General features: G+C 42.5%; 56 protein-coding genes, 1 tRNA gene and 5 pseudogenes (2 of these 62 running past the window's edge). 37 read left to right on the top strand and 25 right to left on the bottom strand.

What is annotated here, in order from left to right; translation table 11 throughout:
* The 3 genes from ACRQ5D_RS08425 to ACRQ5D_RS08415 all read right to left on the bottom strand — a co-directional run.
* A protein-coding gene (locus ACRQ5D_RS08425) for a hypothetical protein (RefSeq protein WP_091174856.1) crosses the window boundary here: on the bottom strand, positions 1-389 show its 5' portion. The gene continues 241 nt to the left of window position 1, outside the view; the window shows 389 of its 630 coding nt (coding positions 1-389); it begins with the start codon at positions 387-389; the stop codon falls past the left edge of the window.
* Positions 390-509: 120 nt separating this feature from the next.
* On the bottom strand, positions 510-788 hold the full coding sequence (locus ACRQ5D_RS08420; RefSeq protein WP_090532767.1) for a NifU family protein: 279 nt from the start codon (positions 786-788) through the stop codon (positions 510-512).
* A 31-nt stretch (positions 789-819) separates the two neighbouring features.
* Positions 820-1,908: an Mrp/NBP35 family ATP-binding protein gene (locus ACRQ5D_RS08415; RefSeq protein WP_090532765.1), complete on the bottom strand. Its 1,089-nt coding sequence runs from the start codon at positions 1,906-1,908 to the stop codon at positions 820-822.
* 115 nt (positions 1,909-2,023) lie between these two features.
* Here ACRQ5D_RS08415 and ACRQ5D_RS08410 point away from each other — a divergent pair, with 115 nt between their 5' ends.
* The 4 genes from ACRQ5D_RS08410 (at position 2,024) to ACRQ5D_RS08395 (ending at position 9,241) form a co-directional block, all read left to right on the top strand.
* Positions 2,024-4,276, top strand: coding sequence for a transglycosylase domain-containing protein (locus tag ACRQ5D_RS08410; RefSeq protein WP_091174852.1), 2,253 nt, complete (start codon positions 2,024-2,026; stop codon positions 4,274-4,276).
* 857 nt (positions 4,277-5,133) lie between these two features.
* A complete protein-coding gene (locus ACRQ5D_RS08405) occupies positions 5,134-7,011 on the top strand; it encodes a glycoside hydrolase family 30 beta sandwich domain-containing protein (protein ID WP_091174850.1) in 1,878 nt (625 codons plus the stop codon).
* A 41-nt stretch (positions 7,012-7,052) separates the two neighbouring features.
* A complete protein-coding gene (locus ACRQ5D_RS08400) occupies positions 7,053-8,282 on the top strand; it encodes a family 16 glycosylhydrolase (RefSeq protein WP_218134513.1) in 1,230 nt (409 codons plus the stop codon).
* A 65-nt stretch (positions 8,283-8,347) separates the two neighbouring features.
* Entirely contained in the window at positions 8,348-9,241 is an 894-nt protein-coding gene (locus tag ACRQ5D_RS08395) for a hypothetical protein (RefSeq protein WP_091174847.1), read from the top strand.
* A 306-nt stretch (positions 9,242-9,547) separates the two neighbouring features.
* Here ACRQ5D_RS08395 and ACRQ5D_RS08390 read toward each other — a convergent pair whose 3' ends face one another.
* From ACRQ5D_RS08390 to ACRQ5D_RS08375, 4 genes are all read right to left on the bottom strand, one after another.
* Complete coding sequence (locus ACRQ5D_RS08390; protein ID WP_091174844.1) at positions 9,548-10,378, bottom strand: MlaD family protein; 831 nt, start codon at positions 10,376-10,378, stop codon at positions 9,548-9,550.
* On the bottom strand, positions 10,375-11,106 hold the full coding sequence (locus ACRQ5D_RS08385) for an ABC transporter ATP-binding protein (RefSeq protein WP_432328649.1): 732 nt from the start codon (positions 11,104-11,106) through the stop codon (positions 10,375-10,377). The genes ACRQ5D_RS08390 and ACRQ5D_RS08385 overlap by 4 nt, the downstream gene beginning before the upstream one ends.
* Before the next feature lie 60 nt (positions 11,107-11,166).
* Complete coding sequence (locus ACRQ5D_RS08380; protein WP_091174839.1) at positions 11,167-11,946, bottom strand: MlaE family ABC transporter permease; 780 nt, start codon at positions 11,944-11,946, stop codon at positions 11,167-11,169.
* A gap of 98 nt (positions 11,947-12,044) precedes the next feature.
* Positions 12,045-12,755, bottom strand: coding sequence for a pirin family protein (locus ACRQ5D_RS08375; protein ID WP_091174836.1), 711 nt, complete (start codon positions 12,753-12,755; stop codon positions 12,045-12,047).
* A gap of 83 nt (positions 12,756-12,838) precedes the next feature.
* Between ACRQ5D_RS08375 and ACRQ5D_RS08370 the strand changes: the two genes are divergently transcribed.
* The 8 genes and pseudogenes from ACRQ5D_RS08370 to ACRQ5D_RS08335 all read left to right on the top strand — a co-directional run bounded on the left by ACRQ5D_RS08370 (position 12,839) and on the right by ACRQ5D_RS08335 (position 19,402).
* Positions 12,839-12,976: a hypothetical protein gene (locus ACRQ5D_RS08370; RefSeq protein WP_431199394.1), complete on the top strand. Its 138-nt coding sequence runs from the start codon at positions 12,839-12,841 to the stop codon at positions 12,974-12,976.
* 154 nt (positions 12,977-13,130) lie between these two features.
* Positions 13,131-13,493 (top strand): hypothetical protein, encoded by a 363-nt coding sequence (locus tag ACRQ5D_RS08365; RefSeq protein ID WP_432328648.1) that lies wholly within the window; start codon positions 13,131-13,133, stop codon positions 13,491-13,493.
* Positions 13,490-15,145 (top strand): ABC-F family ATP-binding cassette domain-containing protein, encoded by a 1,656-nt coding sequence (locus tag ACRQ5D_RS08360; protein ID WP_431199392.1) that lies wholly within the window; start codon positions 13,490-13,492, stop codon positions 15,143-15,145. The genes ACRQ5D_RS08365 and ACRQ5D_RS08360 overlap by 4 nt, the downstream gene beginning before the upstream one ends.
* Positions 15,142-15,354, top strand: a complete 213-nt coding sequence (locus ACRQ5D_RS08355) for an ABC transporter C-terminal domain-containing protein (RefSeq protein ID WP_431200972.1) — start codon at positions 15,142-15,144, stop codon at positions 15,352-15,354. Before ACRQ5D_RS08360 ends, ACRQ5D_RS08355 begins: the two co-directional genes overlap by 4 nt.
* The gene (locus ACRQ5D_RS08350) at positions 15,354-15,599 is read left to right on the top strand and encodes a CBU_0592 family membrane protein (RefSeq protein WP_208057695.1); all 246 of its coding nucleotides are present in this window, start codon (positions 15,354-15,356) and stop codon (positions 15,597-15,599) included. Before ACRQ5D_RS08355 ends, ACRQ5D_RS08350 begins: the two co-directional genes overlap by 1 nt.
* 185 nt (positions 15,600-15,784) lie before the next feature.
* Complete coding sequence (gene mnmG / locus ACRQ5D_RS08345) at positions 15,785-17,647, top strand: tRNA uridine-5-carboxymethylaminomethyl(34) synthesis enzyme MnmG (protein ID WP_091174830.1); 1,863 nt, start codon at positions 15,785-15,787, stop codon at positions 17,645-17,647.
* A 115-nt stretch (positions 17,648-17,762) separates the two neighbouring features.
* A pseudogene (locus tag ACRQ5D_RS08340) lies at positions 17,763-18,109 on the top strand (Ig-like domain-containing protein); the annotation flags it as partial.
* A gap of 12 nt (positions 18,110-18,121) precedes the next feature.
* Positions 18,122-19,402, top strand: a complete 1,281-nt coding sequence (locus ACRQ5D_RS08335) for an Ig-like domain-containing protein (RefSeq protein WP_432329975.1) — start codon at positions 18,122-18,124, stop codon at positions 19,400-19,402.
* Here the strand turns inward: ACRQ5D_RS08335 and ACRQ5D_RS08330 are convergent.
* Positions 19,392-19,903, bottom strand: a pseudogene (locus tag ACRQ5D_RS08330) (gamma carbonic anhydrase family protein). The gene ACRQ5D_RS08335 and the pseudogene ACRQ5D_RS08330 overlap by 11 nt on opposite strands.
* 75 nt (positions 19,904-19,978) lie before the next feature.
* Here ACRQ5D_RS08330 and ACRQ5D_RS08325 point away from each other — a divergent pair.
* A tRNA-Gly gene (locus tag ACRQ5D_RS08325) sits at positions 19,979-20,051 on the top strand.
* Between the two features lie 125 nt (positions 20,052-20,176).
* Here the strand turns inward: ACRQ5D_RS08325 and ACRQ5D_RS08320 are convergent.
* Positions 20,177-20,434 (bottom strand): hypothetical protein, encoded by a 258-nt coding sequence (locus tag ACRQ5D_RS08320; RefSeq protein ID WP_432329730.1) that lies wholly within the window; start codon positions 20,432-20,434, stop codon positions 20,177-20,179.
* A 222-nt stretch (positions 20,435-20,656) separates the two neighbouring features.
* Positions 20,657-21,767 (bottom strand): annotated as a pseudogene (locus ACRQ5D_RS08315) (L-aspartate oxidase); the annotation flags it as partial.
* 407 nt (positions 21,768-22,174) lie between these two features.
* Here ACRQ5D_RS08315 and nadA point away from each other — a divergent pair.
* Positions 22,175-23,167 (top strand): quinolinate synthase NadA, encoded by a 993-nt coding sequence (nadA, locus tag ACRQ5D_RS08310; protein WP_090532733.1) that lies wholly within the window; start codon positions 22,175-22,177, stop codon positions 23,165-23,167.
* Between the two features lie 452 nt (positions 23,168-23,619).
* A pseudogene (gene thiL, locus ACRQ5D_RS08305) lies at positions 23,620-24,665 on the top strand (thiamine-phosphate kinase).
* 80 nt (positions 24,666-24,745) lie between these two features.
* Here thiL and ACRQ5D_RS08300 read toward each other — a convergent pair.
* Positions 24,746-24,934: a hypothetical protein gene (locus ACRQ5D_RS08300; protein ID WP_432328647.1), complete on the bottom strand. Its 189-nt coding sequence runs from the start codon at positions 24,932-24,934 to the stop codon at positions 24,746-24,748.
* A gap of 212 nt (positions 24,935-25,146) precedes the next feature.
* On the opposite strand from ACRQ5D_RS08300, the gene ACRQ5D_RS08295 reads away from it, so the two are divergent.
* Both ACRQ5D_RS08295 and ACRQ5D_RS08290 read left to right on the top strand, forming a co-directional pair.
* Entirely contained in the window at positions 25,147-25,611 is a 465-nt protein-coding gene (locus tag ACRQ5D_RS08295; RefSeq protein WP_432328646.1) for a hypothetical protein, read from the top strand.
* Positions 25,511-26,008 (top strand): DUF6263 family protein, encoded by a 498-nt coding sequence (locus ACRQ5D_RS08290; protein ID WP_432328645.1) that lies wholly within the window; start codon positions 25,511-25,513, stop codon positions 26,006-26,008. The genes ACRQ5D_RS08295 and ACRQ5D_RS08290 overlap by 101 nt, the downstream gene beginning before the upstream one ends.
* On the opposite strand, the gene rmuC is transcribed toward ACRQ5D_RS08290, so the two are convergent.
* From rmuC to ACRQ5D_RS08275, 3 genes are all read right to left on the bottom strand, one after another.
* Positions 26,009-27,379, bottom strand: a complete 1,371-nt coding sequence (rmuC, locus tag ACRQ5D_RS08285) for a DNA recombination protein RmuC (RefSeq protein WP_091174816.1) — start codon at positions 27,377-27,379, stop codon at positions 26,009-26,011.
* Positions 27,380-27,457: 78 nt separating this feature from the next.
* Positions 27,458-28,885 (bottom strand): DUF4932 domain-containing protein, encoded by a 1,428-nt coding sequence (locus tag ACRQ5D_RS08280; RefSeq protein ID WP_091174814.1) that lies wholly within the window; start codon positions 28,883-28,885, stop codon positions 27,458-27,460.
* Positions 28,886-28,989: 104 nt separating this feature from the next.
* Positions 28,990-29,220 (bottom strand): hypothetical protein, encoded by a 231-nt coding sequence (locus tag ACRQ5D_RS08275; RefSeq protein ID WP_091174812.1) that lies wholly within the window; start codon positions 29,218-29,220, stop codon positions 28,990-28,992.
* A 99-nt stretch (positions 29,221-29,319) separates the two neighbouring features.
* On the opposite strand from ACRQ5D_RS08275, the gene ACRQ5D_RS08270 reads away from it, so the two are divergent.
* Entirely contained in the window at positions 29,320-29,700 is a 381-nt protein-coding gene (locus ACRQ5D_RS08270; protein ID WP_129571772.1) for a hypothetical protein, read from the top strand.
* Positions 29,701-29,706: 6 nt separating this feature from the next.
* Here the strand turns inward: ACRQ5D_RS08270 and ACRQ5D_RS08265 are convergent, their stop codons facing one another.
* The 4 genes from ACRQ5D_RS08265 to ACRQ5D_RS08250 are packed head-to-tail and all read right to left on the bottom strand — an operon-like array spanning position 29,707 to position 32,829.
* The gene (locus tag ACRQ5D_RS08265; protein ID WP_091174808.1) at positions 29,707-30,189 is read right to left on the bottom strand and encodes a gliding motility lipoprotein GldH; all 483 of its coding nucleotides are present in this window, start codon (positions 30,187-30,189) and stop codon (positions 29,707-29,709) included.
* The gene (locus ACRQ5D_RS08260) at positions 30,186-30,788 is read right to left on the bottom strand and encodes a hypothetical protein (protein WP_431199389.1); all 603 of its coding nucleotides are present in this window, start codon (positions 30,786-30,788) and stop codon (positions 30,186-30,188) included. Before ACRQ5D_RS08260 ends, ACRQ5D_RS08265 begins: the two co-directional genes overlap by 4 nt.
* Positions 30,788-31,681, bottom strand: a complete 894-nt coding sequence (locus ACRQ5D_RS08255) for a PSP1 domain-containing protein (RefSeq protein WP_431199388.1) — start codon at positions 31,679-31,681, stop codon at positions 30,788-30,790. Before ACRQ5D_RS08255 ends, ACRQ5D_RS08260 begins: the two co-directional genes overlap by 1 nt.
* 2 nt (positions 31,682-31,683) lie before the next feature.
* Positions 31,684-32,829: an ATP-binding protein gene (locus tag ACRQ5D_RS08250; RefSeq protein ID WP_091174803.1), complete on the bottom strand. Its 1,146-nt coding sequence runs from the start codon at positions 32,827-32,829 to the stop codon at positions 31,684-31,686.
* Positions 32,830-33,001: 172 nt separating this feature from the next.
* Between ACRQ5D_RS08250 and ruvX the strand changes: the two genes are divergently transcribed.
* Positions 33,002-33,415: a Holliday junction resolvase RuvX gene (gene ruvX / locus ACRQ5D_RS08245; RefSeq protein ID WP_091174800.1), complete on the top strand. Its 414-nt coding sequence runs from the start codon at positions 33,002-33,004 to the stop codon at positions 33,413-33,415.
* A gap of 64 nt (positions 33,416-33,479) precedes the next feature.
* Here ruvX and ACRQ5D_RS08240 read toward each other — a convergent pair whose 3' ends face one another.
* Positions 33,480-33,899 (bottom strand): GxxExxY protein, encoded by a 420-nt coding sequence (locus ACRQ5D_RS08240; RefSeq protein WP_091174798.1) that lies wholly within the window; start codon positions 33,897-33,899, stop codon positions 33,480-33,482.
* 210 nt (positions 33,900-34,109) lie between these two features.
* Here ACRQ5D_RS08240 and ACRQ5D_RS08235 point away from each other — a divergent pair, with 210 nt between their 5' ends.
* The 12 genes from ACRQ5D_RS08235 to ACRQ5D_RS08180 all read left to right on the top strand — a co-directional run bounded on the left by ACRQ5D_RS08235 (position 34,110) and on the right by ACRQ5D_RS08180 (position 43,433).
* Entirely contained in the window at positions 34,110-34,265 is a 156-nt protein-coding gene (locus ACRQ5D_RS08235) for a hypothetical protein (protein WP_432328644.1), read from the top strand.
* 5 nt (positions 34,266-34,270) lie between these two features.
* Entirely contained in the window at positions 34,271-34,747 is a 477-nt protein-coding gene (locus ACRQ5D_RS08230) for an O-methyltransferase (protein ID WP_432328643.1), read from the top strand.
* A gap of 3 nt (positions 34,748-34,750) precedes the next feature.
* On the top strand, positions 34,751-35,293 hold the full coding sequence (locus ACRQ5D_RS08225; RefSeq protein ID WP_091174792.1) for a glycoside hydrolase family 73 protein: 543 nt from the start codon (positions 34,751-34,753) through the stop codon (positions 35,291-35,293).
* Between the two features lie 61 nt (positions 35,294-35,354).
* Entirely contained in the window at positions 35,355-36,191 is an 837-nt protein-coding gene (locus ACRQ5D_RS08220) for a glucosaminidase domain-containing protein (protein WP_091174790.1), read from the top strand.
* Between the two features lie 158 nt (positions 36,192-36,349).
* A complete protein-coding gene (locus ACRQ5D_RS08215) occupies positions 36,350-37,120 on the top strand; it encodes a hypothetical protein (protein WP_091174788.1) in 771 nt (256 codons plus the stop codon).
* 146 nt (positions 37,121-37,266) lie between these two features.
* Positions 37,267-38,289 carry a DUF3078 domain-containing protein gene (locus tag ACRQ5D_RS08210; protein ID WP_091174944.1) on the top strand — a complete coding sequence of 341 codons (1,023 nt, stop codon included), beginning with the start codon at positions 37,267-37,269 and terminating at the stop codon, positions 38,287-38,289.
* 150 nt (positions 38,290-38,439) lie between these two features.
* A complete protein-coding gene (gene ffh, locus ACRQ5D_RS08205) occupies positions 38,440-39,768 on the top strand; it encodes a signal recognition particle protein (protein ID WP_090532696.1) in 1,329 nt (442 codons plus the stop codon).
* 242 nt (positions 39,769-40,010) lie between these two features.
* Complete coding sequence (locus ACRQ5D_RS08200; RefSeq protein ID WP_091174786.1) at positions 40,011-40,754, top strand: hypothetical protein; 744 nt, start codon at positions 40,011-40,013, stop codon at positions 40,752-40,754.
* 79 nt (positions 40,755-40,833) lie between these two features.
* Entirely contained in the window at positions 40,834-41,757 is a 924-nt protein-coding gene (locus ACRQ5D_RS08195) for a hypothetical protein (RefSeq protein WP_091174783.1), read from the top strand.
* A 97-nt stretch (positions 41,758-41,854) separates the two neighbouring features.
* Entirely contained in the window at positions 41,855-42,349 is a 495-nt protein-coding gene (locus ACRQ5D_RS08190; RefSeq protein WP_431199385.1) for a hypothetical protein, read from the top strand.
* Complete coding sequence (locus tag ACRQ5D_RS08185; RefSeq protein WP_431200971.1) at positions 42,244-43,068, top strand: M1 family aminopeptidase; 825 nt, start codon at positions 42,244-42,246, stop codon at positions 43,066-43,068. Before ACRQ5D_RS08190 ends, ACRQ5D_RS08185 begins: the two co-directional genes overlap by 106 nt.
* 59 nt (positions 43,069-43,127) lie before the next feature.
* On the top strand, positions 43,128-43,433 hold the full coding sequence (locus ACRQ5D_RS08180; protein WP_431199384.1) for a hypothetical protein: 306 nt from the start codon (positions 43,128-43,130) through the stop codon (positions 43,431-43,433).
* Positions 43,434-43,743: 310 nt separating this feature from the next.
* On the opposite strand, the gene ACRQ5D_RS08175 is transcribed toward ACRQ5D_RS08180, so the two are convergent.
* Positions 43,744-44,115, bottom strand: coding sequence for a response regulator (locus ACRQ5D_RS08175; protein ID WP_090532688.1), 372 nt, complete (start codon positions 44,113-44,115; stop codon positions 43,744-43,746).
* Positions 44,116-44,389: 274 nt separating this feature from the next.
* On the opposite strand from ACRQ5D_RS08175, the gene ACRQ5D_RS08170 reads away from it, so the two are divergent.
* The 3 genes from ACRQ5D_RS08170 (at position 44,390) to ACRQ5D_RS08160 (ending at position 47,520) form a co-directional block, all read left to right on the top strand.
* A complete protein-coding gene (locus ACRQ5D_RS08170; RefSeq protein ID WP_091174776.1) occupies positions 44,390-45,793 on the top strand; it encodes a glycoside hydrolase family 30 protein in 1,404 nt (467 codons plus the stop codon).
* A 66-nt stretch (positions 45,794-45,859) separates the two neighbouring features.
* Positions 45,860-46,903, top strand: a complete 1,044-nt coding sequence (locus ACRQ5D_RS08165; RefSeq protein ID WP_432328642.1) for a glycoside hydrolase family 5 protein — start codon at positions 45,860-45,862, stop codon at positions 46,901-46,903.
* Entirely contained in the window at positions 46,900-47,520 is a 621-nt protein-coding gene (locus ACRQ5D_RS08160) for a carbohydrate-binding domain-containing protein (RefSeq protein ID WP_432328641.1), read from the top strand. The genes ACRQ5D_RS08165 and ACRQ5D_RS08160 overlap by 4 nt, the downstream gene beginning before the upstream one ends.
* Before the next feature lie 723 nt (positions 47,521-48,243).
* Here ACRQ5D_RS08160 and ACRQ5D_RS08155 read toward each other — a convergent pair.
* The 4 genes and pseudogenes from ACRQ5D_RS08155 to ACRQ5D_RS08140 form a co-directional block, all read right to left on the bottom strand.
* The gene (locus ACRQ5D_RS08155) at positions 48,244-48,684 is read right to left on the bottom strand and encodes a hypothetical protein (RefSeq protein ID WP_091174772.1); all 441 of its coding nucleotides are present in this window, start codon (positions 48,682-48,684) and stop codon (positions 48,244-48,246) included.
* A 179-nt stretch (positions 48,685-48,863) separates the two neighbouring features.
* Complete coding sequence (locus tag ACRQ5D_RS08150) at positions 48,864-49,169, bottom strand: transposase (RefSeq protein WP_091174770.1); 306 nt, start codon at positions 49,167-49,169, stop codon at positions 48,864-48,866.
* An 891-nt stretch (positions 49,170-50,060) separates the two neighbouring features.
* Positions 50,061-51,599: pseudogene (locus tag ACRQ5D_RS08145) on the bottom strand (YifB family Mg chelatase-like AAA ATPase).
* Between the two features lie 121 nt (positions 51,600-51,720).
* Entirely contained in the window at positions 51,721-52,128 is a 408-nt protein-coding gene (locus ACRQ5D_RS08140) for a hypothetical protein (protein WP_091174765.1), read from the bottom strand.
* 508 nt (positions 52,129-52,636) lie between these two features.
* On the opposite strand from ACRQ5D_RS08140, the gene ACRQ5D_RS08135 reads away from it, so the two are divergent.
* The 3 genes from ACRQ5D_RS08135 to ACRQ5D_RS08125 all read left to right on the top strand — a co-directional run bounded on the left by ACRQ5D_RS08135 (position 52,637) and on the right by ACRQ5D_RS08125 (position 57,054).
* A complete protein-coding gene (locus ACRQ5D_RS08135; protein ID WP_091174763.1) occupies positions 52,637-55,333 on the top strand; it encodes an outer membrane beta-barrel protein in 2,697 nt (898 codons plus the stop codon).
* 183 nt (positions 55,334-55,516) lie between these two features.
* Complete coding sequence (locus ACRQ5D_RS08130) at positions 55,517-56,227, top strand: alpha/beta hydrolase (RefSeq protein WP_432328640.1); 711 nt, start codon at positions 55,517-55,519, stop codon at positions 56,225-56,227.
* On the top strand, positions 56,221-57,054 hold the full coding sequence (locus ACRQ5D_RS08125; RefSeq protein ID WP_432328639.1) for a PA14 domain-containing protein: 834 nt from the start codon (positions 56,221-56,223) through the stop codon (positions 57,052-57,054). Before ACRQ5D_RS08130 ends, ACRQ5D_RS08125 begins: the two co-directional genes overlap by 7 nt.
* A gap of 129 nt (positions 57,055-57,183) precedes the next feature.
* Here ACRQ5D_RS08125 and ACRQ5D_RS08120 read toward each other — a convergent pair whose 3' ends face one another.
* Positions 57,184-57,671 carry the final stretch of an outer membrane beta-barrel protein gene (locus ACRQ5D_RS08120; protein WP_432328638.1) on the bottom strand. Its footprint extends 1,528 nt past the window's final position, so only the last 488 of its 2,016 coding nucleotides appear in the window; the start codon falls outside the window, past its right edge; it ends in the stop codon at positions 57,184-57,186.

The following is a 57,671-nucleotide window of genomic DNA, read 5'->3' as shown; positions in this document are numbered from 1 at the left end:
AGGAAATCTTTTTTAAACTCATCTGTAGTTGCCCATGGAAACACGTGAAATGTAGGCAGGTTGATGATCTGAGCTTTCAGGGATACCTGGGTAGTATAACTTTCATTTGGCAGATTGGACGGGATAACCACGGTAACCGGGGCATAGCCAACGCAGGTGAAGCGAAGGGTATCGCGCTCATGTACAACAAATGAAAAGTATCCCTTATAGTTTGATACGTTAATAATATTATGTGCCGAAGTATTGGTAATGGTTACATAAGGGATAGTGATCTTTACGCTATCGGCATTATGTGTAATACCGGTAAATTGCACAACGGGGCGATCTTTGCTTTGTGCAAAAGCGCCCATTGAAACAAATAACAGCAGTAAACCAAATAAATATTTCATAAAACCATTAACTACTTAGCTCAACATATATTACGCTGCGAGGGTCAAAATAGTTTTTAAACTTCATCAAAAATAAGTCATATCCCCCAATTGAACCGGGGATTTAACAAATCTTAACAACTACCTTAAATTTTCGGGAAGCACGGCATTGGGGTCATCAATGTCCGTTAGGTTTATGGCCTCAATGGCGGTAATTTCGGGCACAGCTTTTTTAATAGCCTGCTCAATACCTGCTTTAAGGGTCATGATACTCATTGGGCATGATCCGCATGAACCCAACAGCTTTAATTTAACGACATTTTCAGGAGTTATCTCCTCAACAGAAACATTCCCCCCATCAGCCTCCAAATACGGACGGATAGTATCTAAAGCTGCTTCAACCTGATTTAATAAACTCATTTTTATTAATTTATAACGTTATGTAAAGTTATTAATTATTTACAATATTTTCTGCACTCAATGCTTTGGCATTTGATATGGCCACCTGCTGGGCAACACGCTCGGCCATTTTCACAAAAGCAGCGGTCATTGGGCCGTCTTCTTCAAGCACCGTTGGCTTACCGGCATCGCCCGAATCACTGATGCCTTTAATCAGCGGGATTTCGCCCAGGAACGGAACATCAAGCTGTGCCGCCAGTTTTTGTCCACCGCCTTTACCAAATATGTAATACTTGTTTTCGGGCAGTTCGGCAGGTGTAAAGTATGACATGTTTTCAACCACCCCCAGTATAGGCACATTAATAGCCGGCATCATAAACATACCAATACCTTTTTTAGCATCGGCCAGGGCTACATTTTGCGGCGTGGTAACAATTACAGCGCCCGTTACCGGGAAGCTTTGCGTTACCGTGATGTGAATATCGCCTGTACCCGGCGGCAGGTCGATCACCAGGTAATCCAGCTCGCCCCAGTCGGCATCATTGAACAGTTGTTTTACAGCGGTAGATACCATTGGCCCACGCCATGGCACCGGCTGATTAGGATCGGTAAAGAAACCGATAGACAGTAATTTGATGCCGTATTTTTCAATCGGCTCAATTCGGGTTTTGCCATCAACCTGGCTGGCCATTGGGCGGGCACCCTCCAGGCCAAACATAATGGGTACCGATGGACCGTAAATATCGGCATCGATCATTCCCACCTTTGCGCCAGATTTCGCCAGACCCAAAGCAAGGTTTGCCGCAACCGTTGATTTACCAACACCACCCTTGCCCGAAGCTACGGCAATGATATTTTTTACACCCGGAACCCCGGTATTTTTTTGAGTAGTTACACGCGAGGTCATGTTGATATTGATAACGGCCTCTTTGCTTACAAAATGCAGGATAGCATTACGGCAGGCATTCTCAATCATGGCTTTAAGCGGGCAGGCCGGCGTAGTCAATATCACCGAGAAGCTAACGTTGTTGCCATCAATATGAATATCCTGGATCATGTTAAGCGTTACCAGGTCTTTTTTCAGATCCGGTTCTTCAACGTTGCCCAGTGCCTGTAAAACTTGTTCTTTAGTAATTGTCATAATATGAGGCAAATTTATGAAAACAGGTGGTTGATTAAGTTTATCAGGAAACAATTTGCAAAAACAACCGTTTGCAGGGGATAAGATTTAGTTTAGTTTTGGATAAAATTAACAAATGAAGCGCCTTAATCCTAAATATATACGCATAGCCGCATACATTCTCGTTCCCTTAATTCTTATTCTGCTTATCGGCGGATATGTTGCCTACTCAAAACGTGGAGCCCTGCTCGAAAAAGCCATTGACAAAGCTAAATTAAAAGCAAAGAGGGATTATAATTTAGATGTAAAAATAGGATCGGCTAAGTTTACCGGCCTCAGCACCGTTTCATTCTCGGATATCAGCATCGTACCGGATGGCCGCGATAGCTTACTGAACATCAAAAATTTTGTGGTAAGTGTACGGATAATGCCGCTGGTGCTTGGTGAGGTAAAACTATCAGATGTGGTATTGCAGGATGGCTTCATTAGCCTTGTTAATAAAAACGGGGTCAAGAATTTCGATTTTCTTTTCAAAAAGAAAAAGGACTCAACAGCCACCGATACCAAAGCCGATTTGAGCCATCTTGCCGATAACCTGATCAACCAGCTGCTTTATAAGATCCCGGATAACTTATCGCTCCATAATTTCAGGATCAGTTTTAAGAGCGACAGCGATCAACTTAAACTTTTAGCGCAAACAGCACTGATCAAAGACGGGCAACTGAGCTCAACCATAAAGGTTAATGACGGGGAAGCCACCTGGCATTTCGCCGGCAAAATGCACCCTTCGGATAAGGATATCGACGTAATGCTTTATGCCGATGGCAAAAAAGTAGAGCTGCCTATCATTGAAAAGAAATTTAACCTGAAGCTTAATTTTGATACACTGCAAACAAAACTAACCGAGGAAGACCACAGCAGCGGTGAAACCAGGATCTCGGGTTCATGGTCGGTTAAAAACCTGCTTATTCGCCATCCGGGCATTTCATCTACTGATATTGTGTTGCCGGCGGCTGCTATTGATGCCGATGTTAAAGTAGGCACTAATTACATATCCATCGATAGTACTTCGCTTATCCATATTAAAAAATTAACGGCGCACCCATACATTAAGTATACGCTTAACCCGGTAAAAATTTATGAGCTGAAGCTCAATACCGGCTGGCTTAATGCGGCCGATATTTTCGATTCGTTTCCTACGGGGATGTTTGACGCCCTTGACGGCATCCAGGTTGCGGGCAAGCTGAATTATCACATGAATTTTTACATGGATTCATCAAAACCCGATGATTTGATATTTGATTCGGGCATGGATAAAGATAACTTCCGGATCCTGAAATTTGGACGCACCGATTTAACCAAGCTTAACAGCCCCTTTGTATATACACCGTATGAAAAGGGCAAACCAATGGCCCCACACCTGATAGGCCCCGAAAACCCGGAGTTTACGCCGCTGCAGCAAATCTCACCTAATTTGAGAAACGCGGTAATGACGGCCGAAGATCCATCTTTTTACACCAATCATGGCTTTGTAATGGAGGCCATCCGTAAATCAATAGCTACCGATTTTAAAACAAAAAAATACAAACGCGGCGGCAGCGGCATATCGCAGCAGTTGGTTAAAAACGCCTACCTGAGCCGGGAGAAAACCCTGTCGCGCAAAATAGAGGAGATCCTGATTGTATGGCTTATTGAAAATAACCGCATCATGACCAAAGACAGGATGCTGGAAGTTTACTTTAACATTATTGAATGGGGCCGTAATATTTACGGTATTGGCGAGGCTTCGCATTATTACTTTGGCAAATCGCCGTCTGAGCTTAGTTTGGGAGAAAGTATTTACCTGGCCAGCATTGTCCCCTACCCTAAAGGCGGTTTATACGCCTTTCAGCCTGACGGTACCTTACGACCGGGACTGCATGGATACTTTAACCTGATTGGTAAACTGATGGCGATGAAGGGATATACCGCCCGGGATACCAATGCTTATGGATTTTACGAAGTGCGGTTAAGGGAAGGTCTGCGCCGGCAGATTGCCCCTGTTGATACTGCTACTGCTGATAGCCTTATGAAACAAGGCGGAGCAGATGACGATGGTATTTTGCCAGTTGTTGAAGAGCCTGTAAAAAGGCCTAACTTTTTCCAGCGCCTTTTTGGTAAAAAAGATACCACCGAAGAAAAGGCCGAGGAAAAATTGAAACAAAAAGAACAAACGATAAAAGAGCAGATCAAAGCCCAGATAGAAGCACTTAAAGCTGAATATAAACTCAAGATTGACGCTGTTGATACCACCGGCGGCCGGACACGAAAAGACGTACGGCAGGAAAAACGGCGGCTGAAGGATGAAGAACGGGAAAAGGAAAAAGAATTGAAAGATAAGATGCCGTAGGAGACAGTAAACAAGATGTCATTGCGCAGCGCGGCAATCGCACGGAAGCATATTCGTCCTGTATCGTATGCGATTGCCGCGTTGAGCTACCCATAACATAATTAAAAAATGGGTAGCCCGTCGAAGCATGGTGGGTAGGCCTCTGCGCGCGAGTCTTCGACAAGCTCAGACTGACAGCCCCTCTTTTGTCATTTCACCTTCAGAGTCCATGGATTAATCACTCAGAATGCCAATCCCTCCACACCTGGTACCGTACTAAAAAAGTTTACAGATTAATTCAATCTAAATATATCCGCGCATATATAGTGCTCGCTGCCGTAAAGCGCCTTCGCTTTTAGCCTATATTAAGGCCCATAGTTTTTATTTTAATAGGCACATAAATAACATTCACAAAACGATAATATCATCGTTTTAAATCTATTCGTGTCTAAATATATACGCGCATATATAGCCCGGGGCTACCCTCCTCTATTTTTTCCTTAAAATTAATTGCGAAATAAGCGTATCACCAAAAAAATTCATCGCAACAGAAACGTTGCACAGGCCATTTAAACTAATTTTTGTCCTTTTAAACACTGTGATGCAAGCGTATTAAATTAAACATAATATACTATAAATCAATTAATTATGAACATTTTTCTTGATTGATCCGTTTAAATTACTGTAGATTTGTAATGCCAATTTTAAGCTACGCATAAACCTGCTTCATGTGAAACAGTAACGGTCGGGCGTATTTACCCTGACCAATGCTTTGATATTCTTAAGCAACAGTTAAATATTGTTACAAATATTGAATTGTTGCATAGGGAGCTTATGTGATATTTTTTTGAATATCAATCAACTAAATAAACAACTCAATGAAAATCAATTACCAATTAAAGCGGTTCGCAGTCCTCACCCTGCTCTCCACCGCTGCTTTTTACTCTTGTAAAAAGAATGTGAACAACAACGAAGCACCCAATCAAAAAACAATCGGCACCGTAGCACGGGCCGCTAACGAAGTAGTGAATGCCTGGGTTACCACAGCCGATCAGTCAAAGCTTTTACAGGCACAAGCCAGTTTCAATTTCGCTGCCGATGCCGGCACTAATGCAACAACCATTACAGTAGACGAAAACCAAACCTACCAGGGAATAGACGGTTTCGGCTTTACTTTAACCGGGGGCAGTGCCGGACTACTTAACGGCCTTGGCGCCAACCAAACCAATGTGCTTAACGAGCTTTTCGGCACGGCTAACGGCCAGATCGGGATCAGCTATATCCGGATCAGCATCGGTGCCTCCGATCTTAGCTCAAGCGATTTCACCTACAACCAAACGGCCGGCGATTTTAACATGAACAACTTCAGTATCAGCGCCGAAAACCAGGACCTGCTACCGATCCTGAAAAAGATCATAGCCATAAATCCGTCTATTAAAATTATAGCCACTCCATGGACAGCCCCTACCTGGATGAAGGTAAACACCACGGGCAATAACGGCTATACCGGCGGCAGCCTCAATACAGCAGCAGGTTATTATGACGCCTATGCCCGCTATTTTGTAAAATACCTGCAGGCCATGCAGGCACAGGGGATTACCATTGATGCCATTACCCCTCAAAATGAACCGCTTAACCCATACAACAACCCAAGTATGGTAATGCAGCCGGATGAGCAGGCCAATTTTATTAAAAACAACCTCGGCCCGCAAATCAGGGCGGCAGGCTTTCAAACCAAAATCATTGCCTATGACCACAATACCGACAGGATTGATTATCCCGAAACCGTGTTAGCTGATGGCGGCGCAAATCCTTATGTTGACGGTTCAGCTTTTCACCTGTATGCGGGCAATATCAGCGCCCTGACTGATGTACACAACTCCTATCCCAACAAAAACGTTTATTTCACCGAGCAATGGGTTGGCGCACCAAGCAATTTTGGCGGCGATTTGTCATGGCATATTAATACACTCATTATTGGCGCTACCCGCAACTGGAGCCGCAATGTTTTAGAGTGGAACCTGGCCTCCGACCCAAACAACAATCCGCATACACCGGGTGGTTGCAGTACCTGTTTGGGTGGTATCACTATTAGCGGTACTTCTATCACCCGTAATGTTGGTTATTACATTATTGGTCACGCATCGCGTTTTGTACGGCCCGGAGCTGTGCGGATTTCTTCCAATTTATCAGGCAGTATCCAAACCGTGGCCTTCAAAAATTCCGATGGCAGCAAGGTACTCATCGCGCTTAACAATGGTTCATCAAGCGTAAGCTTTAAAGTTAAATGGGGTGCGGAATCTTTTACTTACACTTTAGCCGCGGGCGCTGTAGCAACCTTTAAATGGACCGGCACCCAAAGTTCAGCATCAGGCCCGCCCATAGGTTCAATCATCACTTTTAAAGGCTTTAATAACCTGTACGTAAGCAGCGAAAACGGCACGCAGGCCATGAATTGCAACCGGTCTACCGCCTCAGCATGGGAACAATTTACAGTGGTTGATGCCGGTGGGGGCAAAATAGCCTTGATGGCCATGAATAAATACGTATCGTCAGAAAACGGTACACAGGCCATAACCTGCAACCGCACAACCTTTGGCGACTGGGAAAAATTTGACTGGATCCCCACAACCGATGGCAAGGTTACCCTCCGCGGCAATAACGGCAAATTTATATCCAGCGAGAACGGTACACAACCCATGACCTGTACCCGTGCAACAGCATCAGGTTGGGAAGCTTTTGGTGTAAACCAATAATTACTTACGAAACCAATCAATTATTTACCAATACTATCATTATGAAACAACTTTTAAATTTTGCGAAGAGTGCCGCTACTGCATCGGCATTAATGCTTTTAATTTCGTCCTGCAGCAAGGACCTGAACAAAACCTCACCTACCATTAAAACAGCCGATGAAACGGCAGGATCAACAACCACGCCAAGGGCAGGCACACTGGTATGGAGCGATGAGTTTAACGGCACCGGCGTTAACACCAACAACTGGAACATTGATAACGGCAACCCCAATGTCAATAACGAAAAAGAATATTACCAGTCGGCAAACGCCACGGTATCAGGCGGTTTCCTTACCATTACTGCCCGCAAGCAATCCGTTGGAGGCCAGCCCTATACATCAGCCAAATTGACTACAGCAGGCAAATTCCAGCCTACCTATGGTCGTATTGAGGCAAGTATTAAGCTGCCGGCGGTACAAGGTACATGGCCGGCATTTTGGATGCTGGGCGCAAACATCGGAACCGTAGGCTGGCCACAATGCGGCGAAATAGATATCATGGAGCAGGTAAACACCTCCAGTACTATTTTAGGCACTATGCACTGGTACAACAACGGCGGCCACGTACAATATGGAGGCAGCACTACCACCACGCCAACAGGTTTCCATACCTACGCGGTTGAGTGGGATACCAATTCTATCCGCTGGTATGTGGATAATACGCTGTATGTAACCGGTAATATTGCCAATAATATCAACAATACCGGCGCATTTCATAATCCGTTCTTTATTATCCTTAACCTCGCCATAGGCGGAGATTTGCCGGGTAATACCATCAATGATAGTGCATTGCCTTGCAACATGGTGGTTGATTATGTACGGGTTTATGACCTGTCGGGCAGCAGCACAAACCCTCCTATTGGTCAAACTATCACTTTAAAAGGTTTTAATAACCAATATGTTAGCAGCGAAAATGGCACACAACCCATGAATTGTAACCGCGCCACTGCATCAGCATGGGAGCAATTTACTGTAGTTGATGCCGGGGGCGGTAAGGTAGCTCTTCAGGCGATGGGTAAATACGTATCAAGCGAAAACGGTACACAAGCCATTACCTGTAACCGCACTACCATAGGCGATTGGGAAAAATTTGACTGGGTGCCTACCACCGATGGTAAAATTACTTTCAGGGGCAACAACGGCAAGTTTATTTCCAGCGAAAACGGCACACAGCCCATGACGTGTAACCGTGCAACAGCATCGGGCTGGGAGGCTTTCGGTGTAAATCAATAATTTAAAATGATATATTTAGCCTGCTCTTTTTAAAAGGGCAGGCTTACTTGCTATATAAACCTGCCATGAAAAAATTCACCGGCTTTTGCTTTCTGTGGTTAATAATAGGCTTGCATAAGTTATATGCTCAGTCGGCCGGGAGCAAATTGGAGTTTAATCTTACCGATGGCTATCAGCGCGAGAATTTTCACTGGTCGATAGCTGGCAATAGCAATGGTCAAAGCCCCAATGTTTTTTCAGAACTGAAATGGACAAAGCTGAGCGGGCAAAGTGTTGGAGCTTCATTACAATATAATGTATATCAACGATTTAACATTTATTCAGATTACGCCCGGCAATTTATCACCTCGGGTTCGGTAAATGATTCGGACTATAGCACTGATAACCGTACCGGTAATACCTATAATGAAACATTTGATGCTGGCAAAGGGAATACACAGAGCCTGGCGCTTGGTGTCGGGTACAAGCTAATTGATAATGAGCTATTTAGATTTAGTCCTTATGCAGGATACAGCTATAATCGGCAGTCCCTTTATTTATATGGTATCGGTAACCGCTTTCCGAACTTGAACAGCAGCTACCAAACTAAATGGAAAGGCGTATTCATTAAAGCCATTGCATCTTTAAAACTTACTGAAAAGCTGAAAGTTAATGCCGATATCACCTACAACCAGGTAGGTTATAATGCCTGGGGCAACTGGAACCTCATTACCACTTTTCAACACCCGGTTAGCTACCGGCACCATGCCAACGGGTATGGGTTAAATATGAACGGCTCATTGGCTTATTCAATCACAAATCACATAGCCATTCAGGCCGGTGGTGGATATCTGCACTGGCAAACAGGTAATGGTACCGATGAACTTTATCTCAATAGTGGCGAGGTGGATAAAACGCAGATGAACGGGGCGTACAGAAATGGCTTTAGGGCATTTGGGGGCTTGAAAATTTCTTTTTAATTATTTAAAAATCGTCGTCGTTCGGTGCTGAATTAATATAAATATCTATATTACAGTTAATTAAATGTTACATACAACTACCTCCCCCGGTTTATATCGCCGGCGCGGCTATAGACCGCCGAAAAGGTTCCACGTGGCACATTGGTGCAATTACGGGCATAAATTAAATATTTATTTTGCTTTTGGTAAGGATGGTATTTATCATCTAAATGGCATAGGTGGTGGCGGCGGATGAACTAAACAAATGACATCCGCATCACGCTATCTCGATGACAATTTTAATTTAATTACCTTATTATCAATAACTTAATTATTATCCTTCTGCTTATCAGCAGCATCCTTAGCTGCTTTCTCCTTTTGCTTTTGGGCTTCTTTGGCTGCCTTTTCTTTATCTTCTTTAATCTGTTCCTGCGCTTTCTTAATACTGTCTTGTCTTTGCTGTTCGCGTTTCTTCTTCTTGTTAAAGAAACCTCTCAACAAAAAGTTATGCTGAGCTGCGGTAAGGTCCTCATTAAGCGTGTTGGTTGTAGTATGGACTGTTTTGATAGTAGTACGGGCCTGTTTAACAGTGCCTTCCAGGTCACGCGCCATTTTATCGCTGTTCAACAAACGGCCAATACTACCCTGTCCATTATTAATCTTGGCGACTATGCCGGTTAAATTTTCGGTTAACGATTCGGCATTATCGGCCACGCGGGTAAGTTTATTAATGATCTTGTCTACGTCAACCGGATTTATCGAACTTAAACGGCCGCCGTCTTCAATCTCCTCGTGGCTAACAATACCACCGGGTGCTATTACTACCAGCTTATCCCCCATCAAACCATCACTGCCTATGCTCAGCTTCGAATCTTTTTTTATAAACTTTTTAACGCTTTTATTCAGTGTAAGGTCAACCCGTACCGAGCTATCGGTTACTATATTAATAGATTGTACCACTCCCACATTAATACCCGCAAAGCGTACATTATTACCCACCTGCAGGCCACTTACGTTTTTAAACCGGCCATAAACATGAAAGGTAGAATTGAACAGGCTTTTTTGGTTACCTATTAAAAAAATAGCTACCAACAGCACTGCCAATCCTAAAAAGGTGAACAGGCCTATTTTTATTTTTTGAGATGATGTGGTTTTCATGCTGATACGTTAAAAAATGATCTGACCATTTCGTTGTCTGATTTTTCGAGCTCTTTGTACGAGCCCTCGGCTATATATTTACCATCATCCATTACCAGGATCCGGTCGGCCGTAATGCGGGCGCATTCCATATCGTGGGTAATAATGACAGATGAAATTTCATATTTCCGTTGCAGCCGGTTAATCAGTTCACTGATCTCGCGTGATGTAATGGGGTCAAGCCCCGTAGTAGGCTCATCGTACAACATAATTTCGGGGTTAACAATCAGGGTACGGGCAAGGCCTACCCTTTTCCGCATCCCTCCTGATAAATCGGACGGCATTTTATCTATCGCATCTAACAAACCAACAGCGTCCAATACACCTTCAACCTTTTTATTAATTTCTTTCTGGTCTTTTAGCTTCAACACCCTGGTAAGCGGAAACTCCAGGTTATCCCTAACCGTCATGGAATCATACAAGGCACCGCCCTGAAAAAGGAAGCCTATCTTTATCCTAAGCTGTTTAAGCTCATCATCGTCCATCGTGGTAATATCTTCACCAAATACTTCCAGGCTGCCGCCATCGGGCTGTAACATACCCACAACGCACTGAATAGTAACCGATTTTCCCTGTCCTGATTTCCCCAGTACAACGATATTTTCACCCTTTTTTAAGTCAAAACTGATATCCTTAAGCACCTGCTTTTTGCCAAAGGATTTTTTGATCCCCTTAGCGCGGATCACCACTTCTTTTTTTGAGGGGATAGTTCCTTTTCGGCTTCATTATGTTGGTTTGTTTCTTTCATCTCATTTATAAAATAACAAACTGGTGATCTGAACGGCTATAGCATCAATAATAAAAATCCACAACGAAGCAGTTACCACGGCCGAGTTTGCAGCTATGCCTACACTTTCAGTGCCTTTATCAGAGTGATAACCTTTATAACATCCCACAAAACCAACCGCAAACCCAAAAAGCACCGTTTTGGCAACTGCAGGCAGCAGATCCGAAAAATCGAGCGAGGCTATACATTTATTGAAATAGAGGGAAAAACTAATGCTATCGGTGAAGTTAAGCGCCAGGAAACCACCAAAAAGCCCAATGGCGTCGCCTATAACGGTTAATAGTGGAATCATAAAGCTGGTTGCCAGTATGCGCGTTACTACCAGATATTGGACGGGGTTTGCGCCCGATACTTCCATGGCATCAATCTGTTCGGTAACTTTCATACTGCCCAGCTCGGCCCCAATACTCGATGCTATTTTGCCGGCACAGATAATAGCCGTAATAACAGGCCCAATTTCGCGTACAAGGGCTACCGACAATGTTTTAGGCAACATGCTTTCGGCGCCAAGATCTACCAGCGACGGTCTGAGCTGCAAAATAAGCACCAGACCCATAATAAAGGAGGTGATACCCACCAGCATCATAGACCGGTAGCCTATTTCGTAGCATTGCCTTACAAATTCCGACCATTCAAAGCCGCCGGTAAATATATTGCGGAAAAAGCGTGTGAAGAACAATACATAGTCGCCCATGCCTTCCAGCCATTTCCTCCATCCGCTTAGTTCCTGCTGTGCTTCCATCAGTGAATCTTAAATTATAGTAAACAACAACAAAGCAACGCTCAATTGTTTTTGAACTTTCAATAATATTCACTTCATGGATTCAGGCTAAATACTGATTATGACATCGGTACATCAATGACCAGGAAACGGGAGGGCTCTTCGGTTATAATTGTAAGTGAACTTGTATCATAAACGCCCAGCGCATCTTTTTTGTTTAAAACCTGGCTGTTTATTTTAGCCGCCCCATCCAACACAAAAACGTAAGCGCCATTGCCTTTTGTTTTAATATCATAATTTATTGTTTGCCCTGCCTCAAACTCGCCCATCGAAAATGTGGCATCCTGGTTTATCCAAAGGGTGTCTTCACTTTTATGCGGCGAGATCAGCGTAGTGAGCTCATTCAATTTAAAACGGTCTTTAAAACTCATCTGATCGTAACGGGGCTGGATATTTCTTTCTTTAGGAAAAAGCCAGATCTGCAGCGTATTTGCCGCTTCTTTATGCGATGCATTATACTCTGAATGATATACACCGGTACCGGCTGACATTACCTGCACCTCTCCCGCATTCACTACCCCGGTATTACCCATACTATCTTTATGCTGTAACCCTCCTTTTAAAGGAATAGTGATAATTTCCATATTATCATGCGGATGGCTTCCAAAACCGCGGCCCGCAGCAATAATATCATCATTCAAAACGCGCAGCGCTCCGAAATTCATTTTTTCGGGATTATAATAAGATGCAAAACTGAAGGAAAAATTGGCCTTTAACCAGCCTATATCGTTATGTCCCCGTTCTGATTCTGGATAAAATATTGTTTTCATGTCACTATATAATTATATGTTTAAACACACAATATTTATTCCACAATTTAATTATGCGTAATTTTGCAAAAAATCAATAAGTAATGGCAAAAAAAGCTGTTATTGCAGGCTCAAGCGGACTTATTGGCAGTCATCTCCTGCAAATTTTATTGGAACAAGCCTATTATGATGAAGTATTGATCCTGGTAAGAAAAAACTACCACTACAGCATCATAAATTAAAACAGCTTGTTATCGACTTTGAACAGCCCGAAACCTATAAAAACGAGCTGAACGGCCATGCTTTGTTCTGCTGTTTAGGATCAACTAAAAGAAAACTCCTGATTTAGCTGTCTATCGTAAGATAGATCATGATTATCCGTTATTACTGGCACAATTGGCTAAGCAAAACGGGCTTGAACAATATCATTTGGTATCCTCCATTGGAGCCGATATAAATGGTGCTAATTTTTATACGAAAACTAAAGGAGAAACTGAAGCTGATATCACAGCTACGGGTATCCCCGCTATTCATATTTACAGGCCATCTTTTTTAGCCGGCGACAGGCAGGAAAGCCGACCAATGGAAAAGTTTTTAAACGGCTTAATGAAAGTTATAAATCCATTGCTTTTTGGAAGCTGGAAAAAATACCACAGCATTGATGCCTCAACCGTTGCCATGGCCATGTATCTACAATCAAAAAAACAAACGACTGGTGTATTTATATACGAGTCGGATAAAATAAAACAACTATCGTGAGTACTTATCTTTCTGCCGAGAACCTTGGCCATCAATTTCATGACAACTGGTTATTTAAAAATGTAACCATAGGTATTAACCGTGGCCGTAAGGTTGCGCTTGTAGGCGTTAATGGTGCCGGCAAATCTACCCTTCTAAAAATATTAGGAGGCACTATAAAGCCTACCGAAGGTAAAGTAGTGCAAGCCCGTGACCTTAATATGGGTTACCTGGAGCAGGACCCAAACTTTAAAAACGCGGTTACTATCAGCGATTATATATTTCATGCTGATGATGTACAGCAGCAGCTCATCCGCAGGTATGAGGAACTGATGGAGAACGATCCGGAAAATACCAAAGCCATTGAAAAGGTAATGGAAGAGATGAGCGAGGTTGATGCCTGGGAGTATGAGTACAAGATCAAAACTATTTTAGGCAGGTTAGATATACATCATCTCAATCAGCATATCACTACCCTATCGGGCGGGCAAAAGAAACGCTTAGCTTTAGCCAAGCTGCTTATTGAAGACCCAGAGGTTTATATACTGGATGAGCCTACCAACCACCTGGATATTGATACGATAGAATGGCTGGAGAAATTACTGACCGAAGGCAACAAAACCATATTGATGGTTACGCACGACAGGTATTTCCTGGATAACGTATGTAATGAGATATTAGAGATTGATAGGGGCAAAATTCAACCGTACAATGGCAGCTACGGCTATTATCTTGAAAAGAAAGCCGAGCGTGAAGCGGCAGACGAAGCAGCATTTCAAAGAAACTCCAACCTTTTGAGGAAGGAGCTGGAATGGATGCGCCGCCAGCCCCAGGCACGTGGTACTAAGTCTAAAGCACGTATTGATGCTTATTACGACCTGGAAGAAAAAACAAAGAAGGGCGGAATCCGTGACAAAGTCGAGCTGAGCGTTAAAACAGCGCGCCAGGGTAATAAGATCATGGAAATGGATCACCTGTATAAATCATTCAACGGTAACACTTATATCAATAATTTCAGTTATATATTTAAAAAAGGCGACAGAATTGGTTTGGCCGGGAAAAATGGCAGCGGTAAATCTACCCTGTTAAATATCATTACCGGTGCCTTACAACCAGATAAAGGAACTGTAGTTAAAGGAGAAACCACAGTAATAGGCTATTTCCACCAGGCAGGGATTACTTTTAAGGAAGATGAGCGTGTAATTGATATTGTAAAAAACGTAGCAGAATTTATTACCATGGCCGACGGTAAAACTATTTCGGCTTCCGCATTACTTACGTTGTTCCTCTTCCCTCCTGCCAAGCAGTATGGTTTTATATCCAAACTAAGCGGCGGTGAAAAGAAACGCCTGCAATTGATGAGCATCCTGATGAAGAACCCTAACTTCCTCATACTGGATGAGCCTACCAATGACCTGGATATCGATACCTTAAACGTATTGGAAGAATTTTTAACCAACTACGGAGGTGTATTGATGATGGTATCGCACGACAGGTATTTGTTAGATAAGCTAACCGACCAGCTTTTCATTATGGAAGAAAAGGGCCATGTACGCATCTTTAATGGTAATTATTCGTCATACAGGCTTGAACTGGAAGAAGCAAAACAACAAGCAAAAAAACCCGCTCCTGTTGCACAAACTCAAACTCCCGTAGCTAAAAAAGTAAACTGAGCTTTAAAGAAACAAAGGAACTGGAGAGTATTGAAGGCGAAATCAACACTATTGAAGCAACAATCAAAGACAAAAACGAACAATTAAACGCTTCAGGCATCGATCCTAAAAAGCTTGATGATTTATTAAAGCAAATAGATATTTTAAATAAACAACTGGACGATAAAAGCGCCCGTTGGATGGAATTAACGGAGCTAAACGAAGGATAATGAAAGCATCGGATATTATAGCATCAATAGGTGTAATTATACTTTTAATAGCGTTTCTGTTAAATTTAACTAAGAAACTACCTACCGAAAGCAAGCTTTACAGCCTTTTAAACCTTATTGGCGCAGGCACCTGTTGCTATGCATCATACATAGTAAACTTCTACCCTTTCGTGGTATTAGAGGGCGTTTGGGGGTTTGTGGCTTTAATATCATTATTCAGAGTTCCACGTGGAACATCTGTTTAATTAAGGTAATTTTGTATCTAAGTCTAAAATTCTAAGCAGTAAGTTAAAAGCGCCAACGAGAAAATCGGCGAAAATAAAATTAAAGTTCCACGTGGAACAAATCTTGAATTGAAGAACCATTAAGTCAACATAATACTTAAAATCTGCGACTCAAGACTTACCAAAAGTGGAACAAGGAGGATAAAATGTTTAAGAAATATAATGTAATAGTAGTAGGTGCCGGGCACGCAGGCTGTGAAGCTGCCGCTGCCGCTGCTAATTTGGGTTCATCAGTTTTGCTGATAACCATGAATATGGGTACCATTGCACAGATGAGTTGTAACCCCGCCATGGGTGGTGTTGCTAAGGGACAAATAGTGCGGGAGATAGATGCTTTGGGTGGATATTCGGGCATTATAACTGATAAAACATCTATCCAGTTCAGGATGCTTAATCAATCAAAAGGCCCCGCAATGTGGAGCCCGCGTGCTCAAAGCGACCGTATGCGGTTTGCCGAAGAGTGGCGTTTATCATTAGAACGCACCCCTAATGTTGATTTTTGGCAGGACACCGTAACCTCTCTGCTTGTAAAAAACAATACCGTAGCAGGTGTTCGTACCTCTATCGGTATCGAAATTGAAGCGGATGCTGTTGTATTAACTAATGGAACCTTCCTGAATGGCGTGATCCATATAGGCGAAAAAAGATTTGGCGGAGGCCGTACAGGTGAAAAAGCTGCTACCGGTTTAACCGAGCAATTGGTTGAGTTGGGCTTTGAAGCAGGTAGAATGAAGACCGGTACCCCACCCCGCGTGGATGGCCGAAGCCTTAACTACAGCTTGATGGAAGAGCAGTGGGGCGACCCAGTAAGAGGCAAATTTTCCTTTACCGATGTACCTTGTATAGAAGAACAGCGCTGCTGCTGGATCACCTATACCAATACCGATGTACACGAAACGTTGAAAGAAGGCTTTGAAAGATCACCGATGTTTACCGGTCGGATCAAAGGTTTAGGTCCCCGTTATTGCCCTTCAATTGAAGATAAAATTAACAGGTTTGCCGAGCGAGATCGCCACCAGATTTTTGTTGAACCGGAAGGTTTAAATACTGTTGAGATCTACGTAAATGGTTTCTCCACCTCCTTGCCTGAGGATGTACAATACAAAGCACTCACCAAGATTCCGGGTTTTGAGAACGCTAAAATGTTCAGGCCGGGTTACGCCATTGAGTACGATTTCTTCCCTCCTACACAATTAGGTTTAACCTTAGAAACTAAACAGATCAGCAACCTTTACTTCGCCGGCCAGATCAACGGCACTACCGGTTACGAAGAAGCGGCGTCTCAAGGCTTCATTGCAGGCATCAACGCTCACCAAAAAATTAATGATAAACATGAATTGATCCTGAAAAGAGCAGAATCGTACATCGGTGTTTTAATAGATGACCTGGTAACTAAAGGTACCGAAGAACCTTACCGCATGTTTACATCAAGGGCAGAACATCGCCTGTTATTGCGCCAGGATAATGCAGATATCAGGCTCTCTCCTATGGGTCATGAATTAGGATTGATCAGCGACGAGCGTTTAGAAAAAGTAAATCAAAAGATAAAAAACTCTGATGATATTGTGGCTTATACCAAAAGCAAGTCCATCGATCCATCAACAGTTAATACCCTGATGGAAGAGTTGGGTACGAGTCCGCTTGCGCAAAGCACCAAACTATTCAATTTGCTGAGCCGCCCACAGGTAACCTTTAATGATCTTAAAAAAGCCGACGCCCCTTTAGCCGAGTTACTTTCGGCCTACGATAAAGAAACTATTGAGCAGGCTGAAATAAAAATCAAATATGAGAGTTATTTCATCAAGGAGATGGAGATAGTAGACCGGATGAAAAAAATGGAAGACCGCGAGATCAATCCAAATTTTGATTATCACACGTTGGTATCGCTCTCCAAAGAAGCACGCGAAAAATTGATGAGGATAAAACCACGCACTTTGGGCCAGGCTTCAAGAATTTCGGGCGTTTCACCCTCCGATATTTCAGTTTTGATGGTTCATGTATCGAGATAAAACGTAAATATCTGATAATTAATTAATTATAAAAAGTCCTTTAAAATCAATTATTTTTAATTTTTAATAGTACTTCTCATAAAAACATAAAAATCGCTTATATCGCCTAAAAACTATGTTAAACACAAAAACGGCTATTTTTTACAAAAATTCAATACTGATTTTTATTGTTTTATTCATTTTTGGATGCGCAGCCCAACAACCACCGCAAGGAGGGCCACGCGACCAAACCCCGCCAAAATTGGTGAAGGCAATTCCCGGAAATAAAACCCGGAATTTTGTCGCCAAACAAATCGACCTGGAATTTGACGAATTCATCAAACTTACTAACGCTTACCAGGAGATCAGCATGAGCCCGGCCATGGAGAAGCCCCCGAGTATTCATCAAACAAAAGAAAACTAAAAATTGAGTTTAAAGACAGCCTTCAAAAAAATACTACCTACGTTATCAACTTTGGAAAGTCAATACAAGATGTGAATGAAAGTAACATCCTGAAAAATTTCACTTATGTTTTTTCTACCGGCAGCCATATCGATTCATTAAGCATCAGCGGTACGGTAACCAATACGCTCACCCAGGAAAAAGAGAAAGATGTACTGGTATTTATTTTCCCGGTGAAGCAGGACACTCTCTTCGGAAAAAAGAAGCCGTCTATTTTTGCCCTCACCGATTCATCAGGAAATTTCGCTTTGAATAATTTAAGGGAAGATGACTATCGCATCTATGCCCTAAAAGAAGCAAGTCCGGATAAAATTTTTAACCGCGACGAAGAGTTGATCGCTTTCCTGAAAAAACCCATTCATCTTCGGGCGGATACTTCTAATGTCCAGTTAAACTTATTCAAACAGGATCCTGAAAAATTCAGGGTATCCGAAAAACGTTTTGATACTGATGGTAAGCTATTATTGGTATTTAACAAGGGGCTAACACAGCCGGCCATTAAAGTGATTTACCCTGCCAATGTGGATGATAGAAAACAGGTATCGTTTTCACGTACAAAAGATACAGCATCTGTTTATCTGCGTAATATGAACTTCGACTCCCTGCGTGTAGCCATATTTGACAAGGGCAAGCCTATAGATACCATCTATCAGCTTAAACGTAAAAATGAAAGCTTTACACGTGTTGTAACAACAAGCTATAACATGGGTAATGACAGTAAATTAAAACCCGGCGGCAATTTGATGATCACGGCAAGCATCCCTATCGAAAACTTCGACCAATCGCAAATTACCTTAAACGAAGATTCTGTAGCTACAAGCGATTACACCATCCAAAAAGATACGGGCAATTACAAATTGCTTAATTTAAAATACAGATGGCGGGAAAGCAGTAAATATGAGTTGGTATTGAATGAAGGCGCATTGACGGATATTTATGGCGATAAAAACAAACGCCTGTCCAAAAAATTCCAGATCAATAAACTGGATAATTACAGCCAGCTCACAGTAAAACTAACTGTACCCGACACGGCCAAAGCATATGTAGTTGAGTTGTTAAGCGAAGACAAAAAGTTAATTCAAAGCGACCCTATAACCAAAAACACTTCATTGGTATATAAAGGAATTCTGGCCGCTAAATACTATGTGAGGATTATTTACGACGAAAATAAAAACGGTAAATGGGATAGCGGGAACGTGAGGTTGAAGCGACAACCCGAAAATATCTGGCTAAATGAAAAGCTCATCACCCTGAGGCCAAACTGGGAAGCGGAGGAGCCGGTGACTATTCCAAAAGAAAGGGTTACTCCTTAAACCAGCCCGAATACATGATATAATTTTGAGGCAACTGCTTCAACATAGCCCTTTGCTCATCAGTAAGGGGCTTTATTTTTTTGCAGGGATGCCGGCATATAAATAGCCTGATTCGCATATCGTATTTTCCAATACAACAGCACCTGCAGCAATGATCACAAACTCATTTACAACCGCGTGATCCATCACAATTGCACCCATGCCAACCAATGTATGATCATGTAAAGTACAGCCGTGTACAAGCGCATTATGTCCTATAGAAACACTGCTACCAATGTTAGTTGGCGCTCTTAAATAGGTAGCGTGGATCACTGCACCATCCTGGATATTGGTGTTATTACCAATTTTTATATAATGTACATCCCCACGGATAACGGCATTAAACCACACCGAACAATTATCACCCATAACCACATCCCCTACTATAGTACAGTTTTCGGCAATAAAACAATCCTTACCCCAAACCGGGTTTTTATCTTTTACAGGCAGAATTACAGGCATATCTTTAATTAGTGAATTATTGATTTAGTGGATTATTGATTTGAATAATTTTATTTATGTTTGAATACAAAATAAGCGAAAATAGCTCAGTCGGTAGAGCGTCAGTTTCCCAAACTGAAGGCCGCGGGTTCGAATCCCGTTTTTCGCTCTTCAAAAATGCTTTCTTTTATGTCATTGCGAGAAGGAACGACAGAAGCAATCTCGTAGCTATGCTTGTTGAATATGCATTTACTACGAGATTGCCACGCTACGCTCGCAATGACATATTTTATACTAAAACACCGTATCTTGCACCTGCTCAGCATGCTCTGGATAATCAGTAGTATAATGTAATCCCCTGCTTTCCTTACGCAACATAGCCGATTTTACGACAATAAACGATACCTGGATCAGGTTACGCAGCTCGCAAAGTTTAACCGATAGCTTGGTTTTCTTATAGAAATCTTCAGTTTCCTCGTATAATAATTTCAACCTGCGTAAGGCCCTGTCCAGCCTGAAATCCGAACGAACGATACCTACGTAGTCATTCATCAGCTTCTGCATTTCGCGTACGTTGTGGGTAACCAGGATATCTTCGTTTGACAGCTGCACCCCCTTCTCATCCCAATCCGGGATATTATCGGGGATTACATTATTTTCGAAATTCTTAATTGCGTCTTCGTAGATCCTGTGTGCAAAAACCAACGCCTCCAATAAAGAATTTGAAGCCAAACGATTAGCGCCATGCAGGCCTGTTGACGAACATTCTCCGCAGGCATACAACCTTAATATAGACGATTGCCCAACATGATCAACCATTATACCGCCGCACATATAATGACAAGCCGGCGCAACGGGAATCATATCCTTGGTCATATCGATACCAATCTCCAGGCATTTTGCATAAATATTAGGAAAATGGTTCAGGATATCTTTTTTACTGCGGTGCCTTACATCTAAATAAACAAAGTCTTCGCCCGATTTTTTGATCTCGGCATCAATAGCCCTTGCCGTTATATCACGGGGTGCCAAAGATTTACGCTCGTCATACTCTTGCATAAACTCTTCACCGTTAGTGCGCTTTAACACGCCGCCAAAACCGCGTACAGCCTCAGATATCAGAAAAGAGGGATATTCGCCGGGATTATACAAAGCTGTTGGATGGAATTGCATGAACTCCATATTACGTACTTTACCTTTAGCACGATAAACCATAGCAATACCATCACCAGTAGCGATTGTTGGATTTGTGGTAACCGCGTAAATATGTCCGGCACCACCAGCAGCCATTACCGTAACTTTAGATAAGATCTTCTCTACAATCTTAGTTTCGGTATTAAACGCATAAATCCCGAAACAGGTGATATCAGTACTTGATTTACCTACCAACTCGCCCAAATGGTGCTGCGTTATTAAATCAACAGCAAAATAATGCGTAAGTATCTCAATATTAGGATTTTTATGAATTTCCTCTAAAAGCGAACGCTCTATCTCCCAGCCGGTTACATCTTTGTAATGTAACACACGAAACTCGGAGTGTCCCCCTCTTTAGCCAGGTCATAAACACCCTCATTGGTCTTGTCGAAATTGGTTCCGTAATCAATAATCTCATTGATCCGCTCGGGACCCTCCTTAACAACGGCTTCAACAACTTCGCGGTCGCAAAGCCCGTCGCCACTTATTAAGGTGTCCTGGATGTGTTTTTCAAAAGAATCTTCTTTTTTATCCACAACCACCGCAACGCCCCCTGGGCATATTTGGTGTTGGATTCGTCTTCGTTAGATTTTGTAACTATCAGTACCTTACCATGCTTCGCGGCTTTGAGCGCAAAACTTAATCCGGCTATCCCTGAACCCACTACAAGGAAATCAACATTTCGGGTCATATTTTAGATGAATGTGTGTAAAAGTAGTACTAATGTTAATAACAGCTGTATAACCTGTTAAGTTTATGTAAACAAAAAGTGAAAAATAGTTTACAGTGTGTATAACTCCCTTTCTCAGGTCGAATATCAATATTTTTTGAGCGACTTTTACGACACTTTAGTCATAAAGCTAACATTTTGTCAACCCTGAAAATATTAACATAAAACTTTTTCAAATAAAAATTGATTGTCATACCTATCTAAAAATCAGCATGCTTTTTGGTGGATAAATGTTTATAAGTGTTAATAAATTGTGAAAACTAACTTTTAAAACAAAAATTACTCCGACTTTTGCACATTACCAACACCCTAATAAACAATAGTTCTTTTTAATTTAAAAATTAGTTGTTATTAATTGAATTGTGGAAATGAATACCTTCGAAGAAATAAATCTGAAAGGATACGTGGATGAAGAAATTGATCCGACGCTTGATCTTTTCGCGGAAATTGAAAAATTAAAAAAGCAAAAAAATGCGGTGATCCTGGCGCACTATTACCAGGATGGCGATATCCAGGATATTGCCGATTACATTGGCGATAGTTTGGGATTATCTCAACAAGCCGCCAAAACGGATGCCGATATCATTGTTTTTGCAGGCGTACATTTCATGGCCGAAACTGCCAAGATACTGTCGCCAACCAAGAAGGTTTTACTGCCGGATATGAAGGCAGGTTGTTCATTAGCAGATAGTTGTCCGCCACACTTGTTTAAAAAGTTTAAGGAAAACTATCCCGATCACCTGGTGATCACTTATGTAAACTGTACGGCCGAATTGAAAGCTTTAACTGACATTGTTTGTACATCAAGCAACGCTGTGCAGATTGTAGAGAGCTTACCGAAGGATCAGAAGATCATTTTCGGACCTGATAAAAACCTTGGCGCGTATGTAGCCAAAAAAACCGGTCGAGACCTGGTATTGTGGAATGGGGCCTGTATGGTTCATGAGATATTTTCGAGAGAAAAGATCACCAAACTGAAAGAACGCCATCCGGGTGCAAAGTTGTTAGCACATCCTGAATGTGAGGATGTTATATTGGAAATGGCCGATTATGTTGGTTCAACAACCGGAATTTTAAAATATGCCGGTAGCCACCAGGACAAGGAATTTATAGTAGCAACAGAATCGGGCATTTTACACCAGATGCAAAAGGAAAACCCGGATAAAATATTTATTCCGGCACCGCCAAATAACAACTGCGCATGCAACGATTGCCCGCACATGAAGCGTAACACACTGGAAAAGTTATACCTGTGTTTGAAAAATGAAACACCTGAGGTAACTGTACCACAGCATATAATTGAAAAAGCAGTAAAACCGATTGAGCGCATGCTTGAGATTTCGGCGCAGCTGGGATTATAGTTCTTTGAGACTACACCGATTACGGGTTGATTTCACCGATTTTTTGATCGGTTGGATGGCCTTGATCAGGAAGTTATAAACTGGGGAATTGTGGAAAACCGGGAGGAATTAAATTGAAGGTATTTTTGGTGTAAAAGTGCCTTCTTGCTTGTAAAAAGGCTGAAAATCGTAAAAAAATTTTCCGCCAAAGGCGGATATAAGGTATAAAGGTAGCGGCCCGAAAACTTGGGTTATCCACATTGTTGTTAAAAAGTATAAAAGCCGAAGGGAGGCTGGAGTCAATATATTTGTCGTCCGTTTTTCGATGGTCAACTGATTTGGTTGGTATGTGAGAAAAAAGTGTAAAAAAATTTCCCGCCTTCGGCGGAAGGTGTAAAGCGGGTTGCGGCCTAAGATGTATAAAAATGTAAATTTAAAAGTCTCCCTTTTAGGGAAGATTTAGAGGGGCTAATATGTTTGAAAATCAGGATAGAACCAATTTAGAGGAGCTTGGCGAATTTGGCCTTATCGGTCACCTTACAAAAAATATTAAGCTTACTAACGAAAGCTCAAAAAAGGAGTCGGCGACGATGCAGCTGTACTTGATTTCGCTGGTAAAAAAGTGCTGGTGAGTACGGATATGCTGTTGGAAGGGATCCATTTTGATTTGGCGTACACGCCGCTTAAGCATTTGGGTTACAAAGCGATACAGGTAAACCTGAGTGACATTTATGCGATGAATGGAATAGCGTCGCAGGTTACTGTGTCTATCGGCATGTCGAGCAAATTTCCGCTCGAAGCCATTGAGGAGCTTTACCAGGGGATTTATATCGCCTGTGAAAAATATAATGTGGATTTGATCGGCGGAGATACAACATCGTCAAAGCAGGGACTGGTGATCAGCGTAACCTCTATCGGATATGCTGATGAAGCTGACATTGTGTACCGTAACGGTGCCGAAGAAGGCGACCTAATTTGTGTATCCGGAGATTTGGGAGGTGCTTATACCGGCCTGCAACTGCTGGAGCGGGAAAAGCTGATCTACCTGGAAAATCCTAATATTCAGCCGGATCTGGAAGGAAAAGATTACATCGTGGAACGTCAGTTAAAACCCGAAGCCCGCCGGGATGTGGTGGAATTGCTGAAAAGCATCGAAGTAAAACCAACCGCGATGATCGACGTATCTGATGGTTTGGCTTCAGAGTTATTACATATCTGTAAGCAAAGCAACAAGGGGTGTAACCTGTACGAAGAGAAGATCCCGCTCGACCCGATGACGTTTGAAACAGCCCGTGAGTTCAACCTCGATCCTACTATTTGCGCGCTCAGCGGTGGGGAAGATTATGAATTATTGTTTACCGTGAAGCAGGCCGATTATGATAAGATCAAATTTAAAATGGATATCAGCATCATCGGCTACATCACCGAACCATCGGCCGGCTGTAACCTGATCACTAAAAGCGGTACCGTACATGAATTGAAGGCCCAGGGCTGGAACGCGTTTAAAAAATCCGAATAATGCTGCAGGATATTTTCGATAAATTTTACCTCAACAATCATCCCGATGGGAGACCGCCCGGGGCTTTTGTGAAGGGAATTTTATTGCTTTACCTGGGCTTGCTGATCCAAACGTTGAATAATTACCTGGACGGTTTCAATTTTTCGGCCATCCTGTTTGTATTCGTCGCTGTCGGCTTTTTGATCTTTGTTACCGGCGAAGGAAAGAAATGGGCCCGGATCATCCTTTCGGTTTTGATATTGCTGAATGTTTTTTCCTGGGATCGTCATTGCTGTATAGTTTCGGAATTTTACATGATAGTTCGGCTTCCAAAAAAGCTATAGAAATGCCGGTTTATCTCATCATTTTAACCCTCGCCGAGATCATTGTTGAACTATGGGGTTGGGCGCTGATGTTTACCAAACAGGCAGATTGGTGGTTTAACAGGAAAAACACTAATAGATAAAAACTTTATTTTTAAATCAAACCTAAATCTTTTAAAATGAAAAAATACATAATCTCATGTGTTTTATTATTCACTATAGCTAAAAGCTTTGCTCAAAACTCAGCCATTTTTAAGATAAAATATAAGTCGCTTCATAAATATCATGTGAAAATGGTAACTGATCTTAAAATGGAGATGGACGCCGTAGGTGATGAAGCAAGTATAGCCGAAATAAAGAAAAATACGAAATTGCCAGCGACCATAACCGGGCATAATGGTCATGATTTAGATTTAGTTACAGGAAAACTAAATAGCGATAATTCTTTTCCTTTTACGATGACATTTTGGGGAATGCCGTCGGTAATGAATTTTAATGGGAAGCAGATTGAAACCCCGGATCCTTTGAAAGACCGAATTTTTTATGGAACGGGGTCGCCGGAGGGCAAAATACATATCGATTCGGTATCCGGAAAAAATACAGACAGAAAAGATAAAATCAGCTGTTACTGCTATTATCAATAACATCAGTAACAAACTACAATTTCCGGATAAGCCAATGAAAATTGGCGAGACTTTTACGCAGGAAATACCCATGGCAATGCCCGTACCCGGCTTTACCAATATGCAAATGAATATAAAGCTTGTTTATAAACTCATATCTGTTAATAATGATATAGCAAATTTCGATATAGATCAATCGATGGCTATGGATTTGAAGACTACTACAAACGGAGCAGAGGTAACTATTAGTGGTAACGGTAAAGGAAGCGGCAAACTTGTTTATAGTATCAAACAAAATTACATGAGTAGCATGGTTAGCAATATAAATTTTAATCTGTCCATGATAATGGAGGGGATAACTTTTAAAGCAAATGCATCCGCCAACGCATCATATCTGGCAGTTGTTAACGAGCTTTAATTACTCATCCCCAATATATTTCTGATCTATCTGCTTATCTGCTTTTGCTCCCAACTTTTTGATCTTTTCGGCGGTAGTAGTCAGGTTGCCCCTACCCTCCGATAATTTACTGATGGCGTTATTATAAGCCGATTGTGTTTGGTTAATGTTTTTGCCAATGCTGTCCATATCACTTAAAAAACCAACAAACTTATCATACATATCGCCGCTTAAACGGGCTATTTCCAATACATTGCGGTTTTGGCGTTCCTGTTTCCACATACTGGCAATGGTACGCAGGGTAGCTAGCAATGTCGACGGACTAACAATTACCACTTTCCTGTCCCAGGCATAATTAAAGAGCTCGCCATCCAGTTGCACCGCTATACTGAAGGAGGATTCTATCGGCACAAAAAGCAGCACAAAATCGGGCGAATTGATCTTATATAAATCGTGATACTTTTTGGCTGAGAGTCCGGCAACATGCCCGCGGATAGATTCCACATGGGCTTTGGCAAATAGTTTTCGATCTTCCTCGGTATCGGCGTTAACCAACTTTTCGTACGCAATTAGAGATACTTTGGAGTCGATAATCAGGTGCTTTTCATCGGGTAGGTCGATGATCACATCTGGTTGATATCTTGTGCCGTCGGTGGACTGGATGGCGGCTTGGATGCGGTATTCCTGGTCTCTGACGAGGCCTGAGCGTTCCAGTACCCGCTCCAAAATTACCTCGCCCCAGTTACCTTGTTTTTTGTTATCGCCTTTAAGTGCTTTGGTAAGATTTTGGGCCTCATCGCTAATCTGTTTGTTGAGGTCCATCAGCTGCGTGATCACCCCTTTCAGGGTGTTCCGTTCAGCGGCTTCCATGTTGTAAACTTTCTCAACTTTATCCTCAAATGCTTTCAGGTTTTCCTTTAACGGGTTAAGGATGACATCCAAATTACTCCGGTTGATATCAGTAAATTCCTTCGATTTTTCTTTAAGCAGTTTTTCGGCCACATTTTCAAATTCGCGCTGAAATTGGGTGCGGATCTGCTCTATTTCGGCCTTTTGCTCCTGCAGTTTCTCCTGCTGCGATTTATAGTAGGCCCGGGCACTTTCTAAGGATTGATTGGCCTGTGCCAACTGGGTGCGCTCGTATAAAAGCTCGTCAATAAGACGATTCTTTTCCTCCTTTAAAAAGTTGGTAATGCTTTCTTTTTCAGCAACTAAACCGTTTGATTTTTCCTCGGCTTTGGCTAATAAAATTTTAAGCTGATCATGCTCATATCGGAGTTTGCTCAACTCTTCGGCCGAGATCAGCTCAACTGCTTTTGGTTTTTTCAGGAATAGAAAAACTGCAATCAGCAGGATGATCAGGGATACAAATACTAATATAATACCAGTCATTTATTGATAAAAATATTAGTAAAGTAAAACATAAAATTTTATAAATACTAATAAAGTTAATCAAGAAAGGCAAGTGAATTAAGGAATGGGATTATTTTCTGTTTTAAAATTCAGGATATAGTTTTGTACAGCATAGCCATCGCTTGCCCGCATCATACCGCCGGTAATATTTATCTGGTATTCGGTATTAGGCTTCAGACTCACTTTCATAATAATGCTTTTGTTATCATTAGCAAAGGTAAATTTTGCCGACTTAGGATAATGATCTATACCCCTGGCTCCCGGGCCAAAAAAGTACTTTATGCCATCCAATTTTTTATCAAAATCAAATATAATTTCAGTTGTGTTGGCCCTTATCGTAGTATCGCCGTTTTTGAAAGGCCTTACTGCTATTACCCGGGCACAATGTTGCTGATAGTCGTCATCGTAAAAACTGATATTTGGCGCCAATTTATTGTAAAAGACGACAATAGCAGGCATAAAGCTTTCAAGTGTAGGATAAGTTTTTCTGTTTGATTGATATTTACCAAGTAAATTAACCAATGGCCGCATCCAAACAAAACCTCTGGCCAACTGCTGCTTAAGCTCTTGTTCGGCCACCAATGTATCGGTATTATGGGTTTTCAGGTAACTGATTACTGATGCCCTTACTAAAGCTTCGTTCATCATTGTTTTCCACTCGCCATAAGCTTGTTTTCGCATTTTTGTGCGCTCCTTTTCGTAAATAAGCGCACCCGCATCTCTCAATTGGCTTTCATAATTATCGGTAAGATAATTGATAAAAGAGTGGTTAAACTCGTGGATCAATGTAGGCAGATAAGATGCCGCGTCATAAGTAGGTAAGCCTTGCTCATCAAAAGTACCAGAACCAATAATTGCATATACTTTTTTGGTATGATCGTTTAAATAAACATGTGGCCCGTAGTTTCCTCCGCCATTTCCAAATCCTATGATGATATTGAAATTTTCGGCCGGCGCTTTACCATAAAATTTATAATACCAGGATACATCCAGCTTTTTAAACAGGGCATTAAAGCGACTTTCGGCTATAGCATAATCAGCTAAATGGGCATGGAAAAACCCATCGAAGTCGGCGTCTTTATAAAATTGCTTTAATAGGGCAGTGAATTTTACAGCGCTTTCCAGGGTCCACCTTTTGTCTGGTAAAGAGACTGAAAAAGGTACTAATGGTTCTAATGCCGGTGGTTCATTCAAATGAACGGCCATTGACATAACAGCATCGTAGCTAACGCCGCTGCTGTCCCTCAGTTCCCGGGCGTATTTAATGAGCGGATGGTCAATAAATTTATCAAGATGCTTATGAATATCCGCAACGTATTTAACATTGTCAGGTGTATTGTATTCTTCGTTACCCGCTAAACGGAAAACAATGCTCAGCAATTCTACACGTTTATCAATTCGGGGCGTTGCTATAGTATTATTAGTTTGGGCTGATAACACTAAGGGAAAAAAGATGATAAGAAAAGATAGGTTTAGGTATTTCATTTAATAAAAAAGTTAAAGGCAACAAAAAAGCAAACTCCTGAAGGTAGACTGATCAGCTAATTCTTAGTTTAATCATGAACAAAAGAAATAGTGATCAGCCGGTATTAATGCACCGGATGCACAGCCGAATCGGTATCAGCACCAAGCGTAGTGGTGTCTGCTGAATTAGTTGTAGTGTCGGTGTTTCGGGCTGTTGAAGTTTTTGTTGAATCGGCAGGGCCGCCGCTACTTTGGGTCACGCTGGTATCGTTTTGGCGGTTATTTTTATCGGCGCTATGACAGGATGCAAAAGCTATTGAAGCAGCTAAAAATGTAAGGATGGTTAATTTTTTCATGGGTGATGTTTAAGGCTTAACGGGTAGTTATACGTTTCTGTTTTATTATTAAGATTTTGTTCGCTGGTATAAATTAAGGATATTCACAAATAAAAAACAATGATGAAGCAATTGATTTATGGGATATTAATAAGCTTGTTGTTTGTGTCCTGCTCAAAAAAGAGCACAGATCAACCACCGCAGCCCCACACTATAAAAGTTACGGTAAGCGCTGCAGATGCCTTTAATGTTTCATTATCTGAATATAAAACAACGGATAGCAGCCCTAAAATAGTTGATGCGAAAGCTGTTGCAAAAGGATCATCATACAACTATACTGCTACATTGAATCAAAACGACCAGGTAACCCTGGTTGTTGCATCAGACGTTAGCAATACCGTAACTTACAGAATTTACGACAATGATAAAATAGTTGTACAGGATACCGACAGAGAAGTGTTGACGCATGGCTCGGTTACCGTTACCTATAATATCCCTTAGTATAAATTATTGGGCTTTCTCTATCCTTAACCCTACATCGCTGATTTCATGAAGGGGGTTATCACGCATGTTTTGTTCTATCTGAAAACGGTAAATGCCTTTTGTGGGGAAATGATAATCTTTGCGCAAAAGCACCTGGTAGCTGTAAAGGTTACCTGACCCCTTGCCCAGCCATTCGCCATCGGGATTGGCCAGCTTTACTTCAAAACGCGTAGTATGCGTTTTTTTATCGGGCGAGATTTGATTAACCAATACAAAAATGTTGGAGTACTTATAGTTGCCCGTAACCCGTAAATTAAGGTATTGGTTATAGGCAACTTTTTCATCATCAATTTTAACATCAAAGTTTACGCGGTTAACGTACGACCAGTTATGATCGGCAATCTCGGTGTTGGTATCAATGATCCTGTTCGGATCCGTACAGGAACCGGCAAACATGGTTACTAATAATAATGCTGCCGGGTAAATGATATTTAAAGCCCGTTTCATTCAGGTTTTGCCTGTTGATTATTGTCGTTATTATTATTACGGTTTGGGCGGTTTGGCCTGCGGCGCCTGTTGTTATTCCCGCTCCCTTCACCCTGTGGTTTTCCTTCGCCTTGTGGCCTCGGTTCCCCCTGTGGTCTCGGTTCTCTCAGAGGTTTGGCTTCGCCTTGAGGCCGGCCCTCTCCCTGGGGTCTGTTTTGCTGCGGAGGCCTGTTACCCTGGGGTCTGTTATTGTTTTGCGGCTGGCGGTTTCCTTCAGGACGCGGCTGCTGTGCCGGTTTTTCCTGCGGATTACCCGATCCCTGCTGAGGCTGCTGCTGGGCCGGTTTGCCCTCGGCTTGCGCCTGGCCTCCGGGTTTCTGGTTTTTATTGCGGTTTTTGTTCTTCTTTTTATTGTTGTTGCGCCGTTCGTCGAGGCGGGTAAGACTATCCTGGCCAACCACGTTTTCGTAATCGAGCGCTTTTGCCGCTGGTGTTTCAACTTCAACAATTTCACCAAGGTCTTCGGGGATCACACCATCTTTATTCTGCTGCTGAATCTCTTTAACCTTTTTTATGGGTAGTGGCACCCATGATTCTTCTCCCGGGTAGCTAAACCACATTATTTTTTTAAAGATGTCGGTTTTTTGCAGGCGGGCATCCCCTTTTGGGTTTTAAGGGTGTTTACATTATCAGGGATGTATTTTAAGGCATCCATGTAAGTATCCAGCTCGTAGTTAAGGCAGCATTTCAGCTTGCCGCACTGGCCGGCCAGTTTCAGCGTATTTAATGAAAGGTTTTGATAGCGGGCTGCCGAAGTAGATACGGTTTTAAAATCGGTAAGCCATGTTGAGCAGCAAAGCTCGCGGCCGCATGAACCTATGCCGCCTAAACGGCTTGCTTCCTGCCTCATGCCAATCTGCCTCATCTCGATACGGATGCGGAAAGTTTCGGCCATTTTCTTGATCAGTTCCCTGAAATCAACGCGGCCTTCGGCCGTATAATAAAATGTAGCCTTGGTTTTATCGCCCTGGTAATCCACATCGCTCAGCTTCATGCTCAGGTTAAGGTCAAGCGCCAGCTTGCGCGATTTGTGCATGGTTTCCCATTCCATATCCTTGGCAGCTTTCCATTTGTCAACATCGGCAACGGTAGCTTTACGGTAGATCTTTTTTACAACATCGGCTTCCTTTACATGGCGTTTTACCATTTGCATGCGCACCAGTTCGCCGGTAAGCGAAACATGGCCAATATCATAGCCACCAGTGGTTGCTTCAACAGCCACCAGTTCGCCGGCTTCGAGGTAAATATTATCGTTGTTTAAATAAAACTCCTTGCGCGAGCCTTTAAACTTAACTTCAATAACCTGAAAAGGCTTATAGTTAGTCGGCATGTCCATATGCGACAGCCAATCGTAAACATCTAATTTGCTGCAACCATTAGTAAGGCAACTGCCGTTACTTTTGCAGCCCGCAGGCGAACATCCGCCACCTGTTGAGCAACTTCCACATCCCATAATTAACTTGGCATATATTGATTCCCCGCAGGGACATTTTTATTTATTAGTATTTTAATAATTTGTAAAGATACATCTAAAAATAAGATTTTGGGATTAGCGTTGCGCTCCACATGATAATGTGCTTTTTCCAGCTCATCAATAATCATTTGCGATTTGCCTATACTCAATACACCGCTCATTTTTTGAGCCGTATCCAGTTCCTTTGCCGGTAAATGTACCAGGCTACCCGCCCCGGCAATGAGTAAACAGCACTCGCGGATAAAGCTGGTACCGTAACGCAAAAAGTTTTTTTGGTTTTCGCGCCCCATTTTGGCAAACTGCTCCACAAAAGCCATCACCTCAATACCTTTATTGCCAAAGCAATAGCGTAGCCATTGCACAAACAGCTCGTGGTAGCTTTTGTTGTCCTGCTGCAGCATGGCCAAAGCTTCGGTCATGTTGCCATTGCTCAAATAAGCTATTTCGGCAGCGGCTTCTTCGGTTTGGTGATGCGCACTTATTAAATGTTCTTTAATTTCATCGTACTCCAAAGCGGGTATTTTAACCAGCTGCGTACGGGATAATATGGTGTTCAGGATTTGATCCTGGTTTTGGGCTACTAATAAAAACAGTGTATTAGGCTGCGGTTCTTCAATAATTTTAAGCAAAGCATTCCCCTCTTTATCGAGGTATTCGGGCAACCAGAGGATCAGGATCTTATATTCCGATTCAAAAGGCTTAAAGCTTAGTTTTTTAATGATCTGGTGACATTCGGCAATATTGATATTGGCCTGTTTATTTTCGGCATCCAGGTATCCGCGCCATATGTCCAGGCTTAAATATGGGTTAGCCGTTAAAGCGCCGCGCCATTGCTCAATAAAAGTAAGCGCTGTATCATCTTTATGTTTTGCAAAGAAAGGGTAAGAAAAATGCAGGTCTGGATGCATCAGTTTCTGGTATTTCCGGCAGGAAGAGCATGCCCCGCATGAGTCGCCGGGCTGCTTGTCTTCGCAGGATAGGTACTGGGCATAGGCAACAGCAAGCGCCAGGCTGCCCGATCCTTCGGGGCCTAAAAATAATTGCGCATGGCTTACCCGGTTCTCGCTCACCGTGTTAAGCAATCGTTGCTTTGTTGCTTCCTGTCCTACTATTTCTTTAAACTGCATTTGGTGCAAAATAGTAATTTGATTTTGGATTTCGGAATTGGGATTTCGGATTTACACAGGAAACGAGGTTGCTTTATTTATGAAAGGATCTTTTGTAGGCTTGGTTTCATCTTAGTTGCGTTATCTTTACCGAATGGAATCTCAGGTCTCACATCTAATATCTCACATCTAAATGAGAATAATGGCTTTTGATTATGGAACCAAGCGCATCGGCATTGCGGTTACTGATCCTCTGCAGATCATCGCTACCGGGCTTGATAATATCCACCCCAATAATATCATCGAGTTTTTAAAAAAATACCTGCAAACAGAACAAGTGGAGCGCTTTATCGTAGGCGAACCAAAGCAGATGGATAATACCCCTTCGCAATCGGCCATTCATGTAAAAGGCTTTGTGAACCTGTTAAAGAAAACATTCCCCGAAACCCCGATTGAAATGGTTGACGAGCGTTTTACCTCAAAAATGGCATCAGCAACTATCGCTCAGAGTGGGATGAATAAAAAGAACCGGCAGAATAAGGAGTTGGTGGATACGATATCGGCGGTGATATTGTTGCAGAGTTGGATGGACCGTAGATTATTTTGATGGCGTTGATTTCGCTGATTTGTCTACCTCTTAGTTAATGATTTTTTTGATTGCTCGTGACTTTTTATGATTTGTTTTGCTGTCGTGCAAGTTTATATTCGTTGGTAATGCGTTTAAACTCTAAGCTTTTGGATCCGAAATTAATAAGAAGTCCGGTTTCGAGTTTATAAGCTTCGAGATAGTTTAATACTTGAGCGAGATGAATATCTTCAAGTTTGGATACAGCTTTGAGTTCTACCATAACTTTTTCATCTACTAAAAAATCAACTCGCCTTCTGCCTACCTCTATTTCATCATAAAAGATAACCATTTCAAGCTCCCGGGAAAACAGCAACCCTTGTTTGTGCAGTTCGATCTCCAAACTTCGTTGGTAAATAGCTTCCTGAAAACCGTTGCCTAAGATTGAATGAACTTTCATTGCACAACCAATAATTTTACCGGTAAGCTCAGAGTGTTTATAGGTATTATTAATTAGATCTTTCATTTGATAAGGTTATGCTATAAAACTATTAAAATCAGAGAAAAATCAGGCAAAAAAATTATTCTTCAAGTGAAAGGCAAATCAGCGAAATCAACATAATCAATAAGAATCAACGGTTCTGGTAGTAATAAATCATTCTAAAAATCAATAACTTACAAAATAAATCAACGAAATCAGCGTAATCATTCCCATCAACGGTGTATCTTTGCCCCCATGGATATTCTCCCTAATGCCTTACTGGCTTACTTAGATGACCATTGCGACCCGGAGCCGGAGGTGCTTAAAAAGCTCAACCGCGAAACGCATATCAAGGTGTTAAAACCTAACATGCTATCGGGGCATTACCAGGGCAGGCTGCTTAGTTTTTAAGCAAAATGGTGCAGCCTAAGCGCATCCTGGAGATAGGTACCTATACAGGCTACTCGGCTATTTGCCTGGCCGAAGGTTTGGCCGACGACGGCATCCTCCACACCATTGAGGTTAATCGCGAAATGGAGGAGATCATCACTTCACATCTTAAACTAACAAATGTTGAAAACAAAATAAAGCTGCATTTTGGGCAGGCAGAGGCCGTTATTGCTGATTTACAGGAGGATGTTTTTGATTTGGTGTTTATAGATGCCGATAAAAAGAATAATTATACTTACTTTCAATTAGTTTTTGACAAAGTCAGATCCGGAGGATTAATAATAATTGATAACGTTTTGTGGAAAGGAAAGGTGTACGGCACCGAAAAAGATGCCGATACTGAAGGAATCCGCAAACTAAATGACCAGATAGCTGTTGATAGCAGGATAGAAAAATTGATCCTGCCGGTACGCGATGGGCTGCTGGTTATCAGAAAAAAATAAATTATGAAGAAAATCTTACTGATTACAACACTGTTGATTTCAACATTAGCTGCTTCAGCACAGAAAAATACCTCACAATCTTACATTGAAAAGTTCAAAGATGATGCCATTAAGATCATGCACGAAACCGGGATCCCGGCAAGCATCGTTTTAGGTGTAGCCATGCATGAATCGGGCTGCGGCAACAGCACCATAGCACAAAACCTTAATAATCAGTTTGGAGTAAAAGGTTACAATACCGTAGTTTATACCAAACACAACAAAAAAGTTCGCACCTCTTATAAAAGATACGATTCGGTTTTTGACTCGTTCCAGGACTTTGCACGTATCATGACCGAGCGCAAGCAGTTTAGCCACCTGGCCGACGCGCTTACCCATTATGATTATAAAGGATGGGCAAAAGGTATTCAGCGTGCCGGTTATGCCGGTAGCCGCAGATGGGCATCGCAGGTTTTAGGTATCATTAACAGGTATAACCTCAATGACCTGGATGAAAATCCGGCAAACCAAACGCAATTGGCCGACGCAACAACTAAACAGCAATAATTACGTTTATAAAATCTTAATTTGGCCCTGGTTATATGCCACATAATAAGATTTAAGCCTCATGCGAAAAACCATATACCTGTTCATTGCTGTAGTTTGCCTCAGTTCATGCTCTGCCCGCAAAAAAACCACTACAGTATCAAACCGAGATGCCAAACGCAATAACAGCAATATCCAAAAAGCCAACAAGGACGCTATTGCCAATTACCGGTCATACAACTCGTTAGAATATATTGACCGCTTCAAGGCCATCGCCATCCAGGAAATGAACCAGTATGGTATCCCGGCCAGTATTACCCTGGCGCAGGGCTTGTTTGAATCGGGCGCGGGCAATAGTGACCTGGCCAAATATGCCAACAACCACTTCGGCATAAAATGCACCAGCGACTGGACCGGCAAAAGCTATTATAAGGATGACGATAACGTGAATGATTGCTTCCGCGTTTATGATAACCCGGAAGATTCCTTCCGTGACCACTCGGCGTTTTTAAAACGTAAAAATTACGCTAAACTTTTTGAACTGGATAAGAACGATTACGAAGGCTGGGCTTATGGATTGAAAAAGGCGGGTTATGCTACTAATCCTAAGTATCCGCAGTTGCTTATCAATATTATTGTAAAATATAACCTCGATCAGTACGACCGCCCCGAAGGCGAGATTGCTAAAATTAAACGGGAAGACCGTGTGTTATCTCAGATCAACGATAGCATTGGCAAACCTGTTCAGGATACCCTTTCCAAAACCCCGCCCGACGATAAGATCTACACCGTAAAACAGGGCGATACACTATACAACATATCCAAGCGTTTTGGAATAACTGTTGATGACCTGAAAGCATTAAACAGTATGAGCGACAATGGCATTAAAATTGGCCAGAAGCTTGTTGTCGTAAAATAGAGAATCAAGACAACAAGAGTCAAGAGAATTTGAGATTAGTTATCACCGAATATTTATCTTGATTCTTGACTCCTGGTATCTTGGCTCTTTCCTCTAAAGGTTAATTGTTGTTAAATTGTATGATCACCCGCTGTGCAACACGTATTTTTGCATCCTCAATGAAACTGTGGACGCTTTTAATATGTTTGGCCCTGACCGCAACTAAAGTTTTTGCCCAGCAAAAAACCGTGGATGGGGTTGTGTTTGATAAAGACAGCAAAGACCGCATTGCCAAAGTTAATGTACAGAACATCACCACCGGCAAATCAATTTACAATACTTTTAAAGGTGAATTCAAGATAGAAGCCCAACCCGGCGATGTGCTTGTTTTTACAAAATCAGATCATCATCCCGATACATTGAAAGTGCAAGGCGGCGAATCACTGGCGGTTTATATGAAGCGCACAGCCATACAGCTTAAAGAAGTTATCGTGCGTGATACCCTGCTTAACCCGCAAAAACGGCTGGCTGCAACCAAAAACGATTATACCAAAATCTTCGGCCCGCTTAATAATAAGGACCTGCTGAGCTTTGGGCCGGGCGGTGCTGGCTTAAGTATCGACGCGCTTTACAATTCATTAAGCCGCAGCGGCCGCAATGCTGCCCGCCTGCGCGAAACTATTGAAAAAGACTATCAGCAAAGTGTTATTGACTATCGTTTTAACCGAACTTATGTTGGCGCCATAACCAATTTAAAAGATCAGCAGCTCACCGACTTCATGTTACGGTACCGTCCCGGCTATTATTTGGTGAAAACGGCAAGCGACTATGAATTTATAGCCTCCATTAAAACCAACCTCAATCGTTTTTTAAAGTATAAGAAACGGCCGTATTCCCTTACTCCGCTTGTTACGCCCGATGACAGCAAGAAGGATCTTGGCCGTGAATAAGACAGATAAACCTTAATACAAGGTTCATTTTAATATCCGAAAATTCCGATATTTTTGCCCAAAAGTCGTTTGCCAGACTAAACCCTGAAGCAACATTTTTGTTTATTGTGGGTAAAAAAGGAGATTTTTGCTTTAATTTGTTTACTATGTTAAAAACAAAACCGGGATTACTAATACTCGCATTATCAGTCACGTGCGTTTTATCAGCAAAAGCACAAACAGATACCCTGAAAAAAGATAGTGTTAAAATAGACACTGCCGTACTTAATAAATACCGGATAAATTCCCGCAAAAACGCCATCCCCACCCGGGTTCGCCCCATACAGATCCAGCGCGAAATGGTACCTGTTACCATGCTCGATTATAAAGTAAACTACTGGAAAAAGGTAATCACATTCGGGCTGAACTTTAGCCAGTCGGCATTTAGCAGCAATTATGCGGCGGGTGGCGTAAGCGCGGTGGCATTAGGTTCAAATTTTATTTATCATACCGAATATAACAAAGCGCCTTTCAGTTACGTATCCGAGCTTAACCTTACTTACGGCGTATCAAAAAATAAGGGACAGGGCAAACGTAAAACGCAGGACCGTATTTATTTTGATAACAAAGTAGCGTCTCAATTATCAAAAAGCTGGTACTTCTTCGGTTCGTTAACCTTTGAGTCGCAATTTGATAAAGGTTTCAATTATGTTGATATGGGGAATGGAAAATTTGATCAGCAATATATTTCAAACTTTATGTCGCCAGGTTATCTTACCGAATCGGTCGGTTTTGAGTATAAGCCAAAAAGTTGGTTCGATTTGCGTTTGGGTACCGGTACTGCAAGACAAACTTTTGTACTTGATCAGGCCATCCACAAATATCAAAAAGATAACTACGGTGTGGATACGTTAAAAACCGTGAAAAACGATCTTGCGTTCCAGGTTGTTGCGTTGCTGGATAAAGATATAGCCAAAAACATTCACTTAAATACCCGTTACGCGTTGTTTATCCCTTATGCCCAATCGCCAAAATTTATTACCCACCGTGTTGATTTAACGCTAACAGCTAAAGTGAACAGGTTAATTAGTGCAACGGTAAACGGAACGCTGTTGTATGATAAACATACATCCGATAGCGCGCAGGGTTATGAAGGTATTGGGTTGGGGATGTTGTACCGGTTTCCGTAGTACAGTCTTGAACAAATAATACAATTGAACCGGCCTTATTAAAAACAGGGCCGGCTTTATTTTGGAATAAACAATGGGATGAGACAAGTTAATATAGTTCAAAATCATACCTTTGCATTCTTATAAAAAAGATTAAAGTTTTTTAATATAATGTTTGAAAATCTTTCGGATAAACTCGATAGGGCGTTCAAGGTCCTGAAGGGTCAGGGAACTATTACTGAAATAAACGTGGCCGAAACCATGAAGGAGATTCGCAAGGCCCTTCTTGATGCCGACGTTAATTATAAAACCGCCAAAGCATTTACCGATGATGTGAGGCAAAAGGCGCTTGGTAATAATGTATTAACATCTATTTCGCCAGGCCAGCTGCTTACCAAGCTCATGAACGATGAGCTTACCGCGTTGATGGGCGGTACCACAGCCGATCTGAATTTTCCAGCTACTCCTACCATCATCCTTATTGCCGGCTTGAATGGTGCTGGTAAAACAACCTTCACAGGTAAGCTTGCCAATTACTTAAAAACACAACGCAATAAAAAACCATTACTGGTTGCTGATGATATTTACCGTCCGGCGGCTATTGATCAGCTGGAGGTTTTAGGCCAGCAAATAGGTATCCCGGTGTATGCCAATCGCGACTCGAAAGACCCGGTTGCTATTGCCCGCGAAGGTATAGCCCAGGCTAAGCAGAACGGGAATAACGTGGTGATTATTGACACCGCCGGCCGTTTGGCTATTGACGAGGCCATGATGGTGGAGATTGAGCAGGTAAAAGATGCCGTAAAACCACACGAGATCCTGTTTGTGGTTGACTCCATGACCGGTCAGGATGCTGTGAATACTGCTAAAGTGTTCAATGACCGCCTTGATTTTACTGGTGTGGTATTAACCAAGCTGGATGGTGACACCCGCGGTGGTGCGGCCCTTTCTATCAAATCGGTTGTTAATAAGCCTATCAAGTTTATTGGTACCGGCGAAAAGATGGAAGCGCTTGACGTTTTCCACCCCGATCGTATGGCATCAAGGATCCTGGGCATGGGCGACGTGGTGTCGTTGGTTGAACGCGCCCAGCAGCAGTTTGACGAGAAAGAGGCAGCCGAGCTACAGAAGAAGATCCGCAAAAACAAGTTCGACTTTAACGACTTTTACGGCCAGATCCAGCAGATCAAGAAAATGGGTAACATGAAAGATCTGATGGGCATGATACCGGGCGTGGGCAAAATGATGAAGGATGTTGAGGTTGATGATAATGCGTTTAAAGCGATAGAGGCCATTATTCAATCTATGACCCCGTTTGAAAAAGCTAACCCTGAAACCATTAATCAAAGCCGCCGTAACCGCATAGCCAAAGGTTCGGGCACCGATTTACAGGAAGTTAACCGCCTAATGAAGCAGTTTGATGATATGAAGAAAGTGATGAAGCAAATGAGCAATCCCGCTGCTATGGCCAACATGATGCGCAGGATGCCTAAAATGTAAGGTAGGTATAACTTATAAAAAGAACGTCTCTTGCTAAAAACAAGGGACGTTTTTTTGCTCCTTTGCTGACGAACAAAATGAACATATGTATAATTTATTATACACAATTTCACACCTTTTGCGAATTGAAGTCATTAAAATGTCATTTACTGTGCAATGGCACTTACTTTGATTTACTACAGCGAACAGATGAGGGCTTAAGTTTACCCCTCCCTCACATATTAATAACTAAAAAACTAATCATGAAAAAGTTAATTAAACCCGTTTTATTGACCGCTGCGTTATTTGCTTTTAAAGTTGGTTCGGCCCAGGTTAATCTTGGAGCAACTACCGCTACCAAAATAGCTACGCGGGTAGCTACGCCAACAGTGAATGCTGCATCTATAGCGCAAAAAGCGGTTAACACAACCTCAACCGTAACCAACCAGGCTGCCACACAGGCTCAAAACGTAGCAGCGCGGACGGCCGCTCAAACCCAGGCTACCACCAACCACGCCGTAACAGGCGTTGCCACCAGTGAGGCCGCTAATGTTAACAGCAACGTTACCTCAACCGTAAATGCTACGGCAGGTACAACAGCTGCACAAGCCGGTGTTAGCAGCAATACCTCAGCCGCAGGTACTGTGAATGCAACCGGAGTAACAGCAACAGGCGAAAAAGCATTAACCACAACCGAAGGTGTTGCTGCTAACACTACCGAAAAAGTAAGCAGCAATGCTACCGCTTTAAGGGCTGGCGCTACAACAACTACAGGTAAAACTGCAGTGGCCGCGGGTAATAGCGCCGATGCTGTTAGCAAAAATGTGAGTGTTACCTCGTCCGGTAACCTGAACAGCACAGGTAACGTGGCAGCGGGCTCTAAAAAGCTAAATACAGGGTTCTCAAATAGCAGCGCTTCCAGTACTGCTGTAAAGGCGGGAAAGAAAAGCGTTACTGTTAAAACTTCGGGCAAGAGTTCAGCCAAACTGAGCGCTACCAAACAGTAATAGTATTTACATACATTAAATCAAAAAGGCCGGTACCGGCCTTTTTGATTATCCGCACTTTTTTTATTCAACATTAGCTATGAAAAAACTTAAACTTATCCTGCTGCTGGCTTTGACCAGCCCTGCGGTTTATGCCCAGCAAAAACCTGATACCGCGGCAAAAACAAAAGAGTTGTTTGTAAATGCGGGTTTGCAATATCTTTCAAACCTTACCTATGCCGGCCGGCGCGATGAAAGCAGTGTCCCGGTGCTTCTTCCCTCGGTTACATTAGTTAGCAAGCAGGGCTTTTTTGTAAGTGCTATCGGCTATTTTGATCTTAATGGCTCCAAATCGGGCACCGAGGGCCTTAGCGTTACACCGGGCTATGTTTTCGCGTTTGATGCAAAACGGTATTATGGAGGCAATGTATCGGCCACCAAATATTTCATCACCAAGAGCAGTCCCATTATACTTTCTTCATTTAATGCCACGCTTGACGGGCAGCTGTATGCCAATCCGGATGATATTGTAAAATTTACCGCGGGCATCAGCTATAGGTTTAATAAAAATAACAGCAACGACGTTGTTAATACGGCCGAATTATCAAAAGAAATTTTTGCCCTGAAAACAGGCGTGGATAAAAAAAGCGGGCTAAAAGTTACTCCTACCGCCACGCTTTATGCCGGTACACAATCTTTCTACCAAACTTATTATACCGAATCGCAGGTTACCCGCTCGATAGAGCAGCCCCAGCAGCAAACACCTATTAATATCCTGTTTCCCAGTCAGCCAAAGCAAACTATCATAACGCAAACGGTAACGCAGCAAAACCAGCGCGAGGTAAGGCAATATAAGCTGCTTGCTTTCAGCGGATCGTTGCCTTTAACCTATACTATTAACAAGTGGCAAATCCTCTTTACGCCGTACCTCATCAAGCCATTTAACCAGGTTGATTATGTAAAAAACACCAAAATGAACGGACTTTACTTTTTGTTCACCACAGGGGTTAATGTAACGTTTTAGCAATGTAAAAATGTAATAAACCAAATAGCCGGGAAAGGCGGATAACAGCTTGTTTTTATTAGCTTTGTTGCAGTACAAAACAAACTGAACCACGGCTATGCGCAGGATATTTTTTGTTCTTTTATTGTTACCGGCCCTGTTTACCATGCCGGCATTTGCCCAGGTTCCAGGGGCGCAGATTGATGTTAAACATTATACGTTTGATATTAAACTTAATGACGCCGATAATAATATAGAGGGAAAGGCCACGGTTTCGATAAGGTTTTTGAACGGCGCGGAAGGGTTTAGCCTCGACCTGGTGAAAAAGAATGCTGAGGGTAAAGGCATGCTGGTATCGGCTGTAACCGAAAACGGGAAGCCGGTAAAGTTTACCCAGGATGGCGAACAGCTAAAGATCAATACCCGGGCCTATAAAGGGAACACCCGCGATTATACGATAAGTTACAGCGGCATCCCGGCCGATGGGTTGATCATCTCGACCAACGCATTCGGACACCGTACTTTTTTGGTGATAACTGGCCTAACCGGGCCCATAACTGGCTGCCCTGCGTTGATAATATTGCCGACAAAGCCACGGTTGATTTTATTGTAACCGCGCCCGATCATTACCAGGTGGTATCAAACGGCCTGCAAACCGAAGAAAAGCAACTCGACGGAAAGCTCAAACTAACCCATTGGGTTGAAGCCGTTGCGCTGCCTACCAAAGTAATGGTTATAGGCGTAGCTGAGTTTGCAGTTGACCGCCCCGGTGATGTTAACGGAATCCCGGTTTTTACCTATGTTTTTCCGGAAAGTAAAGAGGTGGGGTTTAAAAGCTATGCTGTAGCTAAAAACATTCTCCCCTACTTTATAAAAAATGTTGGCCCTTACAGCTACGAAAAATTGGCCAACGTGCAGTCGAAAACCATTTTTGGCGGTATGGAAAATGCCAGTGCCATATTCTACTTTGAAGAGTCGGTTAAAAGTCCGGATATAGAAGAACTAATGGCGCATGAAATTGCCCACCAGTGGTTTGGCGATGGCGCCAGCGAGAAAAGCTTTGGCCACCTTTGGTTAAGTGAAGGCTTTGCTACTTATATGACCAATCTTTATCTCGAAAATAAATACGGGGCCGATACCTTAAAAACACGCCTTATCGGCCAGCGTAAAAAAGTGCTGGATTTTGAAAAGGAGCGTTTAACGCCCGTGGTTGATACCGCTGTTAAAACAAAATTTATGCAGCTGCTTAATGCCAATAGTTACGAAAAAGGCGGTTGGGTGCTGCACATGCTGCGGCGCAAACTGGGCGATGATGTTTTTGGAAAGGGGTAAGAAACTATTATTCAAAATACCAGGGCAGCAATGCCAATACTGATGATTTGAGGCGGGTAATGGAACAAACCAGCGGCAAAGACCTGAAACAGTTTTTTACGCAATGGCTACGCAACGCCGGGCACCCAAATTTGGCGGTTAGCTGGAAGTATAATGAAAAGGATGGTTACATTACCATAAATGTAACCCAAAACCAGGCCTATGTTTACAATTTGCCGCTGGAGGTGTCTGTTGACGGGCAGCTGTTAACCGTGCCGGTAAAAGAGAAATCGACAACAGCCCGTTTCCGGGTAAAAGCCAAACCGGCAGATGTTAAGGTGGACCCGAATATAAACCTGCTGGCATCGTTTGAGGAAAAAAGATAGAAGCGTTTTAAAGGGGGGATTTTGTGTCTTCTGTCTTGTTATAGACTAAAAAAATGCTATCGTTTATATCCCTCTTTTAAATAAAAAGAAAATTGTCATTTCGATGGAGCACGTGGGCCATGAGCGCCGGGGCGAAAGAGAAATCTTATACACCAAGCAGGGCCGCTACATCTGATTTAGGGCTGGCGTATAAGATTTCTCCTCACGCCCGTACATTACCCGCTTGGTTTGTCGAAATGACAACTGAATTTATTTTAGTAAGATTAAAGAATACAGATATACGATAAGCCGCAACTCGGGTTTATCTCACCTACGCTGCTATCACTCTGTTGATCACCTTTTCCAGGTCTTCAAGGTCAAATGGTTTGGCTAAATAGCTTTGGGCGCCGGCATGATTGGCCAGGATCTGGATATCGCTGTTTGCCGAAAAGTAAATTACCGGTATTTCTTTAAGTCCTTCGGTTTTTTTGAGGGTTTGCGTGGCAATGATTCCGCCCGAATCGGGGATCCAGTTATCCATCATGATCACATCAGGCAAGATGCCCGAAACTTTTTCAACAATGTTATTGCAGTCGCTAAATGTGTGCACTTCCCACCCTTGTTCCTCCAAAATATAACTGCAAATAGAAAGTATGTCCTCGTCGTCATCAAATATGACAATTTTTTTAGATGGAGTATTCATTGGATAGTTGTATGTGAATTTATAGGAATCTTTTCATAAAAACAAATGTTTTAAATTGAAAATTAAATTTGCCCGTTTAAATAAGACTTTATATCGCCCTGCTTTAAATTAACTCCATGCGTAAACTACTTCTTAATCACTGCAAAATCTAATTATTGACTTTGTAACCGATTAATTACTACGTTTTATTAAAAACAGTAATATTTTTACTTATCCAATTTTAACAGCCTTATTAATTCCTGTTATCAACAAATAAACCTGTAAATCCTGTTTCATGAATACGCAAATCAAATCGATTTTATTGGGCGCCATGCTGCTTGGCCCGGCTGCTGCAATAAACGCGCAAACAAAGGCAAGCTTATGGCTTACCCGGGCCGACAGATCGGCACTTTTTGAGCAGCAAAAGGAGCCGCTTATTTTTAAAACCGGGAACGCCGGCGGCACTACTATTACTGTTAATGATAAGCAACATTACCAGCCGATAGACGGGTTTGGATTTGCATTAACCGGGGGCAGCGCTATGCACATCATCCGTATGGGTGCCGACAGTCGGGCCGCGCTGCTTAAAAATCTTTTTGCGGTTACGGGGAATGATATTGGCATCAGTTATTTAAGGCTGAGTATTGGTGCATCCGATCTGAACGACAAAGTATTCTCCTATGATGATATGCCCAAAGGCCAGACAGATCCAACGTTAAAACATTTTAACCTTGGACCGGATAAAACCGATGTGATCCCGGTAATGAAACAGATCCTGGCAATTAATCCGGCAATCAAGGTGTTGGGTTCGCCATGGTCGCCGCCGGCCTGGATGAAAACCAATAATGATACCCGCGGCGGCAGATTAAAACCCGATTGTTACCCGGTGTATGCTAACTACCTGGTTAAATATATCCAGGCAATGAAGGCCAATGGAATTAATATTGATGCCATCACCATTCAAAACGAGCCATTACACCCAGGCAATAACCCCAGCTTGCTGATGGTTGCGCCCGACGAAGCCGACTTTATCAAAAACAACCTTGGCCCAGCGTTTAAGGCTGCAGGTATCAAAACAAAGATCATTGTTTACGATCATAATGCCGACAGGCCTGACTACCCTATTTCGATATTGAACGATCCGGCTGCCCGTAAATATGTGGATGGTTCAGGCTTTCATCTGTATGGCGGCGATATCTCGGCCCTTACCGATGTGCACAACGCCCATCCTGATAAAAATATTTACTTTACCGAGCAGATGACCGTTGAGCCCGAAAATCAAAGTACTATCAACATTGCCTGGCCGGTAAAAAGCCTTATTATTGGCGCAACCCGTAACTGGAGCCGCAATGTACTGGAATGGAACCTTGCCGCCGACCCTGAATATAAGCCCTACACCGACAGGGGTGGCTGCCCAATGTGCCAGGGCGCCGTTACCATTGATAAAAACCAAGTAAAGAAGAACATCGCTTATTATTCAATTGCTCATGCTTCCAAATTTGTACGTCCGGGTTCAGTACGTATTGCATCAAACAATATGGATACTTTACCTAATGTGGCTTTCAAAACCCCCGATGGCAAAAAAGTACTTATCGTAGCGAACACCAGCGATGGCGCGCAGGATTTTAACATCCAGTACCAGGGAAAAGTATTAGCTGTTAAACTTGATAAAGGTTCGGTTGGAACGTATATCTGGTAATATAAACCGGTTTAGAAAATTTAAATGCACAACAACATGTTAACATCGTTAATAAAAAATATAAAGGTGAGCTCAAGAATTAAGGCTTTGCTGGCCGCGGTCCCGGCGTTATTTGTCTCGTTACAAGGAAATGCGCAAACAGGCTTTTTAAAAGCCGAAGGCAAAAAAATAGTTGATGAAAAGGGGCAGAATGTATTGCTGCGAGGGATGGGTTTAGGGGGATGGATGCTGCAGGAAGGCTATATGCTGCACATTAACAAAGACAGCCGGCAGTACCGCATTCGCGAAAGGTTTGAAGAGCTAATGGGCCCGGCCGAAACTAAGGAGTTTTATGATACCTGGCTGGCCAATAATACCCGCAAAATTGATGTAGATTCGATGAAACGCTGGGGATTTAATTCTATCCGCCTGCCAATGCATTATAACCTTTACACCTTGCCGGTTGATAAGGAGCCCGTTGCCGGTAAAAACACCTGGCTGGATAAAGGGTTTAAAATGACCGACGGTCTGCTGTCCTGGTGTAAAGCAAACCACATGTACCTAATCCTTGACCTGCATGCCGCCCCCGGCGGACAAGGCAACGACCTCAACATCTCCGACCGCGACCCGGACAAACCATCGCTTTGGGACAGCGAGGCTAATAAACAAAAAACCATAGCCCTTTGGCGTAAACTGGCCGAACGGTATAAAAACGAGCCTTATATAGGTGCTTATGATATCATCAACGAGCCAAACTGGGGTTTTGACGATCCTCAAAATGATAAAAACGGACTGAAGGAAAAAACAAACGGTCCGCTAAGAAAACTGATGGTTGATATTACTGCTGCCATTCGCGAGGTAGATAAAAAACACATTATTATTATTGAGGGCAACGGTTGGGGCAATAACTATAACGGTATTTTACCCCAGTGGGATAAAAACATGGTGCTGAGCTTTCATAAGTACTGGAATTTTAACGATCAGAAGTCTGTTGATCATATCGTAAAAACACGCGACCAGTATAATATTCCCGTATGGTTAGGCGAAACCGGCGAAAACTCAAATACCTGGCTTACTGAAGCTATCGGCTTATTAGAAAAAATAACATTGGCTGGTCATTATGGCCATTGAAAAAATTGGGCATCAACAACCCGATGGAGATCCGTTCAAATCTGAACTATGATGATGTGGCGAGGTACCTGAACACCGGCAGGAATAAACCTAACGAGAGCAATACTTATAGCGGCACCCTTGAGCTAGCTACGTATGCTAAATTAGAAAATACCATTATCCATCATGATGTCATCGATGCTATTTTCAGGCAGCCGCATACAAGCGTTACCAAGCCCTTTAAAGCCAACAGGATTGGCAACGGCCCCGTGATCAATGCTGTTGATTATGACCTGGGCCGCAATGGCTCTGCTTATTTTGACACCGATACAGCCGACTATCATACTTCGGGTAAACCGGGTGTTGGGAACAAAGGCCATGTTTACCGGAACGACGGCGTTGATATCAGCAAAGATTCTACGAAGTATGAAAGTTACTATGTAGATCATATTGAAACCAACGAATGGACACAGTACACCATACAGGTTAAAATACCGGGCGTATACTCCCTTAGCCTCAAAGTAGCATCCGCCACCGATGATGCCAAGCTATCTGTTTTAGTTAATAATATAACCCAGGCAAAAGAAGTGGCAGTGCCCAACACAGGCGGGCTAAAAAATGGCAGGTTATTGCTGTAAAAAACATTGTTTTAAAAGCCGGGAGCAACAAAATAAAGGTATTAGCTAACAACGGAGGGTACAACCTGCATTATCTGCAGTTTTGGAAAGGGAAATAAATACAGGTACGCTATACTTATTTAAACAGCCGGAGTATATATTATTTGCTCCGGCCGTTTATTTATCTAAGATGCCACAAGTGATTTTTTCCTTTGCTGGCGCAAATATGCAGGGTTTGCCTGCGGGCAGTAGCTGCTTGCACCTTCGAGGTTGGCCGTAATTTTTTTAATATTATTTTTCTGATAAAAGCTATTGTAAATAAGTGCTTTTATAGTTAAATTTATTATACCAATTATCAGTATAATCTAAACAGGGGGATTCGTTATGAAAAAACAAGCTACGATAGTTTGTCAGCCTGATAAGACTGAAACTACCCAACCACTACAGGTAAATTGCCCGCCATCACATCAAAAAATGTATCGCGATCATACGCATTGCGATCATGTATATGGCAGGGTTAACAAATTTCCAATTGGCAGCAACCGCGGGCCATGCTTCTTTTAAGTTAACCGGCTATTTAATATAATAGTACAGTTGGCTGTATGGCTTAAAGTTTTGCAGGTAAACTGCTAAGCTGCATAACCCAATTTGCCCGTGCCGGGTATCAACCCCGGCCTCGCCGGCAAATGAATTGTTTTGATTAAATTCCGAATCGACTGTTGTGTGGGCCAGCTTTATATTGGCCTACTGGTTAATGTATTTGTATTTTTTTCGCCCATCCTGTACTTCAATTGTCTTGATCGTACTTACCGGTATTGCTTTTTTCAGTGAAAGGATCTTTGACTGAACACCGATAACAGAATCCTGGATAACCCAGGTGCGGTCGAAGTAAAAGGTTGATCGCTTGCCATTGATATCTGTAAAACGTATTTCAATAGATGGCCCGTTCTTTAACTTATAAGAAGTTCCGTCTTTATCGAAACATTTAATCGAATCAATAGGATAAACACTATAGGTATGCTTATGCCCAAGAGGGTCCTGGGCGGTAACCTGTCTTAAATTCACCGTTTCCAGGGTTGGCACCTGCTCCAGGAAAGTCCCAACAGGCATGTAATAGGTTTTGCAGGAGCTCACAAAGATTGTTAGTGCTGCGATAGTGATAAGGAGTAAAGGTTTGGTTGTCATGTAGTTTATATGTTAAAAACTTCTTAAGGCCATAGTTTTTCAGCGCTGTTTTAAGCAGTTTGTTACTGGCGCAATACTTTATGGTTAAACAGCATAATGGGATGATTGTCTTGTTGCCATAATTGAAACTTTTCGTTATTGCTATTTTTCGTTCCGGCGCGTTTCATCATCCATAAAAGTCATTCCTTTCGGCTTTCAATAGGATTGTTTTCAATTGTACTTCGTAATATCGCTGCGGTGTGTTTTTTCATATCACGCAATATATCCTCCAATTTATTACTGTTGCTTCCAATAATCATGTGAACGTGGCTGGTCATGATACACCATCCATATATTTCAAGACCCTTATGCTTTTGACAATGCCTCCAACTGTCAAGCAATACCTGTTTGTATTCATTTCTTATGAAAAGTTCTATCCAATACACAACAGAAAAGCTTACAAAGTATAATTTATCCTGATCGTGAAATTTGTATTTGGTACTCATATTTTCTAATATTTGGCATAAGTAGCCTTTTCACACATTGCCACCCCTTCATACTTGCGCCAGAGGGTGAGGTTTAATGGATAACCTTACATAATATTGCATATAATATGAGCGGGAACACTAAGGAAATGAATACTAAAATACCCTTGCGAAATCTTTCTTCAGCTGCTTCATCACGCCACACAAATCTTATTTTGTTATATTTCCCTGAATATTTGCGATGATTTATATATAGTAACGATCCATAAATTATTATTTCAGCGTATGTAATTGCGCCGTAGTAGTATTTGATTGACTGGGTGGTAATGAAAGGAAATATTATTAAGATTGACGAGCTTATTGCAAATGTTTGCGATGCGGAAATAATAGAAATTCCCGCGAACCCCCTTCTTCCATACCTTTTGAAGAAGAGTTCTGCTGTTCTGTAAAAAATATAATCGAGAAATGTATTCATTAATCTGTTGAGGGCTTTACTCTCTTTGTCGCTCTCTATACTTGCGATAGGACGTTAATTAATCATTCACTTCGTAATAACATCCATCCCCCTCTTCATAGTCAAGATAATTTTTATAATCGGTCATCGACTTAACACTGATTATAGTATCAAATTCCATCCTTATATCAAACTCCGCCTCATTAAGATAAGAGCAATTGGGGCATATTTCATGGCCAAAACTTCCGTACACATTAACGGCCGGTAAATTTGGTCTTCCAACATCATTGGTACGCCATTTTCCACCTTCTGTCCCAGTACAACTTATCCCCCAATTGATATTCAAGTTGTCTTGTGTGACCAAACTTAAATTGGATGTAAACAGGAAAGGGCTTACTACAGTTGCTGCAAGTAGTTTCCGTTTTTAAAATATTAAAGAATCCCATAATAAATCTCCTTTACCCCGCCCAGCCCTCTCTATCCAAACTCCTGAAATGTATAGCCTCAGCCAAATGCTCCAGCTTAATTTCCTCACTTCCGGAAAGATCAGCAATAGTGCGGGATACTTTGAGGATCCTGTCATAAGCCCTTGCCGATAGGCCAAGTTTTTCCATGGCTTTTTTGAGCAGGGTTTGGCCGGCCGCGTTGATCTTGCACAGGTCGCGAACCATTTGAGGGCTCATTTGTGCGTTGGCATGCAGATCGGGACGGTTGCCGAAACGCTCTACCTGGATTTCCCTTGCCCTGATCACCCGTTCGCGGATGAGTTCGCTTTTTTCGGCAGCGCGGTCGGACGATAGTTCGCTGAAGTTAACCGGCGTTACCTCTACGTGCAGGTCTATCCTGTCCAGCAGCGGGCCGGAAATTTTGCTCAGGTATTTTTGCACCATGCCCGGCGGGCAAATACATTCTTTTTCGGGATGGTTATAATATCCGCATGGGCAGGGGTTCATACTTGCCACCAACATGAAGCTGCTGGGATAATCTACCGTAAATTTAGCGCGTGATATGGTTACCCGGCGCTCTTCCAACGGCTGGCGCATTACCTCCAACGCGCTGCGTTTAAATTCGGGCAGTTCATCTAAAAATAAAACGCCGTTATGGGCCAAAGAAATTTCGCCGGGGGCAGGGTTGCTTCCCCTCCTACCAAAGCTACATCGCTAATGGTATGGTGAGGGCTCCTGAACGGACGAGATGGTTACCAGCGCATCGGCAGCGGCAAGTTTGCCTGCCACCGAATGGATCTTGGTGGTTTCTAACGATTCATATAAGCTTAGGGGCGGCAAAATAGAGGGCAGCCTCCGGGCCAGCATGGTTTTACCTGCTCCGGGCGGACCGATCAGGATCACGTTATGGCCGCCGGCTGCGGCAATCTCTAAGGCGCGCTTAATATTTTCCTGGCCTTTTACTTCGCTGAAATCGCTGTCGTAATTGCAGAGGCTGTCGTAAAATTCTTCGCGGGTGTTTACTATTTCGGGCTTAAGTTCGGATGTGCCGTTGAAAAAGCCCACTACGTCTTTAATGCTTTCAACGCCGTAAACTTCAAGGTCGTTAACAATGGCTGCTTCACGAGCGTTTTGTTTAGGGAGAATAAAACCTTTAAAGCCATCTTTACGGGCTTGTATGGCTATGGGCAAAGCGCCTTTTATTGGCTGGAGGCTTCCATCAAGCGAAAGCTCGCCCATGATGATGAATTTATCAAGGGTTTCAGGTTCTATCTGGCCGGATGCGGCTAATACGCCAGTGGCGATAGTAAGATCATAGGAAGAACCCTCTTTTTTGATATCGGCCGGGGCCATATTAACCACTACCTGCTGGCGGGGCATCCTGAAACCGCAGTTTTTTAACGCCGATTCTATCCTGAAATAACTTTCTTTTACAGCCACATCGGGCAGGCCCACAATGAAATATTTTGTGCCCGATGCAATATTCACCTCAACTGTTATGGTAATAGCCTGTATCCCATAAACCGCGCTTCCAAAAGTTTTAACCAACACAGTGATAAAAGTTTAATTGAAGCGAAAGATATAGAATTTTGATGAAGTGATAAAGCGGGACTATATAAAACAAAAAACCCGCCGGTACCGGCGGGCCTTCTTATAATCACATTGTTTAATCTCATCTTAAAAATGTTCCGGCCTGGCAAACAACCAGCAGCATGGTGCAGGAAACAACCACACAAACCATCAGCATTATTGACCACGTATTGGGATTGTGTTTGCTGATGCGTGCAAACGCGGCATTCACCTTTTTAAAGTAGCGGCTGTTCAGCAATACAAAATAATTAAGCACAAACGCGCCTGTGGCACCCAGTAATATCATTAAGCCGGATACCGGACTTAACTGAAACCAGCCGGCGGTTAAAAATAACTGTGCAACACTTACTAAAATGGCCAGCAAAATGATCATCAAAAAGCTTGCTCCAAAAAGGGCGTTGGCTTTTGGCAATCCGCCGTGACCAAAGTTTTTAACATTCCACCTGTAAAACGTTACATAAATGGATTTGTAGGTTTCTGCTGCTTTCATAATGTTATGGTTTTAGGTAATTAATTCGGTACAAAATAATATTACTTGCACAATATTAGTTTAAAAACGGGATTGGCAAAATTTTATTGCGGCCATGTTTGATTTTTATCGCGTTTATATTTCTTTATTTGGTTTGATGTTTATATCGCAAAAAAACAACGCGGAGAAAGGAATAATTTTATTCTGCATGGCATCGGGAAAAAGGGCACTTTGGTAAAATCAATGTTACAATACCTAAATATCTCCCCTTTTTGTAGCATATCAGGCAATATTAACGCTGCTTTCATGTTATTAGAGCACATTTATAGCATATAATGCTGCCTACGGGGTTATGGATGTAGTGGTTAAGCAAGGGGGAGTAGTGTTATGCTTTAAACGTTAATTAACCAACATGCTGACATCTAAACCCTATAACTACCTCATGATTTAAGTTTCCTAATTACCACGGCCCTACATCACCTATAACACAATTTATTAATTAACCTTACCTGTCTGCACCTAAACCTGGATGAAAACCATCTTTTTTTCATTGATACTGTTATGCCTGTTTTCCGGGGCCTTTGCCCAAAAGGCCACAATAAAAGGGAAGGTCACCGATTCCCTGAATACGCAAGCTCTTGAGTTGAGTACTGTTGCCGTTGTCGACCTGAAAGATACCTCTCTGATAGCTTATACCCTCAGTAAAAAGAACGGGGATTTTGAATTACAGCGCCTACCGGTTGATAAACAGGTACGCCTGGTTATTTCCTATGCCGGGTATCAAAACTATATCCATAATTTTAATTTTAAAAAAGGCGATATAATTGATTTGGGCAACGTTACACTCAGCAGTAAAATGCTTAAGGAAGTGGTGGTACGTGCAGAGCGGGTGCCAGTAAAAGTAAAAAAAGATACCATTGAATTTGATGCTGCCGCTTTCAAAACCCGCCCCAATGCCGCCGTTGAAGAATTGCTTAAAAAGCTTCCCGGCGTACAAATAGATGGCGACGGAACCATTACCGTTAACGGGAAACAGGTAAGCAAACTGTTGATTGATGGCAAGCAGTTTTTTGGTTCGGACCCTAAGATCGCCACCAAAAATTTGGATGCGGCCATTGTTGCGCAGGTTCAGGTTTATGACGACCGGGAGAATGACCCCGATCATTTGGTAAGTGAAACCCAGGTACAGAAGATCATTAACATCAAACTTAAAAAGGCCATTAAGAAAAGCGTTTTCGGCAAGGTATTCGGAGGTCTGGGTTCGCGCGACAGGTACGAGGCCGGTGGATTGTTCAATATGTTTCGGGATACTTTGCAGGTAAGCCTTATTGGGTTAAGCAATAACCTAAATCATACCGCGTTCTCTCGCGATGAGCTTAATGCCGAGGGTGGTTTTGACCGCAGCGGGGGTAACACATCCTTTAATGGTGGCCGAAACTGGGGCGGCGGCATTGAAAAAATTACGTCCGGAGGGTTTAACCTTAACCAAAACTATGGCGAAAAGCTAAAGCTTAACCTGCAATATTTTTATACACAGCGGAACAACAAAATTGAATCAGCCAATTTTCAGCAGCAATTTCTGAAAGATACAACGCTGTTAACCCGTGCTTCAAGCAGCAGGTATGCAAACAATCATACGCACACTATAAGCGGACTTGTGGAGTGGAAGCCTGATACTATCCGGAACCTGCGCTATAATCCATCATTAAGTTATAATTCTAATAATAGCAGCTCCTCGTCGTTGGGCAATACTTCAAATAATTTTGATATGCCAGTGAATAAATCGGTATCAGGCTCTGTGGGCGACGGGCATTCAACGCAATTTAACCAAAGCTTTTATTTTCATAAACGATCTAAGAACAAAAGCAAGGAGTCGTTCACTATCTCGCATAACCTGAGCATTAATCCTAACCACAATAACAATTTCAATAATAATGATGTGGTTAATTATCAACGCCCGGAATTATCAGATAGCTTGCATAGGTTATCTACCCGCACATCAAACAATGCTTCGGGCAATCTCGATTTTAGTTACCGATACCCGCTAACCAAAAAGCTTATTGTTGATGTTATCACATCGGGCATATATAATAAAACCAGCGACCAGGTTTTTACCTTCGACCGTAAAACAGGCGGCTTTGATTCGCTGCTCACTAATCAAAGCTCCGACCTTAAACGTGATCTGTGGACCGAGAATATTAAACCGGGGATCACTTATCAGCTCAATAAAAACACACAAATCATCGCCGGGCTTAACACCCAATGGCAGCAGATCAATAACAATTTCGCGACCAGCAGGCTTGTTCAAAATTATTTTTTCCTGTTGCCAACAATTCGTATCGAAGCTTATGGAATATTTTTGAGTTACGAGCGCCGTGTTAACCAGCCGGGGGTATCAAACCTGCAGCCTATTACTATTGTTTATAGCCCGTTGTACAGCTATACAGGTAATCCAAATTTGAGGCCTGGCATAAGCAATACCTATTACTTTAATTTTTTCAAATACTTTAATAACAGTCAGCTGGGTATTTACTCGTACGGCAACATTTCTTCGCAAAAAAACATGGCAATTTCACAGCAAACCATTCGCTCAGACGGGGTGCAAAATAGTACTACCGTTAACCGCGATGGCAGGCCGAGCTATAATTTTTCAGTTGGTGTCTCTAAAGGGTTTAAAAAGATAAAAGACTGGCAGCTCGGCACATCAGCTAATTTTTACGGCAACTATTACCAAAACCTTAATTTGCTGAATAATGTGGAAGGCTGGCAAAATACTGTTGCATATGGATTGCGTGAAAATATTAATGTTAACTGGAAAGATGTGATTGACCTGAATACCGCCGTTGGTTTTAACCAATCGAACTCCAAATATCATTATGACGATTTCAGGAGTATCAGGGTAGCTACCTACAATATAAGCAACAGCCTGGTGGTAAGGTTCCCTAAAAAAATCATCTGGGAAACCAGGCAGGATTTTAATTATAACAGCCAGGTTGCGGCAGGCTTTAAAAAAGGAGTTGACGTAGTGAGCTCGTCCCTGGCCCTGCAAATGCTAAAAAAAGATCGGGGAGAACTTAAACTTTCCGTTTATGATCTCTTTAATCAAAACGTGAGCGTGTACCGTTACATTAACACCAATTCGGTTAACGATGTGCAAAACAATACATTGAAGCGATATTTCCTGATTACTTACAGTGTTAAGTTCAATAAGCTAAGCACTAAATAAATGTCGGAAAAATTAAAGGAACTGTGTTAAGCTGTATAGCATCTAATAATCAGTGAATTAAGATTTAGGCTTTGTGCATTCTGCTTTTAGCTATGTAAAAAGAGCCATTCGCTGTTTTTTGCCGGCGTGTTGTAACTATCTTTATCAAGGCATAGTCTTACCTGTAATCAAACCTCCCTCATTATGAAGAACAGGACCTACCTTTTTCTATCCTTTACCATCGCATTAATATTTAGCTTGTCAGGACGCGCTGCGGCGCAGGACCTGCCCGGTAAACGCGATTCCATCAATTCGGTTATATTAAATGAGAAACGGGTTATCCAGGTAATATTGCCCGATGGCTATAAAGCCGGTTCGGCAACCAAATATGATGTATTGTACATCATTGACGACTGGAATATAAAATTAGGGCGCGATATCCAGCATTTTATTTTTGATGAACACACCATGCCGCCAATGATAATTGTCGGGCTACTGAATGTTGACCGTGATAGAGATTTTTTGCCCACCCATAATAACGGAAATAAAACATCGGGCGGGGCTGACAAATTTCTAAAGTTTTTTAAAGAGGAGCTGATTCCTTATATTGATAAAACCTATCCTTCTGATGGTGATAATACCCTTTTCGGCCACTCTTTCGGCGGTGTGTTTGTTACTTATGCTTTACTGAACGAGCCGCAGCTCTTCAGCAATTATATTGCCGGTGATCCAAGTTATTGGTGGGATAATGGAGTGATGCTTAAGCAGGTTAAAGAGAAGCTGCCTTCGCTTGCAGGTAAGGAGAAAGCGCTTTACATAGGCGGCCGGGAAGGACGGGGCATGAAGGAAATGAAGATTAATGCCATGGACAGCCTGCTGAAAAAGGTGCGCCGGCAGGTTTTGAATGGGTGGTAAAAGCTTACCCCGCCGAATCGCATGGCACTGTACGGCTAAAAAACTTTTATGATGGGCTGAGGTTTGCCTATAACGACTACGGCGGTAAGCCACTTGAGTTTCACCCCTCCGGCGGGATTGTGTTAAAGAATAAGCCCATAAAAATCTGGTATTTTAATGATACCACAAAAGTGCATTATACATTCGATGGCTCGCAGCCATTGGTTACATCGCCGTTTGCAAAACCCGAAATAGAACTATCCGGCCCTGCAAAAGTTACCTTGAGACAGATTGCCAGCCGTCCTAAATTTGACAAGAGCACCAGCGGCGATTTCAGGGAGGGCACTTACCTGCCCGCAAAACCACTCAGGAAAAACTACAAGCCCGGCGGTTTTCATTACGCCTATTATGAAGGTCAGTGGGATAAACTGCCCGACTTTAAGGCGCTAAAACCGGTTAAAGAGGGCACGGCCGATAGCACTTTTGATATCAATAAACTCCCCCGCCAAAACAATTTCGGCGTAGTGATGGTTGGGCAATTTGAAGTTAAACAAGACGGTTATTATATTTTTGGATTGGGATCAGATGATGGCTGCAAAGTATACCTGAATGACAAGCTAATCATTGACCTTGATGGTTTGCACGATGCCGATATACAACGGTCATACATTGCTCCTCTAAAAAAGGGATTTTATCCCCTTCGGATAGAATACTTTCAAAAAGAAGGTGGCCGTAAGCTTGATTTGGTGTACGTAACCCCCGATAATATCGCCAAAAGAAGATCTCGCCAATTCCCTACGCATTGCAGTACGGGCCCAGATAGGTTGCTTACAGTAGAGGCCGTTTAAAAACGACAGTTTTGAATGTAGATACGCATAATTGCGTCTCCAGCCTGCAATTTACGGTAGCTAAGACGCTATTGAAATCGCTTGTCCTGCGGAAGACGCAATTATGCGTCGCTACAAAAATACTATCCCTTAGAAAGAACCAGGACCGCCCGGGCCACCTCCTCCTGGCCCGCCGCCGGGTCCACCCGGACCTCCGCCATCGCGGTTAAACCTGCGCTGGCCGGGTTGCTGATCCGGGGCCTTGCCTGCAAATTTTTGTAAACGAAGTGTGAATGTTAGCAAGTAGTAACGCCCAAGCCTGTTTACGGTAGATTGCGTAGTTATATTGCCATTTACAACCGATGTATAACCTGTGTTTTGGTTGAAAAGATCATATGCTGCCAAGCGAATAGTTGCGCGGTGATCTTTCAAAAAGCGGCGTTCAACGTAAGTATTCAGAATGTTAGGGTTTTTAATACCAAGACTTGGGTCATATCCATAATTTACAGTACGGGTAAAATCATAGCTCAGCGTCCAGTCTTTCCAGAAATAATTTTTGCCGGCCAGCCCTAAATTTAACGTGCGGAAGTTTGAGCTGCCATCAATAAGCGTACTATGGATAGAGTTGGTTGTTTTAT

The organism is Mucilaginibacter sp. P25, assembly GCF_050859465.1.
GTDB classification, from domain to species: Bacteria; Bacteroidota; Bacteroidia; order Sphingobacteriales; family Sphingobacteriaceae; genus Mucilaginibacter; species Mucilaginibacter gossypii.
Note: the sequence above shows the minus strand (reverse complement) of the source record. Positions and strands in the feature narration are given on the sequence as shown.

Excerpts from the sequence above, each read along its gene's own strand:
- ACRQ5D_RS08420 (WP_090532767.1), bottom strand. The coding sequence starts at position 788 with ATGAGTTTATTAAATCAGGTTGAAGCAGCTTTAGATACTATCCGTCCG.
- ACRQ5D_RS08415 (WP_090532765.1), bottom strand. The coding sequence starts at position 1,908 with ATGACAATTACTAAAGAACAAGTTTTACAGGCACTGGGCAACGTTGAA.
- ACRQ5D_RS08410 (WP_091174852.1), top strand. The coding sequence starts at position 2,024 with ATGAAGCGCCTTAATCCTAAATATATACGCATAGCCGCATACATTCTC.
- ACRQ5D_RS08405 (WP_091174850.1), top strand. The coding sequence starts at position 5,134 with ATGAAAATCAATTACCAATTAAAGCGGTTCGCAGTCCTCACCCTGCTC.
- ACRQ5D_RS08400 (WP_218134513.1), top strand. The coding sequence starts at position 7,053 with ATGAAACAACTTTTAAATTTTGCGAAGAGTGCCGCTACTGCATCGGCA.
- ACRQ5D_RS08395 (WP_091174847.1), top strand. The coding sequence starts at position 8,348 with ATGAAAAAATTCACCGGCTTTTGCTTTCTGTGGTTAATAATAGGCTTG.
- ACRQ5D_RS08390 (WP_091174844.1), bottom strand. The coding sequence starts at position 10,378 with ATGAAAACCACATCATCTCAAAAAATAAAAATAGGCCTGTTCACCTTT.
- ACRQ5D_RS08380 (WP_091174839.1), bottom strand. The coding sequence starts at position 11,946 with ATGGAAGCACAGCAGGAACTAAGCGGATGGAGGAAATGGCTGGAAGGC.
- ACRQ5D_RS08375 (WP_091174836.1), bottom strand. The coding sequence starts at position 12,755 with ATGAAAACAATATTTTATCCAGAATCAGAACGGGGACATAACGATATA.
- ACRQ5D_RS08370 (WP_431199394.1), top strand. The coding sequence starts at position 12,839 with ATGGCAAAAAAAGCTGTTATTGCAGGCTCAAGCGGACTTATTGGCAGT.
- ACRQ5D_RS08350 (WP_208057695.1), top strand. The coding sequence starts at position 15,354 with ATGAAAGCATCGGATATTATAGCATCAATAGGTGTAATTATACTTTTA.
- mnmG (WP_091174830.1), top strand. The coding sequence starts at position 15,785 with ATGTTTAAGAAATATAATGTAATAGTAGTAGGTGCCGGGCACGCAGGC.
- ACRQ5D_RS08320 (WP_432329730.1), bottom strand. The coding sequence starts at position 20,434 with ATGAATGACTACGTAGGTATCGTTCGTTCGGATTTCAGGCTGGACAGG.
- nadA (WP_090532733.1), top strand. The coding sequence starts at position 22,175 with ATGAATACCTTCGAAGAAATAAATCTGAAAGGATACGTGGATGAAGAA.
- ACRQ5D_RS08300 (WP_432328647.1), bottom strand. The coding sequence starts at position 24,934 with ATGACGATCCCAGGAAAAAACATTCAGCAATATCAAAACCGAAAGGAT.
- ACRQ5D_RS08295 (WP_432328646.1), top strand. The coding sequence starts at position 25,147 with ATGAAAAAATACATAATCTCATGTGTTTTATTATTCACTATAGCTAAA.
- ACRQ5D_RS08290 (WP_432328645.1), top strand. The coding sequence starts at position 25,511 with ATGGAACGGGGTCGCCGGAGGGCAAAATACATATCGATTCGGTATCCG.
- rmuC (WP_091174816.1), bottom strand. The coding sequence starts at position 27,379 with ATGACTGGTATTATATTAGTATTTGTATCCCTGATCATCCTGCTGATT.
- ACRQ5D_RS08280 (WP_091174814.1), bottom strand. The coding sequence starts at position 28,885 with ATGAAATACCTAAACCTATCTTTTCTTATCATCTTTTTTCCCTTAGTG.
- ACRQ5D_RS08275 (WP_091174812.1), bottom strand. The coding sequence starts at position 29,220 with ATGAAAAAATTAACCATCCTTACATTTTTAGCTGCTTCAATAGCTTTT.
- ACRQ5D_RS08270 (WP_129571772.1), top strand. The coding sequence starts at position 29,320 with ATGATGAAGCAATTGATTTATGGGATATTAATAAGCTTGTTGTTTGTG.
- ACRQ5D_RS08265 (WP_091174808.1), bottom strand. The coding sequence starts at position 30,189 with ATGAAACGGGCTTTAAATATCATTTACCCGGCAGCATTATTATTAGTA.
- ACRQ5D_RS08260 (WP_431199389.1), bottom strand. The coding sequence starts at position 30,788 with ATGTGGTTTAGCTACCCGGGAGAAGAATCATGGGTGCCACTACCCATA.
- ACRQ5D_RS08255 (WP_431199388.1), bottom strand. The coding sequence starts at position 31,681 with ATGGGATGTGGAAGTTGCTCAACAGGTGGCGGATGTTCGCCTGCGGGC.
- ACRQ5D_RS08250 (WP_091174803.1), bottom strand. The coding sequence starts at position 32,829 with ATGCAGTTTAAAGAAATAGTAGGACAGGAAGCAACAAAGCAACGATTG.
- ruvX (WP_091174800.1), top strand. The coding sequence starts at position 33,002 with ATGAGAATAATGGCTTTTGATTATGGAACCAAGCGCATCGGCATTGCG.
- ACRQ5D_RS08240 (WP_091174798.1), bottom strand. The coding sequence starts at position 33,899 with ATGAAAGATCTAATTAATAATACCTATAAACACTCTGAGCTTACCGGT.
- ACRQ5D_RS08235 (WP_432328644.1), top strand. The coding sequence starts at position 34,110 with ATGGATATTCTCCCTAATGCCTTACTGGCTTACTTAGATGACCATTGC.
- ACRQ5D_RS08230 (WP_432328643.1), top strand. The coding sequence starts at position 34,271 with ATGGTGCAGCCTAAGCGCATCCTGGAGATAGGTACCTATACAGGCTAC.
- ACRQ5D_RS08225 (WP_091174792.1), top strand. The coding sequence starts at position 34,751 with ATGAAGAAAATCTTACTGATTACAACACTGTTGATTTCAACATTAGCT.
- ACRQ5D_RS08220 (WP_091174790.1), top strand. The coding sequence starts at position 35,355 with ATGCGAAAAACCATATACCTGTTCATTGCTGTAGTTTGCCTCAGTTCA.
- ACRQ5D_RS08215 (WP_091174788.1), top strand. The coding sequence starts at position 36,350 with ATGAAACTGTGGACGCTTTTAATATGTTTGGCCCTGACCGCAACTAAA.
- ACRQ5D_RS08210 (WP_091174944.1), top strand. The coding sequence starts at position 37,267 with ATGTTAAAAACAAAACCGGGATTACTAATACTCGCATTATCAGTCACG.
- ffh (WP_090532696.1), top strand. The coding sequence starts at position 38,440 with ATGTTTGAAAATCTTTCGGATAAACTCGATAGGGCGTTCAAGGTCCTG.
- ACRQ5D_RS08200 (WP_091174786.1), top strand. The coding sequence starts at position 40,011 with ATGAAAAAGTTAATTAAACCCGTTTTATTGACCGCTGCGTTATTTGCT.
- ACRQ5D_RS08195 (WP_091174783.1), top strand. The coding sequence starts at position 40,834 with ATGAAAAAACTTAAACTTATCCTGCTGCTGGCTTTGACCAGCCCTGCG.
- ACRQ5D_RS08190 (WP_431199385.1), top strand. The coding sequence starts at position 41,855 with ATGCGCAGGATATTTTTTGTTCTTTTATTGTTACCGGCCCTGTTTACC.
- ACRQ5D_RS08180 (WP_431199384.1), top strand. The coding sequence starts at position 43,128 with ATGGAACAAACCAGCGGCAAAGACCTGAAACAGTTTTTTACGCAATGG.
- ACRQ5D_RS08175 (WP_090532688.1), bottom strand. The coding sequence starts at position 44,115 with ATGAATACTCCATCTAAAAAAATTGTCATATTTGATGACGACGAGGAC.
- ACRQ5D_RS08170 (WP_091174776.1), top strand. The coding sequence starts at position 44,390 with ATGAATACGCAAATCAAATCGATTTTATTGGGCGCCATGCTGCTTGGC.
- ACRQ5D_RS08155 (WP_091174772.1), bottom strand. The coding sequence starts at position 48,684 with ATGACAACCAAACCTTTACTCCTTATCACTATCGCAGCACTAACAATC.
- ACRQ5D_RS08150 (WP_091174770.1), bottom strand. The coding sequence starts at position 49,169 with ATGAGTACCAAATACAAATTTCACGATCAGGATAAATTATACTTTGTA.
- ACRQ5D_RS08140 (WP_091174765.1), bottom strand. The coding sequence starts at position 52,128 with ATGAAAGCAGCAGAAACCTACAAATCCATTTATGTAACGTTTTACAGG.
- ACRQ5D_RS08135 (WP_091174763.1), top strand. The coding sequence starts at position 52,637 with ATGAAAACCATCTTTTTTTCATTGATACTGTTATGCCTGTTTTCCGGG.
- ACRQ5D_RS08130 (WP_432328640.1), top strand. The coding sequence starts at position 55,517 with ATGAAGAACAGGACCTACCTTTTTCTATCCTTTACCATCGCATTAATA.